Origin of the sequence: Ruegeria sp. HKCCD7221 (assembly GCF_013031225.1) — a bacterium.
Classification (GTDB): Bacteria; Pseudomonadota; Alphaproteobacteria; order Rhodobacterales; family Rhodobacteraceae; genus Ruegeria.
In genome coordinates, this window is sequence record NZ_WPZE01000005.1 from 56341 (window position 1) to 113381 (window position 57041).

Genomic DNA, 57041 nt, shown 5'->3' on the forward strand with positions numbered 1-57041 from the left:
GCCTACCTTTGTCATCCTTATGCCGCAGAACGAATGGCAGCGTTGCTGCCCACTGCTAAGCTGGTTGTACTGCTGCGCGAACCGGCTAGCCGCGCTTTGTCGCAATACTGGATGGAATACATGCGCGGCGAGGAAGACCTAGATATAGAGGCGGCTTTTGCTGCCGAGCCAGACCGCCTTGCAAATTATCCGGTTGCGCGACTGCGTCGCAAGCGGGCTTTTTCCAGAGCACATTTTCAACACGGCTACTTTTGGCGGGGCCTCTACGAGAAGCAACTAGAGCGATATTACAAAAATTTCGATCCTGCGCAGATCCTGATCCTCAAATCAGAGGACCTGAATACTGACCCAATGCGCGTTTTTGAGAACATTTGCGATTTCACGGGTGTCGCGCCTTTCGCACCGGATATCTTACGCATCAATCAAAGCCTCGTTGGCAATGTTATACGTAGCAGCCCCCCTGCGCTCTACCAGGCGTTATTGCAAAGGTACGAAGAGCCAAACGCGCGCCTTAGTGATCTGACGGGCATCTCCTGGTCGTAGTAGAGGCCTCGTCCCCACTTCATGTGTTTTGTATAGAGCCTCGTTCAGCAGTGCATTACGTATGCATAAAGAAAAGACGCGCCGCAGTTAGGGCAGAGCAAAAAAATGTGCACCCAACGAGGCAGGAGACTTCTGGATGCAATCGCAACCGGACAAAGCGCTTAGTTGGCGTTGGCTTATAGCTGCTGTCTGCTTCTTTTGTCCTTCGCTCCCGCAACCAGCTCAGGCACACAAACCAGGCGAAAGCTATGTATTTTTCATTGTTGATTAAGCGCCGGTGGAAGGGCAACAAGGGCTATCTACGTTGTTCTTCGGAAGACTGACACTATGCGACCAGAGTGTAACAATATTTCAAACGAGTACCCAGAGTCCACTTTGGGCTCGGAACAGTTGTTCGCCGCGTTTCGCCTGAATGGCTGCTATGCAGGCAATACCGCAATATAATCAAATAATGCTCTAAACTGCAGGATTTTTGCTGTCAGGCACTTGGTCTTTACGGGGAAACTCCAGAAACCTTGGCAGATTGTCGGACGCATCAAACCAGGTCAGCCTCTCCCTATGCGCCACGTGCTTTTGCGCCGGAAAGAAGTCGGGTTCGTCCATCGTTCCAACGAAGAAACCAATAACGTTGTTCCCGTTCCACTCGGCCTCATAAGATATAGGCGTCCCACAGTCCTTGCAGAAGGTACGTGAAACGCCTTCGCTTGAAGCAAACTTCTTTCGTTTTCCCTTCGTGAATATCACATCCTTTTGCTGGTACGTGACATAGACAACAGCCGGCGCACCGGTGGACTTCCGACAGGACTTACAATGACAGTACGCGACGTAGTCGGGTCCTACAGCAACCTCAAATCGGATATTCCCGCAAAAGCACCCCCCTTCGGCTTTGTTTGGATAGTCTGTCACTTCTCCTCCTAAGGAAATGCGTAGAATTATATTTTGAGATTGCCTTCCAAGGTTAACATACATTCGCTGAACAGGCTCCTTTGGGCTCAAAGAAGCCGCCTCTCGCTGCAGTATCCACCTGTGACCGAGTTGCGGACAATGCAGTGGTTCAGCTCAGCCGCGAAAAAACCTCCGCACACATCTGGCAAACAGGCTCAATGCTGCGATCAGAACCTGACCCTAAACGCCAGCCCAACCAATGGTGCAGTGTCATACCTTTGCCGACTGATTTCTACTCCGTTCGCATCATCTAGCGTTAGGCGGCCATCAAATTCTGCTCCCGCAAATACACTTAATGAAATTCCAGGATTCGGATTGTACCCAAGAGAAAGAACCACAGGAATACTCTTATCTTCACCCACCCCATCCGGGGCGAGGCCATCCCCATCCAACCTGAAACGAATTCTCTCTGAGCGTGCGGTCAACGAAAGGTCGATAGCCTCATTTAGAGCGTAGCTCAGCGACAACCCGGGGCCTTGCGTTGCTCCGACACCAGAGCCAGTGTTCAAATTCCAGCGGTCATTTATGTCCCAGTCGATAAGCAGAGCCGGAAAAAAATCAGTACCGCTTTCGTCAAATTCAGAAAACGCGCCAAAGGCCGGACCTATCGTTAGGCGCTCGTTCAGTTGCCATGCAATACCTGCAAAAACACCGTAGGTTCTACCGTCAGATGAGGAGGCCCCGCTTTGGTAGTCCCACCTAATCTGTGGCGAAACAAAAACCGTTGTTGTATCCCCCACACGAAACCGGACAGGAACAGCTACGCGAAGGTCCCGGATGTTTTCCCAAGGCTGGTTGTTAGATTGGCTGAAATTATAATCCAGCTTGCCAAAGCTGGTGGAAAGCCCAACGCTGCTTCCGCCTTCTAGATTGTAAAGTGCGGTAGCACGTAGAAACGCTCGACTTGCAGAGAACTTCCCACCGCCACTCAAATCCGCATCCCCTTGAAACGCGGCAAGCCCATCAACCTGATACGCCCATCCTAACCGAGGCTGGGCAGCCGACGGAAACGCGGTGAACCCAAGAAAAACAAATCCAAAGCAGCACGTTAGAAGAAGATTTTTCATCTGACATTTTCCACGTGAGACTGGTTTCCTTTTGGGATGCCATTGCTGGACGAGCGGTTCAAGTCCGATACCCGCACAATCATCTGGGTGCTTGCGTTTTGTGACGAATGGGTAGTGTGATCCGTCTGGAGCGGTTTTTCATGGCAGGAGTTCCTCGATCTTGTTCGTAATGGACGCCGAAAGCGGATCAACGGTTGACCTGTAGGTTTCTACGACTGTGCCATCGGGGCCGATCAAGACCTTGTTGAAATTCCACCTTGGCATGAATCCTTCCTCCTCTTTCAAGGACCGGAAGAAAGGGTGAGCGTCAGGGCCGGTCACGTGTGTTATCACGCTCATCGGCAAATCGATTCCGTATTGCAGTTCGCAGAAATCGCGCACTTCGTCGTTGGTGGCCAGTTCTTGCTTGAAGTCATCCGAAGGGACCGCGACAACAACCAATCCGTGGTTGCGATACCTATCATAAAGGTCTTGAAGCCCCCGGTATTGACGGGTGAACGCGCATTGGGATGCCGTATTGACAACTAGAACCGGTTGACCGTTCCAATCTGACAAAGACAAGGTTCCCCCGTCAATCGAGTCAAACTTCGCGTCAAGTTCAAGGGCGCGCACTTGTTCGCCTAGCAATAGCAAGCCGCAAAGCACAATTATCCGCAACATTCCAAACCTCCAGTTTCATATTTGGATACGGAAGAACAATGCGGACGGATTTCATTTTGTGGACATAGCGAGCGGGCCGCGCGCAACTCCGAGATAGAAATTGGGGATGTGCGAAAGCTCAATACAAGTCCATGATCAGAAATTATCTGGTTCCTCAGTGGCAATGTTAAAACGGCTTCTTCCGAATGTCTTTGAAATCGGTCGTTGCTGAGACGCAGAAAATCATACCAGAACTTTGAATGCGCTCGACATTTTGCGAAGCGCAATACTGTTTTTGGCGCCTTTGCACTTTGAACTTCCGCGTTGCGACGGGCTCCAAACGCAATAGTGAAGAAGACGTATTCTGCAGCCTAAACAACGCCTGCATTGCTGACGTGGCCGCTCTCAATTCCGGGCAAATATTTACCCGCGGATCAACGCTGAAGTGTCAATCAATTTGCTGGCAGAAGCTGTGAATTCGGCAATCACAATTTGACTTTTCCTTTGTTAGGCAGACTTCTACTTGCAGATCATTTTATTGAAACTGAACCTTGGTCCAAAATAGTTGAAAGGAACTACAATGTCGCACACACCTCGATCCTTTTCTCACATAGGGCTTTCTGTGCCAGACGTTGATGAAGCCGTAAAATTTTATTCCGAGGTATTTGGCTTCTACGTCATCATGCCGCCGACAGACGTTCTCGAGGATGATAGCGATATTGGTGTAATGTGCACGGACGTCTTTGGACCAGAATGGAAAAAACTGCGCATAGCTCACATGGCGACTGCGGATCGCGTTGGGATTGAGATTTTCGAGTTCGACGGGAATTATGCGCCTGAAAACAACATGGACTACCGGCGCAATGGGACATTTCACTTTTGCATCCAAGATCCCGACGTGGAAGGTCTGGTGGAAAAAATCGTAGCGGCAGGTGGAAAGCAGCGGATGCCCATTCGTTACTATTATCCGGGCGATAAACCTTACCGGATGGTCTATGTTGAAGATCCATTCGGTATTGTGTTCGAACTGTACAGCCATTCCTATGAATTGACCTATTCGTCCGGTGCTTACAATTGAGAAACAGTTCAATTTGAAGACTGCTTTGGCTCCAAATAACCGTTCTCAGCGTTGCAGCGCCTCTCAAGTTTTTGAGCGACTGCTTTGAGGTCTGAGCGATCGCTAGTTTCAATTCGCTTCAACGACCGCTTTGCGGACTTTGCAGCCATCCGCATTCTTGCTCGAAAGGACCGCAATCAGCCTAATCCGGACACTTAATCCAAGACTTTGCAATTCCGACTTGCGGACAAAACTGACCTTGGCGTCTACACCTTCGCTGACGCAGGATCCACCACACTGGCAGCAACAGCTCTTCCCTTCAAAAGGGAAAATCGCCAAAGCGGCCGTTCCACAACGGGCTTTGGAGCTCCTTGATCGCTCTTTGACCAGACGGCGCTCTGGCATGGAAACAAAGGGGCTTGGCTCAGCGCATAACCAAAGCTAGCGAATAGGCGTCAAGATCGTGAAATTGGGCTTCTTCGCGCAAGGAGGGCGAAGACAGGCAACATTGTTACGATCCAGACCACGCTATAAATTGCGGATGGTATGGCGTATTCGCTTAACCCATTGGCGTTAGGCAACAGCAAAGTGGCAATTGCGATTCCCAAAGCTCCGTTTTGAACGCCGGTCTCAATTGAAATCGTCTTCGCCTCGATTTCTGTGCATCCAAGCATCCCTGAACTCATGATGCCAATAAACGTGAGTGACGCACCTACAGCAAAAAGTGCGGGTCCAAGCCTAAGGTAGTTATCCGCGACCACCACCCAGTTTGAAATGATAGCGCCTCCGATGACCATCGCAAAAAGTAGCATAGAGACCTTGCTAAAGATTGGTTCGACCGCGGCTACAATTCGCGGCGCCAAGGATCGCGCGATCACCCCGGCTAGGATCGGTGAAGCTGTTAAAAAAAACATTGCTAAAGCCGTCGAAGAAATGTCGATAGCGGGCCCAGTTGCCCCCATGAACATCTGCATCGAAAACCCCAGGATGAGCGGTACGGTAACGACACAAGTCAGACTGAAGACTGCTGTAAGAGTAACGGACAAAGCGACATCCCAATTCGAAAGCTTGGTTACGATGTTACTGATCGCCCCGCCCGGACAGGCCGCTAAAATCATGATGCCAACGGCTGCCTCAGCGGAAATCCCAAAGATAAAAGTCACCATCAAAGCGATGCAAGGCAGCAAAATGATCTGGTTGAGAGCGCCGACGCAAAAGGCCCGTGGACGTCGTCCGATGCGTTGAAAGTCAGCCGCTGTGAGTCCGAGGCCAAGGCAGAACATGATAACAACAACTGCGAGCGGCAGCAGCACAGATATGAAAACTTCGCCCATCTACCATGACCTCTATGGCTGCATGCTTCCGCACGCTTTCGGACGATACCGTTCAGAAAACCTGATGACGAGTGTTATCAGTTTGGCGCATTTATCCTCAAGCGCCCGAAGATCGAGGCTGTCTCTATTTATTATACCTATCACAGGGTTGGACGATCTGGCGTGAAAGAGCTTTCCAGTGCTAATCTCACTGTATGGCAAGTGTAACTTACGCATTCGCCCGCGCGATGGCCAACGCCGCCGGGATGACGCTAAACGACGATGGCGCCCTGATTTCGAATGGCGCTGTCGTGCTGCGTCTACCAGAAGCTCAAGACGGCCAATTGGCGGATGATGCGTATTTCGATCTGATCGATTGGATTCGTGCGCAACAAGCGGACGAGGCCGCGTTGGTTGAGGCCTATGCGAACGCGATTGCGACCGATGATCTCGGCGTCCTTGGCCTAGCCGTAAAGACAGCTCCAACCTTGCGGCAATCTTTGCAACGGATCGAGCGTTATTTTCGTCTCGTAACGGACACCGCAGTTTACAGACTTGATGAAACCGGCGATCCGGTCCTTTGGATTTTTGAGGGACAAACATCACATCGCGCTGCCTTGGAGCTGCGCAACGAATGCGCGCTTGCGGCCTTTGCGAGGAACATGCATCGGTTTGTGGGTGATGGGTTGTCGCTCGCATATGTCACGTTTCAGCATCCATGCAGGCAAGAACCAGAGCGTTACGCCGAATATTTCGGGTGCCCGGTTCGATTTGGGAGCGCCCACAACGCCATTGCTATGCGCCCTGCTATGCTGGAAAGCGAAAATCGCCTTGGCGATCCGGGCTTGTCAGATTTCATGACGAAGCACCTGGATGAGGAGTTCAACTCTCGCGATGACGACACCTCACTGAGCCAAGCAATTGTCCACCGGCTTACACCGGCCCTGAGTAACGGCGCGCCGCAAGCAGCGCATGTCGCACAAGAGATGGGAATGAGCGAGCGCACGCTTTACCGCAGGTTGGCCGAGGAAGGGCTGACCTATCGCGACGTTCTTGGTCAGGCGCAAGTTGCACTTGCTCGTGACCTGCTCCGTGACGGTAAGGCTTCCATAGCCGAGATCGCCTTTATGACCGGGTTTTCGGAACAGAGCACGTTCAGCCGCGCCTTCAAGCGCTGGGTTGGCCAGGCTCCGGCACGATTCAGGCAGCAAGCGACCTCCGACTAGGCACACACCTCAAGACCACATGGCAGGTTCGGCCAAAACCTTGGCAGGGCGGGCCGATACCTCAATCGATGTGGTGCATAACTTCTTCTTTGTCAGATCCACCTGGGGCGCTGCCGAGTAAAGCAAACCCAATTGCCCCTCTCAGACAAAGGAAATTTGCAATGAGCAATCATGACCACAAACATGGAGCAAGCTGCGCTTGCGACGTCACGCCCGAACGCGTTGATATGGCGCGCCGGCGACTCTTGCAACAAGCCGCCGGTGCGGCCGCGGCAGGTACAACAATAGTGGCTGGCGGGCAGGCCCTTGCCGCGACCGACGAAGCACGCGCCTACTATGCTGACCCGGAAAATCCAGGCCTTCCCCAAATCGACATGACCATCGAGCCGGGGCGTACTGCGCTTGTGGTGACCGACCCCCAGATTGATTTTTTGTCAGAGGACGGTGTGACGTGGGGTGTCGTTGGCGAAAGCGTGACCGAACAGGGCACGGTCGACAATATCGAACGGCTTTTCATTGCCGCCAAGGCTGCGGGGATGCCGGTCTTCATCTCGCCCCACTATTACTACCCACATGACCACAAATGGGAGTTCGAGGGCACTCTGGAAGCCACGATGCACAGCATCGGCATGTTTGACCGCCTGGGACCGCTCAATTTAGACAACTTCGAGGGCTCAGGTGCCGACTGGATGCCGCAATACAAGAAGTACATCGAGGATGGCGAAACCATCATTTGCTCGCCACACAAGGTTTACAGCCCTGCTCAGAATGACCTGAACCTGCAATTGCGTAAACGCAAGATCGACAAGGTGATCCTCGCGGGGATGTCGGCGAACCTGTGTACGCAGGCGCATCTCTACGAGTTGCTGGAGCTGGGCTACGAAGTCGCTGTCGTTCGCGATGCCACAGCCGGGGCCAAGGTGCCTGAAGGTGACGGGTATCTCGCCGCCGTCATCAACTTCCGCATGGTCGCCAACGGCGTCTGGTGGACCGACGACGCGGTTGAGCGCATTGGCCAATCGGCCTGACCCAAATCGATCTTCAAATTTGATCCTAGCATCCTGAAAGGACATATCATGACACGCATCTTTAAATTTCCCGCGCTTACAACAGCGTTGACTCTCGCCCTGGCGGCGGCGGCATTGGCTGACGATGAATACAACGTTTCGAACAGTCTTACCTTGACTGGGCAGCCCCTAGGCATGCATGGCGTCGATCCTGTATCGATGTTTGAAGCCGAAATACCCGAAATGGGCAACGCCACTTTTACATCAGCCCATGATGGAGTGGACTACTATTTTGCGTCGCAGGCAGCGAAAGCCACATTCGAGGCGGATCCGACGGCACATCTGCCTCAATTCGGCGGGTTCTGCGCCTTTGGCGTCTATGTAGGCAAGAAGCTTGATGGCGATGTTCGGTATGCCGATATCGTGGACGACAAGCTCTATCTCTTTGTGAACGAGGAAATCTTCAAGAAGTACCTTGAGGACAAAGAGACCGTGATCCAAGGCGCCCATGCCAAGTGGGCAGACATCCACAACACTCCTGTCGGCAGCCTTTGATCGAGGAATTTGGTGGCTTTTGCCGGTCGGAGCCACCGCTGCCTCTCCCCTCCCCAAAAGGCCGGCATTTCTCCAAGACACCCTGTCCGCAATGACAATTCGCGTGTGTCGAAAACTCTTCCCAAAGGAAACCAGACATGACTGATTTTGAGACATATACAATCGCCTCAGCCCCTGATGCCGCGAAACCAATTCTGGAAGCATCGCTGAAAGGATATGGTTTTGTGCCCAACCTTTATGCGGCCATGGCCGAAGCGCCCGCAATTTTGGAAGGCTATACGACACTTTCCAGCATCTTTGGAAAGACCAGCCTGTCAGAGACTGAGCGCCAGATCATCCTTATGACTAATAACCGGTTGAATGGGTGCAAGTACTGCATGGCCGCCCATACCACTCTTTCACTGATGGCCGGTGTCCCTGAAGACGTGATCGCAGCGTTACGTGATGGCAGCCCTATCGCCGACCCCAAATTGGAAGCACTGCGCAAATTCGCCATCGTGATCAACGAAAGCCGAGGCTGGCCCAGCGACGCACAGGTCGAGGCGTTTCTGACCGCTGGTTACACACGCCAATCTATGCTGGAAGTCATCCTCGGCACAGCGTTGAAAACCCTGTCGAACTATACGAACCATGTGGCGGACACCGCGTTGGATGATGCCTTTGTGCCAAATGCATGGATCGCCTCGGTCGCGGCAGTGGCTGAATAGCGCGACGCCCGCCCATTTGTTAATCTTGCTTTTGGACCTGTGTTTGATTCCCGACAAGAAGGGGATGTGATTTTAGACGTCCGACAGCAAAGTCAACAAAGGTGCGCACCTTCGCAGACACGGTTCGTCCCTCTTGATGCACAAGATGGATGGGGACTTCGGGTGGTTCATACGACTTTAGAACAGTCTTGAGCCGCCCATCTGCAATGTAGGGTGCGACTTGATCGGACAGAAGCCGCCCGACACCATGACCTTGCAAGGCCAACTCGATCACAGCGTCATTTGTGTTCATGCTGATGCGTGTGCTCATGCGTTTGGTGACAGTCTTTCTGCCCCGTTGAAAATGCCATTGGGCCGATGCATTCAGTCCACTGTAGCGTCTGTTCAGCGGGGAAAAATCAATGTCACCTCAGTTTTAATAACGCCTAACAAAGCCTTAGATAGTACAGGAGTAGACATCAACGTTTACGGATAAGCGGAGGGCGTCGCACCTCACAAACACACCTTAATCTGTATTTCGAGCAGTGCGAAAAGCAAGCATGGTTAAGTCATCCAAACGTTCTTCATTCGTACTATAATCTTGAAAAGCGCTGTGAATAGCCGACAATAGATCTTCCGAACACGACCACTCTTCCTGTTCAAATACAGATACAATTCTTTGAAAACCAAAAGCTAAGCGTTTTTCTCCACCTAATTGGTCAATCAACCCATCAGTTGAAACAAAAAAATCTGTGATTTGATCTATTTGAACTTCGTGCTCCAAGAATTTTGGACCAATAGGAGTGTCCACATACCCAATGCTCAGCTTATCACCTCGGATTCGGTCAATGCCGATCTTGGATTTGACCAAAAGAGACATACGCGCACCTGCAAACGTCGCCACCCCTTTTGCTGAATCGATCTGGCAAATCGCGGCGTCCATGCCGTCGTTGGAAGTCCAGTTTGCAGTATCCTGATTTAGAAGTGCACGCGTCAAATCGCTCAACTTGGACAGTGCCAGCGACGGGCTAAGCGTTTCATTTTCGAAGTAAAGCCGCTCGAGTGTAGCGATTGCCAGCATCGTCATGAAGCCTCCGGGAACGCCATGTCCAGTGCAATCAATTAAGGCGAGCGTCGTAATTGGGCCGTCCGTTTTGATCCAGTAGATATCCCCACCAACCAAATCGCGTGGTTCCCATATGACAGCGAAATCAGCAAAGGCTTCCTCGCACTGGCTTGTCGTAGGCAACAAACCCTGCTGAATTCGCGTGGCATAGTTTACGCTTGCGACGATCTGATGGTGCGCCTCTCGGATTTCATTGACACGTTCAACCTCGCGATCCAGCATTGAGTTATAGCTTTGAACAACCTTGCCAATCTCATCTTCCGACTCGTATGGGACAATTTTAGGGTCATCGTATTGCTCGAACCTTTCGATGGCTTTTAACATTTGGCCTAGAGGTCTGTTGATGAGCCATAAAAATGCAGCAGCGCCTGCTAAGATGAGCGCAAATCCCCCGAGGATTCCAAGAAGGACCACAACACTTACTTCTGTCTTTAACTCATTGTTCAAGATCTCCTGATCAATTCGGACCAACATCGTGGCTGGCCCTGCGGCCGTAGGAACAGAAACGACGATGTCTAGACCAGATTTATTTATCTTGTCGCATCCAATAGCAGGCCAGGAAACCAGTGTTTCCAAGCTTCGCTCTAACCTCTGTTCAGCGCAAATAACGTAAGGAAAACCCGAGTAGACGGCGAGCAGACTCGTTGCTTGCGCAAAATTCCCTACTTCAACCAATTCAGCCAACGGGCGCGCTATACGATTGGCAATCGTTGCAACCTCTGCGGCAACCTGATCCGATTGAGCTTTCTTTTTGAATTCATAGTAAAAAAGAAGCACAATGGCATTTAACACGCCTCCGAGCAGCAGGGTCGCCAGAATATGCTTCAGAAATATTCGGCGCTTCAAGAATGCCCAGAGTTTACCCACTAAATGCCTCTATAGTGTCCGGTATCTAGTTCCCGATGTTCTTCATCGCGGCCTGAAGAGCGCCACGATTGTTGACGATCATCTGTACAACTTTGTAGTCCCCGGAAACTTCACGCACTAGAAAGTCTGCGGTCACGGTGTCGCCATCTTCGGTTATCATTTCAGAGCAGACGAAATAGTCATTTCCCGCAAGAAGAACCATGGGATGAACATTTGCAGGGTAAACGGTTTCAAACGCGTTGGTGGTCGTGTCCAGATACGTGTAAGAACCGTCGACCATGACCCCATCGACATGCGAAATCATGGCGGATTGGAGCTTTGCCTTGACCTCAGTTGGAATATCGGCCGCTGTAGCCGGGTCGGACGATATTACTACGGCGACCAAACACAATAGCCTAATCATATTAACCTCCCCACTAACAACACTGCACAATTGATACACTAAAAATGCATAAATGTGTATCTTATGATATTAAGACCTGAATTGAACTTGGTGCCACCCAAGCATGACCAAGGGGAACAGATGCTTGCAAGCGAAGTCTACGAACTACGCGCCAACCTGCGCCGACAAGGCGTTGTCTTTGCATACAGTGGGTATGTAACCGAAGGTATCCTCAGTGGTGTTGGCGATGCGTTAAAGCAGAAATTAGTGTCTGAAGATGCCGACACCAAAACTCTCCGAAGCGTTTTCGCTGTTTTCGTAGAGCAAATGCAGAACATGATCAGATATTCAGTCGAACGGCTACCAGCCGACGGTGAGACCGAGGTACTGGATATAAGTTACGGCATCGTGACCATAGGAAACGAGGCCGACGGCTATGTCGTTCATGCGGGCAATCTGATCCTTTTGAGTGACGTAGACAACATGCGAAAACGACTTTCCGAACTACGCGCCATGAATCGTGAGGAACTTAGGGCTGCGTACAAAGGCCAACTCCGGTCAGAAACTGACGCCGTCAGCAATAGTGCAGGTATCGGGTTAATTGAAATTGCGCGCCGAGCGTCAAAGCCAATCGAGTTTGATTTTATGCGGATTGACGATCAGCACGCATTCTTCGCACTCAAAGCGACGGTTTAAGAGGGTACGAATGCAGAAAATTGATATCCCGGCAACAAACCGCACCCCGGCCGTGGCGTTCGATTTTGACGTTGGCCACCTCAAACTGATTGGGGAATCCTACCCTGAGGATGTTACGACATTTTACAACCCGTTGTTTGATGCTTTAAAAAGTTGGTTGTCGGATGGTTCAATATCCAAATGTCGTTTTGACTTTGAACTCATCTATTTCAATTCGTCCAGCGCCAAGGCCATCATGTTGATCATGGAGCTTTTGGATTCCGCGGCTGAGGCGGGGAAAAGTGTTGACGTCTACTGGTTTCACGACCCCGAAGACGAAACCATGGAAGAACTTGGGGAGGAGTTTGGGGAAGACCTGAAACATGCCAAATTCACACTGGAAAAGTTGTTGGATCGATGACTATCGACGATCTCTTTGTTCGCGAGAACGAGGCTTTGGAAGTCGCGGAAGCAGCTTTAAACAGTGGACAATTTCCGAATGGTGAAGCACGCAAATCAATTGAAAACCTTGTCGGAGAATACAGAAAGCTGCTCAGAACCACACGGCGCATGATGCGATTAAGTGATCGTAACGAGCGGGAGCTGAATGCATTAGCCGAAAAACAGCGCATCGCCGCCGAAGAAGTTACCCAAAAAAACCAAGAGCTTGAGGCATTGTCAGGAAAGCTTGCCAAATACTTATCGCCTCAAGTCTACAACTCGATCTTTTCCGGTCGCCAAGAAGTTAAACTCGCGAGTAAGCGAAAAAAGCTGACAGTGTTTTTCTCGGACGTCGCCGGCTTCACAGAGCTTACGGATCAGATGGAGTCGGAAGATTTAACAGAACTCCTGAACAGCTACCTGACCGAAATGGCGGAAGTCGCTCTGAACCACGGTGCGACGATAGATAAGTTTATCGGCGACGCAATCCTTGTCTTCTTTGGAGATCCCGAGACTAAAGGGGTGCGGGAAGATGCTATGGCATGCGTGAGAATGGCAATTGCAATGCGAGACAAGTTGACAGAGTTGCGGGCAAAATGGAGCCGTCAAGGAATAAGGCAACATTTACAATGCCGTATAGGTATCAATACAGGCTTTTGTACGGTTGGGAATTTTGGAAGTGACGACCGAATGGATTACACCATTATCGGCGGCGCTGTGAACGTAGCATCAAGGTTGGAGCATCAGGCCGAGGAAGGAGAGATTTACATCTCGTACGAAACCTGGGCGCACGTGAACCACGAAATAGAGACCGAAGAAGTCGGTGCTATCCAAGTCAAAGGCGTGGCTCAACCTGTCATGACATACCGCGTCTTGGGTCAAAAGAAATCGAGACCGCGCGCAGAAAAAGTTGTATATGAAAACCCGAATTTTCAAATGGTGTTGGACCCGAGCTCGATGACACCAGAAGAACGCGCTGCAAGCTTAGAGATACTTAAGACGGCGCTTGCATCACTCCGCAAAAACGAACACTGAGGTCTCGCAGCCAGTGTTTGAACGTGTCTCGGCAAATTCCCACGAATACTCAAGAGTTGTTCCATGCTGTGGACAAGGTCGGTTTTGTTCATAGATCTGAATTAGATGTAACCTGCCTCAAGGGTAGCTTCGCCCGCGGACTGTGAACTCACCCAACCCAATACATTGCTCTTGCAGTGGACGGCTGCAATTCGATCTGCGACCGCAGAATAAAGACCTACCCTTGGATGTCAGAAGAGAGCTGTTCGCCAAACTTTGCAAAGCCCGCTTTCTGCGCATTGCTGTCATTGGAGCTTCGCGCAGCATCAGTCAATTTGGGCTCAAAGCGGTCATACGCTGCACTTGTCATGAATGACTGCTATGCGGACAAAGTCGCCATCGAAGGCTGAACAATCAAGGACTATTCGCAGCCCAGAGGAGACAATCAAAACCGAGTTTTTTCGCTAACCAAATGCTGGAGGTAACCGCGCTTTGCAGTTGCACTTGATGCCGGCGTAGATCGACCTTAGTGCGATTAAGCACATGTCGCCGAGCCGTGGTCAGACTAGCGACAGAGTTGACGCAGCGCGAGTTTCCGGCCCTGTTCGTTTCTTATGGAACTTGTTTCACGCCCATTCGTTAGAAAAAGTACTTGATTCCAATGTATGGACCATGCTGGTCGACATCATAGGCGAATTCACCGGAACTCAAAGTGTCACTATAGTCTACGCTAAAGTAACGATATCCGAATGTGAGCGCAGCTTTCTCCCACGGCTGATAGTCGAAACCAACGTTTGCGCCAACCTGGAGATCATTTCCACCGGCACCAAACCCGCCAAGTTCCAAAGACGCAATCCCAGTCCATTTCTGGTTTACCCGCCACATTCCTCGTATTCCGACTACTGGTTCGATCCAGCCCTGATCTCCGCCCAATGTAGGTGGATTTCTCGGTCCCGGGGTAGTTAGGTCAATTTCCTGACGAATGGAGTTGTACCTCAGACCGCCTTGGAGATCGATTGCATATCGCTGGCTCCTGCTACCGTACACGCCATTTGCAACACGGTAAGCCCCCAGCACACCAAACCATTTTTGACGAACGTCGACGTTAATCCCGGCACCGAGAGGGCCAGGCAATGTGGTATCCTGTTCGATCCCCACATAATTCGCATCAACGATGATCCCAAAATCCCCGTTCCAAGCCTCGTACCGGCCGGCTGCCGCGAAATCGAGCACATCCAGGACGTCACCAAGGTCCAGATCCAATTCCGCGGATTGTCCAGCCACGGTTGACGTACCTGTGGTTCTTAGGGGTGTGAACAGATAGAATGAGGCTCCATGCCGCCAGCCTGTTTCGTTTTGACCTGGCGCAGGTAGAGACTGAGCGCGGGAATGCCCGGGCATAGATAATACGCCGGACAGAAATACGAGTGCGCTAATTGATCTGAGATGGAGCATCGGAGTTTCCTTGCATATTGGCGGCGGTTAGTAGTTGAATCTGAGACCTATCCCGGCACCTTGGTCGTAGGGTCTGTCAGCACCAATACCGACCAACACATCTGCGTAGAGGGCAATTCCAGGGCTGAGGTTCTTACCGATCTGGAATTCTGCGGTCGCGGGCCACGCATCATTTTCCCAATCGTATGGAGCTTTGATATCTGCTTTGACCCAATACCCGTCACCAAATGGCTGAAGCGCAATAAGGCGCATCGCAGTCTGGCTGACATCGGTCGAACCGTTATATGAAGCAAAGTGCTGGACCAGAGGGATCAGAGTCAGCCCAGTATTAGTGTTTGCAAATGCGAACCCACCAAATGGGGCTATCTGATCCGACCCGGTGCCGATGCCTTCGTCGGGGTCACCAAAATCGAGGATCCACTCCAAACCAAGTGCGGACTTCACGCTCCAGGTGTCATTCAAGGGTTTCTGTGAGGGAAAGTAGATCAGCTTGAAGCTTGTCTTTTCGAACCCGTTGAACCTTTCGCCAGTTGCATTCGTTGAATTGTAGTGGAGCTCGTATTTTAGTTTTAGATCGGGGCGTAACATGTATGCACCATCGACAAAGGCATCCTGACGGTCTGCACCCCCTGCCAAATCGAAGTACTGATATCGAATGTCGGTGTTGTTAACCGCAGCCAATGGATTTGACGCGTTTTCCTCAGCTTCGGAAGCAGAGCCTACCACGACCAGTGCATAGATCAGAGGAACAAGACAATGGAAGTTGCGTAACATCATACACCTGGGAGAAGTTGGATGGTCAGGTTAGACGGCGACAGGTTCTCGCCGCCGTCTACCTTCATCATTGCCAGCTGGAGAAGACTTCTCGGGTCAACTCGCTTTCGGGACGAAGGTTCTCAATACCTTCATACGGCACACCCTTGCCCAGCGGCAGATGCGGGTGCTTTGCAATGGTTTTCTCATGCCGCTTCACCATGTCTTGGAATGATGCACCGGACCATAATGAATACCCGACAAGCGGATGTTCTTCACGTGGGTCGCGATAGACATTGAACACGGGGGCCGCAGCTCCGGGCTGACCGGGGGCCGGCAAATGCATTTTGAACTCTTGCTTCACGACTGAACGCAACACGGGCCCTTCGTACACATAGACGTAGTCGCGACGCGAGTTGCCTTCACCTTCAAGTAACAGCGCAGTCTGGTCAATGCCGTCGATCACGCGGTCGCGCGGGATGCGGTCAGTTGCGCCTGCGATCCGCGCGAAGGTGGTGAACAGGTCAGATACATGCACGATGTCACCTGCTGCACTACCTGGCTCAATAGCGCCGGGCCAGCGGATGAACGCGTCAGTTCGCACTCCGCCTTCAAGGTGCTGCGTCTTGCCGCCGCGATAAATCAACTGGTTCAGACCGGACGTTCCTTCGTAGTGATACATCAAGCCATTGTCAGCCATGATCATGACGACGGTGTTGTTCGCCTTGCCAGTTTCATCCAGCTTAGCCAGAACCTCACCGATCCAGCCGTCCAGAACCTGCAACTTGTCGGCATGAAAGCCACCATTGCGGGAAACGGCTTGATCCGGATAAGCAAAATTCAGCGGATAGAGTGGCCAGTATTGCATAAAGAAAGGGTCGTCCTGCGAGGCGAGGCGGTCTAGCTGTTCCAGTGCCTGTCGCTGATAGCGCAGGTTCATTTCTTCGTATTTGGCCTGTGTCCATTCTTCGCCCGGCGCCATGTCGACTTCGCGAGCCAAGCCGCCTACTTCCCCTTCAACGCCGGTTACCAGACCGTAGGGTTTGAATCGCTCATCCAGCTGGAATTGGTTGGACTGACCGGATGGATGGAAGCCAAGCATGTTGTTGGCAACCATAGCATCCCGGGTCATCAGGCTGAGTTGAACCTGCTGATGCAAGGGGAATGCGGCCCAATCAAACCCTTGGTTGTGCGGATAGGCCTGCTCAATATCGCCCTGGTGCCATTTCCCAACATGCGCAGTGTTGTATCCTTCTTCCTTCAGGATCTCGGCAATCGTGACTTCTTCAGCTGCAAGACCTTCGCCAACCAGCGCAACTTTGACCTCTTCAACGCCGGCGCGCACCGGATGACGACCGGTCAACATGGCCGTTCGTGTCGGTGTGCAGGATGGCTCAGTATACATCCTCATCAAGGACATACCTTCGGTGGCAAAGTCGTTGATGTTGGGCGTATCGAAACCGGTGACGTAGTTCATCGTCCGGTTACCCATTTGACCGAAGCTGACATCGTCGATCAGGATATACAAGATATTGGGCGGCTGGCCGCCATTGGCGTCGCGGATCTCGGCAAGTTTCGCCTCAATCTCGGTGTCCTGCGCATCCCATTGCTCTCCAAACTGTGCGCGCAAGAACTCAAACTCTCCATCATGGATGATGGGCGCATCCTGGGCAAAACCCGCGCCAGCCATCAGCACCATGGCTGAGGCATGTTTCAATAATGATCTCATTGGTATCCCTTCCCCTATGGATTACATCTTTCCTGTGCGCCGCAGCGATTGGAGGATTTCATCCCGAAGACCATCCAGGGTATCGCGGATATCGCAGGCGAATTGGTACGAGTGGCTTCCCGGCTCCGAGTTCATTGACAGAAACTCGTCACATAGAAGCTGATAGTCGCGGCAGATCTCATCGAATTCCGTATCCGCGCGCCGTAAATCCGCAATTGCGGTTTGGTGATCGGGAAACAGGGTATCAAAGGCGTAACGTTCCAATTGCGATGACTCATTCGATGGATCAGCAGACTGCCCTGAGTTTTCGCCGAATTCACTTTTCACAAAAGGTTTATCGGGGCATAATACGGTGTAATCTAATGCGTAACTTACTGAAAATATGGATTTAACCAAAGACACATCTACTGCACTGAATGAGGGCGGGTCACCTGTTCCCAAAGATGTTCGGGCGGCACTTCAGCGGCTTGTCAAATCTTCGACCTTCGCGGGTTCGCAGCGATTGCAGGACTTTTTGGTGTATGTGGTCGAAGAATCGCTCAACGGTCGGGCCGATGATATTCGTGCCAAGACCATCGCCATGGATGTTTATGGTGGGACCCCGTCAGAGATGTCGCGCCGTGAAAACGTGGTTCGGGTCGATGCTGGTCGACTGCGTCGCAAGCTTGCCGAATACTATACCAAAGACGGTCTCGAAGAAGGCACGATATTCGACCTGCCAAAGGGCGGCTATGCACCTGAGATTCTGGTCAGGTCGCCCGAGACGTTTCAGCCTCCTCCGGCTGGGTCGGAAATCAGAGCAAACACTTGGCGTCGCCCGTTCGTTGGAGTTGCCGGCCTCTTCGTTCTAGCCTGTTTTGTCGTTGCTGTTGTGGTGCTATCGAAAAAACTGGCGGATCCAGTCGGTTCGCCAGCCGACGGACTGAGTCGTGACGAGCGCAGCGCCATATTTGATGCATCCCCTATGCGCCTTCAGGCTGTAAATCTGGCCAATACTGGTCGTGATCTAATCTTTCCGGCCTTGGAACCTGCGCGCCTTGACGCGGCCTTAACCATATTCAAGGGGGCAATTGAAAACGACGAAAGCTACTTCGGCGGTCATGCAGGCGCTGCGCAGGTCGCTGCGACAATTGCTGTGCTTACATCAGATGCCGGCCTAGCTAAGGAAATGTTGAACTACGCCGACGCTCAGGCAAACAGGGCCATCGAGTTGGCCCCGGAAACGGGGTGGAGTCAGTCCGCAATGGCCTGGGTCAAGTTTGCCAAGGGAAACTGGCCTGAGGCCATAGAATTTGCGCAAAGAGCACGGCGTTTGGCACCACACGACGTACATGTTTTGGAGTTCGTGTCGCTGGTTCTGCTCTATTCCGGTTCATTTGAACAAGTCGTAGAAATTAGCGAGGACGCACTTTCAAAAATCAAACTAGAGCGGGGTTATGTGTTTCAGAACGCGATGGGGTCAGCAAAGTTCCATATGAAGGACTATGAAGGCGCTGTGTCAGCCATTGAACGAGTAACGGAAAAAGGCGGCCCTGTCGGACCTGTAACCGTTGCTTACCTAATGGCGTCACATCAGATGTTGGGGAATAAGGCTGAAGCTCAGACTCTATCTGAACTACTGTCACGCGAGTGGCCTGACAGTCGCGTGGATGCGCTGTTTGAGAAGCTTTTTGCAAATCCGCAATACGGGGAAGACCTTGGTAACGCAATGAGACAGGCCAATTGGAAGCCACCAACTTAGAAGTTTGAATTCGAATTGCGGCCGCTATTTCTCGCAATGCGGTCGTTCGCTACAACTTGCTTGAACGTCTAATTTGCGGACAAAGCTACCATTTGCGGCGATCAGTCAAATGTCGGCTTTGCTACTACCACTTAAACACATGACGCAGGACACGAAGGTTGCCGCTCACTTTGTTGCCCCCGAGATCACCCGCAAGTCTTTGAAGCACATTGCCGAAATCGTAGTTCGGGATCGCATCCTGAACTGCTTTGACTTGTGCCTTGCTAAGACCCTTGCGGATTTTGCCGTCTGTGGCGTCAATCCAATCGCCTTTGCGGACGGCTTCGACAATCCTTTGGTTCGGGCCACGGTAAGGGAAAACCTTGTGATGCCAATGAATGGCATCTCGCAAAAGCTGAGGATCAAACCCCCAACCGTACTTCTCGTTGTCGGCCAAGGCGTGTCCTTCTGAAGACCCAAGGTATGCCAGCTCATTTTCTGTCCAGAGGCCAATGTCATGATAGACGAAAGCAGTTTCGACCAACGGTCTCGCCTCTTCATCGCCGTTCAGAAAATGCATCGCATATGTGATCACGCGGTAAACGTGCCCGCGATACGCCGGGTAGTCGTCGCCAATGATCTCGCGGTAAGGGGCGAACAGGCGTTCTACTCGATCACTATGATCGATAATTTGAATTTCATCAGACATCTTGCAGGCTCTCTTGGAACTGACTGATTTTAGTTGTAATCAAGTGATTACATTGAGGTTAACCAGCAAGTCAACAGGTGATTACTTGAGCGCTAGATTGAGGCCGTCGGGCAAACTTGAAATGAAAACGCGCAACCCAGCCGTGACCCAAGAAGCGTTGCTCAAAGCTGCTCGTTTGGAGTTTCACAGAGCGGGTTATGACGGGGCCAGCACGCGCAAGATTGCTTCGGACGCGGGATGCAACGCCGCCTTGATCAATCGGTATTTCGGCTCAAAAATCGGCTTGTTTGAGGCAGTGATGGAATCGTGCAGCGATCTTAGTCCTCTCAGGGGACTGACAACTGATCAGTTAGTGGTAGCGCTCGTCGATATTGCCTTATCAAAAGCTGACCATCAGATTGACTTTGACCCGATGGTTGTTGCGATAAAGTCCTCAGGATCGGCGGAAGCCCATGACATTGTTCGGAAAAACCTCGGCAATCCAATGGTAGAGGAACTTTCTTCTATCATTGGAGGTGAGAAGGCACCGCAGAGGGCTGGACTGCTGCTTAGCATCATTTCGGGAGTGTTCGTGGGTCGTGTCTCCGCTGGCGCGGATGCTTTGTCTAAGCATGAAAACGACACCTTGAGAACACTGCTTGGTATGTCGATGACAGCCGTTTTGTCGGCTGGAGAGGCCAATTAGGCCGATCCAGGACTGACTGCTCATTACGAGAGGGATACAGACTATGCGGAAGATATTGGTGACGGGCTCATCCGGTAGGATTGGGCAGGCCTTTGTGGCCGCGTATCAGGAGCGGTATGAGTTTGTGCTGACTGATGTAAGGGAACCCGCGCGCCCTGTTTCAGGACCGCATCATTTCGTGCGATCTGATCTCTCGGACGCAAATGCCGCAGCGGTTTTGTGCCAGGGCGTGGATACGTTGTGCATCTCGCAGGCGTACCTGACCCGAACGCAGAATTTGACGATGCGCTGCCTGCCAACATATTGGCGACAATCTATTTGATCGAAGCTGCTCGTCAGGCAAACATCCGCCGCTTCGTCTTCGCGAGCAGTGCGCAAACCATCGAAGGATACCCCGTAGACAGGCAAATCGTTCCGGGAATGGCTGTTGCCCCGGCCAATCCCTACGGCGTCTCAAAGTGCTATGGGGAGGCATTGTGTTCGCTTTATGATATCCAATCGGTCGCAGCACTGATCCGATTGTGCACCGCCTTTCCGCAGCAGCGTGAGGCACTCGTCGATTTCCTATTTGACCCCTATAACGTGACTGTCATCGAAACGGGTGACGAGGGCCTGATCGAACCCTCTGAGACCGCGCTCGACAAAGGTCTCCTTCCAGCTATGTGCGACAAGTTCGGTCACGTTCCCAAGGCCCGGACTCTTAGCCCGCATTCTGCTGGGTTTTCCCGCAATCCCCAGAAGCGGCAGACAGAATTTGAGGACAGGTTGCTTGGCGAGCTGAGCGAAGAACGGCCTCTGATGTGTTTGGTGGAATCCGTTGCTGACCTGCCGGATGTGGCTAGATGCGCCGTCACCAACATTATTTCGCTGCCAGCGCTCAGTCGCCAGATGGTTTTGAAACTCTATTCCGTGATTCACGGACGCCAAAACCTGACTGAACTACGGGACATGCTCCGTCTGCTCCCCAGCGATGAAGAGCTGGTCAAGTTGAGTCCGCAAGAGCTCGCTATTGCGATCCGTAAATCCAAAAGTCAGGACATGGCCGCAGCGCTTGCCGAGCGTGTCACCCAAAAAAAATCACAGGCCAGGGTTGGCGCCTTGGCCGAAGTCAGGGGCCTCGGGAATTCCCGGGTGTTGCTGGAGCAACTTGCCGAAGACCTACGCAGCTGGAAAAGCGGCGCCCTGCCCTGGGACGAAATCCCGCGCGGTCTTCTGTTCTATGGCCCACCGGGCACTGGTAAAACCTTTACCGCTGGAAAGCTTGCCGAAGAAATCGGAGCCCATTTTGTGGCGACCAGCTATAGTGATTGGCAGAAAGCCGGCCACCTGGGCGACTTTCTTGCGGCGATGAACGAGAGCTTCAAGGAAGCTCGGGCTCAGGCCCCAGCGATCCTGTTCATCGACGAGATTGACAGTTTCGGAGACCGCGCCACGGCTTCGGGGGACAATTCCGGCTATATCCGCAATGCAATCAATGGCCTGCTGGAACAGCTTGATGGCGCCAAGACCTGCGAAGGCGTATTTGTCGTGGCAGCTTGCAATGATTTTGAAGCGCTCGATGCGGCCCTGATCCGGAGCGGCCGGTTTGACATGAAACTGAACATGCCGCTGCCGGACAAATTTGCGCTGGCCGAAATGCTCCACTTGCATATCGGAGAGGAGGTTCCAATCCGTCAGCTGGACCACGTCGCGGCCCATCTGGTGGGGCGCAGCGGTGCGGATGTCGCGGCGGTTGCCAGGCAGGCTCGTAGTCTGGCGCGAAGGCATCGCAGAAACCTGATGGACACCGATCTGTGGTCCGCAGCACAGATGTTGGTGCCCGCAGCGTCTGATGCAGACCTCCACAGGGCGGCGCTGCATGAAGCGGGGCATGCGGTCGCCGGGTTCCTGTCAGGAAAAGGCGTTCCGGTCAGCGCTGAAATCGGGGCGCAGGGTGGCAAGGTTCAGTTCCGTCCATCCAGTCTCCTGCCGAAAAAACGCGAACTGGACGCCGAATTGGTCTGCCTTCTGGCGGGTCGCGCCGCAGAACAGGTGTTCCTCGGAGCACCCTCTGCAGGTGCTGGCGGCGGCGCTCAGAGCGACCTTGCGCAAGCCACCCTCCTCGCAGCCCGCCTCGACATGCAGCTTGGTCTCGGGGGCAGTGGCCTGGTCTGGCGCCAGGTAACGGACGAAACCCTGGCAAGTTTGCTTGAAAACCACGTGCTGGAAGACCGGGTAAGTCGGCGGCTGGACACGGCGGCTGACGCAGCCGTGCAACTTATCTCCGAGCACCGTGACCTGGTGCAATCCGTGGCAGATCAGCTTCTGCCCCAGCGCCAGCTTACACGGGATGAGCTTTCTGAGCTGCTCAGTGCTTCTTCGGGTGAAACACCAGCACCGGGCTGTTAGGCAACAATTGCTGCCGTGAGTGGTACATTCTAGAAATCACCGAGTGCGTGGGGTTTCAAAACATCAGGGCAGCCGTGCCTTCATCGGTTAAACGAGACCTGCATAATCAGTAGTGGAATCGTAGCTGTGCGAGTTCCAAAGCCTGGGCATCTCCTTTGCCGGAAACCCTGTAGACCATTCGATCTTCTTTCGTGATCCTACGAGACCACCAGCCACTAAGGTCACCTTTTAGCGGTTCAGGCTTACCAACGCCTTGGAATGGCGTTCGCATTGTCTGTTTGATCATCTCGTTGATACGCTTATGATTCTTAGGATCAGCCACCTGCCAGTGAAGATAGTCTTCCCAGGCTTGGTCCGAGAAAACTAACTTCACTCGATGAGATCTCGCTCGTCACCAATTCCAGCATCCAATTGAGCGATAGATGCACGCAAGCGCGACGCGTTGTTGGGCGTCGACAAAAGGTGCATTGTTTCCTGAATAGAATTCCAGGTATCCAGCGAAACCATCACCACGGATTCGCGGTTTTTGCGTGTAACAATGATCTCTTCAGAATCACGGATCACACGATCCATGACACCCTTCAACTCTTTCCGAGCATCAGTGTACGTCAGAACATCCATGATTTTTTCTTCCCTTCAGTTGTACAATATATCGTACAGCTAAGGTATTTTGTCAAGGCAACGGCAAATCTACAGGCACAAGATTGCGCTTCCATTCCTGTAGTATGTCTACACCACTGTGAGTTAGGGTCGGGACATACAACTAATAGATGACGGTTGCCGCGAGGGCGATTACGGATTGGAAGACTCTGGGACAGCGATCATTATGTATCGACACGCGCCTCCAGTCCTTGCACCCCGGGTAGTCTGGTATTCGTTCTGGGTTTGGCCCGAATCCCACATTGTCGACTTCTCACGCCGAATTCACTGGTTTGCATGATGTCCACAAAATAAGCCGCTGGAAAATGGAGCGGTGTTCTGCCGTAACCTCTTGCTGATCACGGTTAGGGCACGTTGTTTCTGGCGCAAAAGAACACAGCCTAAGGTATTACATCTTCAGGATATTGGGCGTCTTTGAACGAAATCATGAACATATTTGTGGTTAATAAATTCCGGATGTAATTCACCGGTATGTGGAAGCAGCATCAACAAGCTGTCGTCTAGGACATATCCGTTTTTCAATCTTAAGCCACATTACCCGCTCAATACATAATAATCTTTATTATCCACTTTTGCGCACCACCTGGCAATGACCCAAATCGACGCTCCTGAGTGAAATTGCAGAACGGGTGGTTACTGTAGATGAGGCTCCCCACCAAACTAACTAAGGTGTTCCGCTATTTGCTTCACTAGTTCTTCGGCCTCGTCAACTGAGACATCCTGCAAACTGATTTTGATCCGCACTTCCGTCGAGGAAAGCTCTGCTGAGACTTTTCCGCCTCCAGGAAGCTGCAGAGGTTTCAGATGCAAGACTTGTCGCGGACGTCCACCACGCGCTTTCTCCTTTGTCGGCTTCGGCTCTGATTTCAAGGCTTCTTCCAGCAGCGCCCACTCTTCGCGCATTTCAAGCGTGCCGGCGTCCGCCAGCACTTGGCGCAACTTTGGCTGCGCGCCGGATCGAAGCGCAGCGGCCAATTTCAAACCGGCTTTTTCCGTAAGACTAACTGGATGCTGCAGGAGATCACCCAGCGCCTCATGAACGATCGCAAAACTTCTTACTTTGGATCGCTTTGCCTTAGAAGCAGCTGCAAATAGTGCATCAACCGCGGCCTCGGTGGAGTCGAAGACCCCCTGCCCTGCTGCCAGAACAGCTACTCGCCCACGTTCATATGGGGTCAGATTTGACCGAATCTCATTCTCTTCCACCATTGAAATATAGGCGCCCTGCCCCGAACCCGCCTCTCGCACAAAGGCCGGGATCGACGAAAAAGAGCTATCCGTATCGGCAAGCAGTCGGAACGCTTTGAGCCTTCGGTATCCTGAGATGAGCCCAAAACCGTCTTCGTTCTTTGTTACCTCGACCGGCGTTCTCAGGCCATGCGAACGCAGTGAATCCAACAATTCATTCATGGCCTCATCGTCTTCGACCATACGGTCCCTGCGGATAAAGTCAGCATCTATCTGATCTAGCGGAATCATTTCCGCAACGAGCCCGGTTTCCTGGGCATCACGCCAACGCGCTGCATCTCCTTGGTCCTGAGCCAGTGCCACCCTATCCGTGACGGAAGCCATGCTGTTTAATGTGGCGGCTTCGGCAGCAACCTTGGCAATTGGAGGCGTAGCCCCTCTTGCCTCAAATGGATTCAGTGAGGGTTTCGCCGCGAAACCTGCCTCCATCTGCTCCAACTCTGTTGTGTCCGGAGCGGACAATCTTCTGCGTTTAGCCATCTGCCTTGTCTCCCATATGGGTATCCCGCCACCAACACCCGATCAGAACCTCTTTGAATTCCGCATAAGTTCTGTCGAAGGTTTCGCGACCCCTCACATAAGTATCGCGATTGAAGTCCCGGTAGTCCGCTTCGTAAATGCCATTGACCTGCTCACCGGCTTGCCCGACCAAAGCGGTGTAGTCCTGTCTATAGGCGTTCATGAAATCCCCGAAATAGGCCTGGATCACATTTGCCATATCGGTCTGTTGACTGGCATCAAACCGAGTAATGATTGCTCTGACAACGTCCCATTCGAACTTAAGTTCTGGAAGCCCCGCTGCTCGCTGAGCGGCGTTCTCTCCATCCTCTATACTCGCGAAGGTCGTGTACAGCATGTCGAAAAATCGACCGGTCGAATCGAACTCCAAGAATGAAGCCCCAAGGGGCACCAACAAAATATCCGCCGCAGCCAGAGCGTTGATCGTAAGGTACCCAAGTGCAGGAGGGGTATCCAAGAACACTATGTCATAGTCGTCCAAAACTCCGTCCTGATGCAGGAAATTGGTCAAGCCATCCCACAACGGCCAACTCCGCAAACCCATTCGCCAGACCGGTATCTGAAATTCTGCCCAATACAAGTTAAGCTGAGCGCCAATAAGATCGATGTTGGGCCAATGGGTTTTTTGTATTACGTCGCCCGGACCAGTCTTAAGAGCTTCATTCAAGGTCTCATCCAGCGGAATTTCTGATTGTCCAGCCGCATTCCGAACTCGGTTTTCCTGCTGGACGGCCTGTGCGTAATCTTTTGCAATCAGTGGAAACACAGTCTGCCACTCGTCTGCGACGTTACCCCCCAAGATGGACGTCATCGACCCTTGGCTGTCGAGGTCAATCACCAGAACACGGTATCCATCCAAGGCGGCGGACATGGCAAGATGAGCTGCAGTGGATGTTTTCCCGACACCCCCCTTGAAATTTGCGACTGCAACAACCTTTGCTGGCAACCCCTCAGGTCGATATGGCAAATATTCCTTGGTGCTGACACCTCCCGCCGCAAAGTGCTTTCGCAACGTCAGAACCTCTTCCAAGGAAAACCACTTGGACCCCGTTTCGCCTTCACCCTGTGGAAGGTCTGGGTTCGCCTTGAGTACTCGCCTTAGGTGCGCTGGTGCGACTGGAATGAGATATTTTGTTATCTCCCAGATTGAAAAGCGGCGGAGCCGTTTTTCGCCGTCAGGTGCGTAACCTCTACGCGCTAAATCCTCTCTGCCTTTCGTGCAGAATGCTGCGGCTTTTGCGAATCGAGAAGTCCCTATAGGGTCCGGTAACTTGCTTGCTGCTTCTTTCGGATCGAGATTCAAATAGGGTGGTAGTTGAGGAGGGTTGGATTTGTTCACTGTCTGGGCCTCAGGAAATGTTCGCCTTAGCGGCGTATATAGCGCAAGGTAGCGCACATTTTTCACAAAAGCTATCCTTGGCCCTGAAGTTGTCCACAGAAAATCAAGAATTGATCGAGTTTCGCCGCGAAACTTTCGGAATATTGAAAATGAGCACAACAAATAGTTTCTATTTTTTAGATAGTTCAATTACTTTGCGAAAAAGAAAACAAATAAAACCAGAGACTTACTCGCTACTTGGTACCTGTTTACAGGTTGATGGGCACCAATACTCAGGCTAAAAGGTACCAAGTTACGGGACCAAGGGTGGCAGGACTCGGTACGACATGCACCGATTCTCGGGTTGGCTGATTTTCTTGAGTTTCAGACCCTATTCATGCGCATTTCTTACCGCTGGTTAGAGTGTACGATTGCGTTGAGAGTCGCCTGAGGTCTTTTTCTGGGGATAACTTTCTGCGCGCGACAATAAGGTACCCGTTTGCAGGAACTGCCTCATACTGTATTTGGGTACCTAAAGGTGATTGATCTTTGGGTACCCTTCGTGCCACAAATACTGAAACGAGCAGTCAGGCAGAATCATGCCGGAAACACAATTGGACATGGACCACCTTTCAGGCGCTTTGCGTCGGGAGACGGTAAAAAAGAATGTGGCCGCGATACATATCAGCGGTAAACTCACGCTGCTACAACGCAAGCTTTCTAACGTGCTGCTACTCAATGCATACGATGCGCTGACTTCTGCATCTACGCACACGATAGATGCACGCACACTTGCCATGATGGTTGGTTATAACTCCAATGATTTTGATACATTGCGCGCAAGTTTGCGTGCTTTGGCGGAAACCGTCGCAGAATGGGACATGTTGGATGAGCAAGGCCGGCAAGAGTGGGGCGTTTCTTCGCTGCTTAGCTTTGCAAAGCTAAAAAGTGGTGTTTGTGAATATGCCTACTCGCCCGCGCTGGCGCAGAAACTCTACGACCCAAAGATCTATGCTTTGATCAATGTGCAAATCCAACGCAATTTCAGTTCCGGTCATGGGTTGGCGCTTTATGAAAACTGTTATCGTTTTGTAAGGACCGGATCCACAGGATGGTGGTCCTTGGATGTGTTCAGAAAACTCATGGGCGTTGATGGCAGCGACTACTACAGCAGCTTCAAACATTTAAACGCAAAGATAATCAAGCCAGCCGTCAATGAAGTAAATAAAAGCTCGGATATACTTATTGAGCCAGAATTTCTAAAAAAGGGGCGTTCTGTTACGGACATAAGGTTCAGGATTAAAGGGAACCCGCAGAAAGCTATGTTCGAAATCGACGATAGCGATGGTGTGCGAAATCTGGCGGTTTACAAGACACTTCGTAAGCAAGGGGTCTCAGACCGGCTGGCGCGGCAGTGGATCGCTGAACATGGTGAAAAATATGTTCAGCAAAAGTTGGATTATGTAACAGGGCAGGGGGGTGTGAAGTCTACTCTCGGGTATCTGTCCGCTGCCTTGCGTGATGACTACAAGCCGCCAATCGAAGAAGCGCAGGTTGCCCCAAGTCCCGAAGCGATTGAATCCGCGCGACTGAGGCAGGAAGAAAAAGTTCAGGAAGAAAAGGCCTATGCCGCCCGTGCTGCGGAACGCACCGAAAGGTCCAGAAAACTCTCTGTGGTAGAAGAGCTGGTTTCGCGGCGAAACCCAACGCAACGCGACGCTGACAAGAGACTGTTTATGGCAGGCTTGGACAATGATCTAGATCGCGAACATTTCCGTTCGCATGGGTGGCGCTCAGGCCTGAACGCCACTAGGATTTTTTCTTTTTGGGAGGAGCTGGAGCCAGAGGCTTTCGAATAGAAGAGGCGAATTATTGGAGGCCACAGACCTCACTGCTTCTTCATCGCTGATCGAAGCGCATCGCCAAGTGCGCCGTGATGCGCATTATTGTCATTTTTTGCGCGTTGCTTTTCGTTTCGCTCAGATTTACGGGTTTGTCTCGATGTACTCTTGCCGTCGTGTTTTTGATTGTCCGACGCCGTTCTGGTTTTGCGCATGCTCAGGCCAATTCGCTTTCGATTGACATCAATGTCGACGACGGTGACTTTCACGACTTGGCCCGTCTGAACTATTTCGTGAGGGTCTTTGACGAACCGATCCGCCAGTTGGCTCACATGAACCAATCCATCCTGATGAACGCCGATGTCGACGAACGCCCCAAAGGCCGCGACATTTGTAACCGTCCCCTCCAACTTCATTCCGGGTCTAAGGTCTGAAATATCCTCGACCCCGTCCTTGAACGAAGCCGTGACAAAGCTTGGTCGAGGGTCGCGCCCAGGCTTTTCAAGTTCCGTGAAAATGTCCTGAACAGTGGGAAGGCCGAACTTGTCATCGGTAAAGCGCTCGGCTTGCAGGTTTTTCAAGGCACCTTCTTGCCCCATGATCTGACGAATATCCCGTCCACAGGCAGAGACGACCCGTCGGGCAACCTTATAGGCTTCTGGATGTACCGAAGACGCATCCAGCGGCTCGGACCCATTTAGAATGCGAAGGAAGCCAGCGCATTGTTCAAAGGCTCGGGGGCCTAGGCGCGCGACGTTCAACAAGTCGTTTCTAGATTTAAATGCGCCATGCACATCACGATGGGCAACGATTGAGTCCGCCAAAACAGGCCCCAAACCAGAGACACGTGAGAGCAGGGGAGCTGAGGCCGTATTCAGATCAACGCCGACTGCGTTCACGACGTCTTCGATGACCGTGTCCAGAGACTGTGACAACCGATGCTGATCGACGTCGTGCTGATATTGTCCGACCCCAATCGACTTTGGTTCGATCTTCACCAGTTCAGCCAGGGGATCCTGCAACCTGCGTGCTATCGAAACAGCGCCTCGCAATGACACGTCCAGATCCGGGAACTCACGCGCGGCAAGTTCAGAGGCCGAATAGACAGAAGCACCAGCTTCGGACACGACAACCTTTGTCGGCGTATTTTCAGTCTTTGGAATATGCTTTAATGCATCAGAAACAAGCCTTTCGGTTTCCCGGCTTGCGGTTCCGTTACCAATGGCGATCAGCTCGATATTGTGCGCGCGCACAAGACTCAGGATCGTGTGTTTCGCGCCGTCAAGGTCATTCTTGGGCTGAAACGGGTAAAGTGTTTCTGTCTCAAGCACTTTTCCAGTTGCATCGACGACTGCCGCCTTTACTCCGGTGCGAATTCCGGGGTCCAAACCCAACGTCGCCTTGGTTCCGGCAGGTGCGGAAAACAGTAAGTCTTTGAGATTGAATGAAAAAACAAGAATTGCCTCATCTTGCGCGCGGCTGCGCAGCTCCGCCATCATCTCTACCATCATCGACAAGGATAGTTTGACGCGCCAGGTCCAGCCAGCGACCTTGCGCAGCCAGACGTCGCCAGGCGCATCAGTACGCGTATGGAGATGCGCAGCTACGATGGCTTCCGCCCGTGCAGCCCCATCTTCGGAGTTCGGCGCGATATCCAGTGTCACAATTTCTTCCTTGGACGCGCGCAACATGGCTAGTGCCCTGTGCGAGGGGGTGTTCGCCCATAGTTCGGAATGATCAAAATAATCTCTGAACTTTGCGCCTTCTTGCTGTTTGCCTTCGATCACCTTGGCTGACAGTAATGCCTCTTGGTGCATGAATGCTCGAAGCTCACCCAGCAATACGGCATTTTCGGTCAACCGCTCGGTGATGATGTCACGAGCACCGTTCAATGCGTCCTTTGTCGTTACAATCGTTTCAGTCAGGTATCCCAATGCCAACACGTCCGGGTCTGCGGTCCTGTCTGCAAGAATGGCGTCTGCAAGCGGCTCAAGCCCGTTTTCTCGGGCAATCATCGCCTTGGTGCGGCGTTTGGGCTTATAGGGCAGGTAGATGTCTTCCAACTGTGCCTTGGTTTCGGCCTGTATAATCGACTTGGCAAGATCGTCAGTCAGTTTGCCCTGATCCTTGATCGTATTCAGGATCGTATCGCGACGCGCCTGCAGTTCTCGCAAATATGTCAGGCGGTCGGAAAGCGCGCGCAATTGCGTGTCGTCCAGCCCGCCTGTCGCCTCTTTGCGATAGCGCGCTACAAACGGGACAGTGGCGCCTTCGTCCAATAATTTGACGGCTGCTTCGACTTGTTCGGGCCGTGCGCTGATTTCGGTGGCTATGGTGCGAGCGATGCGGTCCAATTGGGTCTCCTGAAATTGATTGGAGAACCTTCTTAGCCAGCCACTTCGCCAAGGGGAAGTGGCGTCAGACTTGTTGGGCAAGGACTTGTAGATCGTCGTAAAGCGATTTCGAAACCTCTACAAAGCCTCGGGCCATATTCCGACTGCGGGCAGCATAGCGGCGCTGGGATGGCAGGCGTGCCCCCTGATCGGAAATGTCCGAAAACAGCCGCTCGGCCCGCGCGTCATTTTCCGACACGCGACCGCCGCTGAACTGGGCAGGGTCAAAGGCCAAGATGATCTCGCCGTGATAGGGGGCCCCGCCTTCACCTTCGGCGAATTCCATACTTTCAAGACTGGTAAGATCGTCGATCAAAGGCCCGGCCAGCAACTCGATCATGATCGAAAGGGCTGATCCCTTGTAGCTGCCGAACGTCAACATCGCCCCTTCCATTGCAGCCTGCGGGTCTGTTGTCGGGTTTCCGTCCTTGTCTATGGCCACGCCTTCCGGCAATGGTTTTCCGGCCCGGCGGTACAACTCAATCTCTCCACGCGCAAAGGCGCTTGTGGCGAAATCGAAGGTAAAGGGATCTTTGCCAGAACGAGGCCAACTGAATGCCAGCGGGTTTGTCCCCAAGCTGCCCCGGGTGCCGCCTGCCGGGGCCACCCATGAATGGCTGGGCACCATGGCCATAGCCGCAAGACCAGCCGAGGATAAGCGCTCGACTTCTGGCCACAATGCAGAGAAATGATAGCATCGGTTTATGACCATTGCTGCGATTCCGTGGGTATGGGTTTTTTCGATCAGAACCGGCAGGGCGCTCTGGAATGCCAGCAGGGATATTCCGCCTTGGGCATCTACGCGGACAATTGCGTTGTCGGAGGGGGTCACAACAGGCGCGGCGTGCCCGTCGATCTTTCCGGCCTTCATCGTTTCGGCGCACATGAAAAGCCGGAAAAGCCCATGAGACTGGCAATCGTCAAACTGGCAAGTGGCCAATGTCTCGGTGATGGCCTGTGCATGATCAGGCCCGAAACCTGACTTGGCCAAAACGGTCTGACACAGGGTTTGGATGTCTTCCAGATTTAGTTTGACCGTCTCGCTCATGCGCTGCATCTCCTCGACTTGCGATGCGAAAGAGATAGCGCGGCAAGTCGGTCAAAGGGAACCGGATTTAGCGACCACCCCTGCGTTTTTGATTGCAGTTTTGCGAAAACATTACAGATGACCAACGCCACCTGATCGCGGAAACGGCGTGGGTTTATGCCGATTATCACTGACGAACAGACCGATCTGTAATGTCCGCTGGAATTTTACACCCAGACTTTCAGAAGCTGATTTCTTTCGGTGTTCGAAAACGCCTTGTGAAGGATCGCAATTAACAGAAATATAGCGGCCATGACATCAGACCCTGTCAGGCCGGACCAGGATGAGGACGACACTACGCTCGGGCCTCCAAGCATCTATGATGCCGACCCGTCGGAAGAGGATGATCTTTGGTTTCTGCCCGACGATGGTGATGGAGAGGTAGAAGAAGACTTCCTGCTACCGGGACCTAAGGCCGATCGTCGCCTGCTGTTTGATCCACGCGATTGGCGTGCGGCGCAGGCCGAACTTTCTTTCGAGCTGGCAGACCTGGCCGCCACGTTTGGCGCGTTGGACGAGCGTCTGAGGGCCGGCCCAACAGGTTGGACACATCGGTTGGCTCTTATGGATGTGTCGGATCTGGGGTGGTGGACCGGTGATCGCATCAGTGTCGATCGGCTGGCTTTATGGACGGGTTTGCGCATTGGGGCGACCGGAGACGATGTGCAGGCGCTGTTTCGCGCAGGCTGGGCTGTCCGACGACTAACCTCGGGGGCGGGTCCGTCGGAAGGGGGATGGGCCTCGGGTCTGACTGCGTTTCTGGATCGACTGGCTCAGGGGATCGAAGAGGTTCCCGAAGCGGTTGCCGATCTGGCCGAAGTGATGGAGAACGCCGAGGGCCTGCATCCGGTCACGCAGGCTGCAGTCGGGTTTCATGCTTGGCGAGCGCTGTCTCAAAGGGTTGGGCAGGACACCGAAGCCGCAATCATCGCCGCCCGGCATGGCGCGACTATGGGCCGGGGCGGAGCGATGTTCATGCCACTGGCGCTGTCTGGGCCCGGAGCCTTGCGTGGGGTGGGGGCGACGGATGAAAAGCTCTCGGCGTGGATCAATGGGGCGGGGCAGGCGGTTCTGGCGGGTCTATTGCACCTTGATCGCGTGAACGCGTGGGAGGACCGTGCCCGTGACGCCATACACGACCTGAGCGGGCGCACGCCGCCCTTGTTGATTGATGTTCTCAGGTCATGGCCCATGGTTTCAGCGCCATTGGCACAAGAGCTGACACAAGCTTCTCGTGCGGCGGTTCAGCGCAACATAGATCGCTTTACGGATCGGGGTTTGATTCGCGAAGTGACGGGGCAGGGACGTTATAGGGTCTGGACTGCGGCGCTGTAGTCCATGATCCACTCGCGAAAGGCGCGAGCCGAAGGCCGCAAGGCTGCGCGTGACTGGTATATCAGGTGATACGCCTCTTGGCCTGGGACTGTGACCCCGTCCAGACATGGCACCAGACCAGACAACGACATGATCCGACCTGACGCCGGGGCGCGGGCCAGCGCGATGCCGCCTCCGCTGGCGGACAGTTCTGCGGCCATGATTGAATTATCAGCGAAGAAGTACTGGGCTTGTCCTGCGGGCAATCGAAGGGCTTCGAAAAGGTGTGGCCAGCTTGCGCGGTGCGTAGACACTTCGATCAGAGTAAACTTGAACAGGTCTTGTGGCTGACTTATCTGGGTCGCCACGTCCGGTGGCGCAACCGGGTAAAGGTGTTCGCGAAGCAATTCATCGCCCTCGGTTCCAAACAGGGACGGGTTTCCAAAAACGATCTGAAGGTCGGTAAACCGGTTGGAAAAGTCCGAGGTCACGTTTCCGGTGGTCAGTGACAAGTTGATCTGCGGATATGACGCGTGAAAGTCCGGCAAACCTGCAGCCAGGATCCCATGCGCGAACAACAGCACAGATTGAACATAAAGCCGTTGTTCCCTTGTTTCCCCAAACAGTCCGGTCGTCGCAGTTTCAAGCATCAAAAGCGATTGCTGAACCGACGGCAAATAAGCACGACCAGCTTCGGTTAGGGTGACGGAATGGGCATGGCGATGGAACAAGGGTGTCCCAAGCTGCGTTTCCAGCGCCTTGACCTGTTGGCTGACGGCTGCGGCTGACATGTTCAACTGTGCGGCCGCGCGGGAGAAACTCTCGGTTCGTGCGGCCGCCTCGAACACGCGCAACCAATTCAAGGACGGGATACGGGTCGCCATGTGAATAGGCTAAGCTGAACTTAGCCTGACGGGCAAGAGTTCGCGTTCTGTGAAATTCAAACTCTGTCTTATCCTTTTCCAATCATGCATCGGGGAGGAACACGCATGGCCGATCAAAGCGCCAAACATCAGTCCACGCTGACCCAAACGCAATCGGCCCGCTATTGGGAAGACGGCTTCCTGTTTCCTCTGAGTGTATTTTCCGAGCAAGAAGCGTCTGAGATACGCGCCGAGTTCGAAGGGATTGAACGAGATTGGCAAGACGCGGATCTTCCGCTGCCGTTGAATACCTACAAACGGGTGAACGCACATCTGGTCATGCCGATGGCCGCGCGCATTGCGCTGGATGCACGTGTTCTGGATGTGGTTCAGGGTGTATTGGGGCCGGACATCATGATCTGGTCCGCCGAGTTTTTTGTTAAAGAACCTGGGACCAAGCACACGGTCGGGACGCATCAGGACCTGACATATTGGGGTATGGGCGAAACACCGGATCAGGTGACTGCGTGGATCGCTCTATCGCCCGCAACCGTAGAAAGCGGATGCATGGATTTCGTGCGGGCAAGCCACAAGAATCCGATTCTGCCGCATAACGATACATATTCGGAAACCAACCTGCTGTCGCGCGGACAAGAGATCGCTGTCGAAGTTGCCGAAGAAGACAAGACCCACATCGAATTGACGCCCGGACAAATGTCCTTGCACCACGGGTTGACGATACATGGTTCGGGCCCGAACCGGTCAGACGATCGGCGAATTGGTCTGGCGATCCGGTATCTGAACCCAAATGCAAGGCAGCTTGTTGCCGAACGTGATTACGCGATGCCGGCGCGGGGAAGGGACGCACAAAGTAATTTTCTGCACGTTGAGCCCCCAAAAGCACTGTTCTCGAAAGAGGCGCTCGCCCTCTATGAAAAAGTACGACAGGATCAAAGCAAGGCACTGGCGCAAGGCGCTGACAATTCGGTTCCGCTTTATGCGGCGACCTAAGCGGTGTTTACCGGCCAACGCCGACGTAGCTTTGAAACCCGGCTTTCAGGGCCGCCCGTTTGGAATAGATGTTGCGCAGATCGACCATCTGCGGCGACTTCATCGCAGCCGCAAGTTCCGGCAGGTTAAGCGCGCGGAATTCGTTCCACTCGGTCAGCAGAACGACAACATCTGCGCCTTCAGCAGCAGAGTAGGGATCGTCACACCATTCAACACCGGGAAGCAAGGCTTCGCCCTCGGCGCGGCCTTGCGGATCGACCACGCGAACCGTCGCGCCGCCGCCGATCAGGGCCGGTATGATCGCCAGCGACGGGGCATCACGCATATCGTCTGTGTTTGGTTTGAAGGTCACGCCGAGGACAGCAACGGTTTTTTGATTGAAGCTGTCATTACACGCGTCGCGGATCTTCTCGATCATCCGCTTTTTGACCCCGTCATTCACACGAATAACCGTTTCGGTGATTTGCATGGGATATGCATGTTCCTGCCCGATCCGGGCCAGAGCGGCGGTGTCCTTGGGAAAACACGAACCTCCATAGCCGGGGCCGGCATGTAGGAATTTGTTGCCAATCCGACCATCCAGACCGATGCCGCGGGCAACTTCTTTGACGTCGGCATTCACGCGCTCGCACAGTCCTGCGATTTCATTGATGAAGGTGATCTTTGTGGCCAGAAATGCATTCGCCGCATATTTTATCATCTCGGCGCTTTCCAGATCCGTTGTCAGAATTGGGAAATCCCGTAGGTAAAGCGGGCGATAGATCTCGGCCATGACTTCGGCGGCGCGTTCACTTTCGACGCCCACGACAACCCGATCGGGTCGCATGAAATCGTCAATCGCCGCCCCCTCACGCAGGAATTCGGGATTTGAGGCGACGTCAAAATCAGCACTGGGATTGGCGCCTGAAACAACCGCATGAACTTGGCGGTTCGTCCCGACTGGAACTGTCGATTTGGTGACAATGACGGTATAGCCCGTTACGGCCTGAGCAATCTCTTCTGCTGCGGCCATGACATATGTCAGATCGGCGTGGCCATCGCCCCGGCGGGTCGGAGTTCCGACCGCGATAAAGACTGCGTCAGCACCATCGACCGCAGCGGTAAGGTCGGTGGTAAAGCTCAGGCGGCCTGAGGCCACGTTTTTTGCCATCAGCGCGTCAAGCCCGGGCTCATAGATGGGAACTTTACCTGCCTGCAGCATTTCGATCTTCTGGGCGGCTTTATCGACGCAAATCACGTCATGGCCAAAATCCGAGAAACACACGCCCGATACCAAACCGACATATCCGGTTCCGATCATCGCTATACGCATCTTTGTTTCCTTTCTCCGAAATGACGGACCTGGCGCGTTTTCACGCAGGAAAGTTCCGCCGCTTTCAACGCTTGCTGACGGCCTTGGCTTGCAATCCGGGGTATCTTGCTGTTTCTGAGAGTGCAATCAGCCAGATTGAGTTTTGTGGAACGCGACGATGACAAAAACTGCACTTATAACCGGTATTACAGGGCAGGATGGATCATATCTGGCCGAATTTTTGCTGGAAAAAGGCTATGAAGTTCACGGTATCAAGCGCCGGGCGTCCTCGTTCAATACGCAGCGCATAGATCATATCTACCAGGATCCGCACGTCCCCAACCCGCGTTTGCACCTGCATTATGGTGACCTGAGCGATACATCCAACCTGACCCGAATCATTCAGGAGGTTCAGCCGGACGAGGTTTATAACCTTGGTGCGCAATCTCATGTGGCGGTTAGCTTTGAATCGCCTGAATACACAGCCGACGTGGATGCGATCGGCACGCTGCGCTTGCTGGAAGCCATCCGGTTTCTGGGTCTGGAAAAGAAAACACGGTTCTATCAGGCGTCGACATCCGAATTGTATGGTCTGGTTCAGGAAACCCCACAGCGTGAAACCACGCCGTTCCATCCGCGATCACCCTATGCGGTGGCCAAACTGTATTCTTACTGGATCACGGTGAACTACCGCGAAGCCTATGGAATGTATGCGTGCAACGGTATCTTGTTCAATCATGAAAGCCCGCGCCGGGGCGAAACCTTTGTGACACGCAAGATCACCCGCGGTCTTGCGAATATTGCGCAGGGCCTCGAGGACTGCCTGTATATGGGCAATATCGACAGCCTGCGGGATTGGGGCCACGCCAAGGACTATGTGCGGATGCAGTGGCTGATGTTGCAACAGGATCAGCCCGAAGACTTCGTCATTGCCACCGGGGTTCAGTATTCCGTCCGGCAGTTTATCGAATTGTCGGCTGACGAGTTGGGAGTTTCGCTTGAGTTCACGGGCGACGGTGTGGATGAGATCGCAACCGTTAAGTCCGTGCGCGGCGATAAGGCACCGGCGCTGAAACAGGGCGACGTAGTTATGCGGATCGATCCTCAGTATTTCCGCCCTGCCGAAGTTGAAACCCTTTTGGGTGACCCGTCAAATGCCAAAAACAAACTGGGGTGGGAGCCGGAACTGACCGTTCAGGAAATGTGCGCCGAAATGGTGTCGGAAGACCTCAAAACAGCCAGACGCCACGCCCTGTTGAAAGAGCATGGGTTCGATCTGCCTGTCAGTCTGGAAAATGGCTGAGGAGGGGCATATGCGTAAAATCTATGTTGCCGGGCATCGCGGTATGGTCGGAGGCGCGATCCTGCGCCGTCTAAAAAATCGCCAAGCGGCGGGTGAAGCGCTGTCGCTGATCACGCGCACCCACGCGGAACTGGACCTGACCAACCAGTCTGCTGTGCGGGACTTCATGCAAACGGAACGCCCCGATGTGGTCATTCTCGCTGCGGCCAAAGTGGGCGGAATTCACGCGAATAATACGTACCCTGCCGACTTCATTTATGAAAACCTGATGATCGAGTGTAATGTCATCCATCAGGCATTTGCCGCAGGCGTTACCTCATTGCTGCAACTGGGTAGCTCGTGCATCTATCCGCGTGCTGTCGCACAGCCCATGCGCGAAGACGCCCTGCTGACTGGCGTATTGGAGCCGACCAATGAACCTTACGCAGTAGCAAAAATCGCCGGAATCAAACTGTGCGAAAGCTATAATCGACAGCACGGGGTCGATTATCGTTCGGTCATGCCGACAAACCTGTATGGGCCCGGTGATAACTTTCACCCGGAAAACAGTCATGTGCTGCCTGCTTTGATCCGCCGTTTCCACGAAGCGCATCGGGACGGGTTGGACGGGGTGGTTATCTGGGGTACTGGTAAACCGCGTCGAGAGTTTTTGCATGTGGATGACATGGCCGAGGCATCGCTGTTTGTACTCGACTTGCCCCGCGATGTTTATGAAGAGAATACGCAACCCATGCTGAGCCACATAAACGTAGGGTGCGGAGAAGATATCTCGATCGCTGAACTGGCAGCAATGGTTGCCAAGACGGTCGGATTCACCGGGCGGATTACGCAGGATGCCAGCAAACCAGATGGGACAATGCGCAAACTGATGGATGTGTCCCGGCTTGCCGACATGGGGTGGCGCGCGCAGGTCAACCTCGAAGAGGGAATACGAGAGACCTACGCATGGTTTCTTGAACAGGGCGATGCTGACATTCGGGCCAAATAGCCGCCCAAACCAGTGTCCGGGCGGCATTGCTGGCGTTACCGCCAGCGGCCAATGGCAATAAGCGCAGGCGCGTGCAGACCCGGATCAGAGTTGACCGAAAAGACTTTGTACACCACCTGCAAGTCCGACGGTGCATCAATCCCTAGAAAGCGGGTGTGTAGGGGCGCGCACAAACGTGCACGAACCCCATAAGTCTGCATGATTTGCGCATTAGTTTGCGCGATTTCAACTCAGAAGTGCAGATTGCCGACGGCATTTCTGCTATTGGGCGATCCTTAAGTTCTAGACTTAAGGCAAGGATAGAGTTGCAGGTGTGTGCTTCCGGTGGGTTTTGCGCATTGCTGAGCTCAACAAACCACTAGGTTTATCCTACGGGTCTGTGGTCTCCTGACTTTAGAACTTGTTCCATCATGCGCATGAGAGCTTCGTGAAGACCTGATTTGAAATCGTCATCTGAGGCGTACTTCTTGTAAAGGTCGATTTCTCGCCGACGTTCGTTGCGCATTGCTTTTTCAAATAGTGCTTCACTGGCGATGCGTCGATTTTGTTCGTCAGGGTTGGATACAACCTTGTTCTGAAATGCAGGGTCGCTCATTGCGTGGTTGAGGATGTTGATCAGCTTGATTCTTTGCTCCTCCGGTGTCGCATCCCAACCATTGAAATAGCGTTCGTTGAAGGCGGCTACGATCATGTCTAAAGGGTCTTTTTCTGGGTCATCGTGACCACCTCGGGGATTTGGATTTGGCGGATCAATCTCACTGCCAGAGTCATCCAGGCCTATAGTATGACCAATCTTCACCCGTTCCAGACCGTAGGTAGTTAGATCGACACTTTCCATTAGACCATCAATTTCATCCTGATCTTTGTCTTTGAAATCAATTGCGTTCGTGACTTCGTCCGCCATGTCGGACACCTCCTGAGGATGGTAGGAGGCGTCGGAATCGAACCGACTCGTGCACTCTAATCTGGAGCAATTACAAGGATATAAGCCTCGCCCGCATACCAATGCTGCCTCCCGCGGATTTCGCGTGGGTTATCGACCTCAGGCCGGCCACCCTCCCCAAGATTCTCAAAGTAACGTGTCGGCAGATCGCCCCGCAACGCGTCAACGGTCAGCTGCAAAACGAGACGAGGAGGTTCTTGCGCATACGCAGGAGCGATTGAAACCAACCACAAAGACAAACAAGCTCTCAGTGTTTTGGTCATAGTGCTTCCTTTCGCTGTATTGCGCAGCAGGTTGGCGGCGACCGCAATTGCGCGTTAGAATACCCGTTTCAATACCAAACTGATTACAAAAACGCTTCACGTCTACTTCTTCCGACCTATCGCGAAAGAGCCTGCAACACCCAAACCGGTGTTCATACAAACAAATTCTTGGAACTGAGGTGCCCGGATCGGTTTTGATCCAAAACAAGGCTTTGGGTCTTTTGAGACACTAAACTCTGCGCCAGAAACCCTGTTTCAGGTGAAACGCTATGACCAAAAACCTATCGGTTTTTCTTATTTTGGCTGGTTTGGTAGTTGCTGGTGCGTTGCTGTATGTCGTTGTTGCCGAGGATGGCGATGAATTGCCGGTCGGATTTGTGCAAGGAAACGGGCGGGTTGAAGCGGAACAAGTCGAAATAGCACCAACTAATGCAGGTCGGGTTGCGAAGGTAACGGCAACAGAGGGCAGTATGGTTGCAGCCGGTCAAATCTTGGCCGAAATGGACATAGACGAGCAATCTGCGGACCTGGATCGGGCTAGAGCCGAAGTAGCCTTGGCAAATCAGACAAGGGCTGAAGCAGAAGCGCTCGTTGTGCAACACGAAAGCGAACAGCGCAGGGCCGAGCAAGAGCTTGATCGTGCCACGGCGTTGCTGGCAGGTCAAAATATCTCCAAAACTATTTTTGAAGATCGCGATACCACTCATAAGGTTGCTACAGCAGTATTGGGCGCCGCCAAAGCCCGAGTCGCAACCGCAGAAAGCCGTATTGCTGCCGCTGAGGCGGAAGTACGCAGGATCGAAGCACAGATTGAAGACAGCGCTTTAGTGGCACCTTTGCCCGGCCGCGTGCTTTACCGGCTTGCAGAACCCGGAGAGGTCGTTGGCGCAGGCGAACCAATCCTGACTATTCTTGGTCTTGAGAATGTTTACATGGAAGTTTTTCTTCCGGCGCGTGAAGCCGGACTTTTGCCCATTGGAGCTGAGGCTCGCATCGTGCTCGACGCTTTGCCGGAATATGCGATACCTGCATACGTGAGCTTTGTTTCTCCCGAGGCCCAATTCACCCCCAAACAGGTCGAGACCCTGGATGAGCGAGAGCAACTGGTTTTTCGCGTTCGCGTCCGTATCCCAATAGACTTGGTTGAAAGTCGGATTGAGCACGTCAAAACCGGTCTGCGCGGTGTCGCGGTGATCCGGTTGAACCCAGCCGCTGCTTGGCCTGAGGCGCTTGAACAACGCATCCCAGAAGAGCTGTTCGAATGAGAGTTGAGGATGACGCCTGCGATATTCACATTTCAGGTGTTACGCACCGTTATCGCAAGCATGTCGCATTGGATTCTGTTTCGTTAGAACTGCCAGGCGGCCAGCTTGTTGGCTTTATCGGGCCGGATGGGGTGGGAAAGTCTACACTGCTTGGTTTGATCACTGGCGCGAAGAAACTGCAGTGCGGCAATATCGACGTTTTAGGCGGCCCGATTGGCGATTCTGGTCATCGACACAACATTTGCCCAGCCATCGCGTTCATGCCGCAAGGGCTGGGTCGAAACCTGTATCCGGAGCTGTCTGTACGTGAGAACCTCGAGTTCTTCTCTGGTCTCTTTGCTCAAGGGCATTCAGAGCGGGACGAACGTATCGCAGCGCTATTGGCTGCGACAGGGCTTGCGCAGTTTGAAGACCGTCTGATGGGCAAGCTCTCGGGTGGGATGAAGCAAAAACTAGGCCTGTGCTGTGCTTTAATCCATGACCCCAAACTTTTGGTTTTGGATGAGCCAACGACCGGGGTCGACCCGTTGTCGCGTCGGCAGTTCTGGGCTTTGATTGACGCAATCCGAGAAAAAAACCCTGAGCTGTCGGTGTTAGTGTCGACGGCGTACATGGATGAAGCCGACGGTTTTGACCGGATTGTCGCGATGGACGCGGGTCAAGTCATCTTTCATGGGAAGCCCGCCGAATTGAAAGGGAGTGATGATGACCTCGAAATTGCATATCGTCGTCTGAGAGCGCGGGAGTTGCCTGTCGAACCGGCGGGGAAAAACAAAACGAATGGGAAGATCGAAGCAAGCCCAGTGATAGTTGCGCGTGGACTGACACGACGCTTTGTTGATTTCACGGCCGTAGACAACGTCGACTTCACAATCAATCGCGGAGAGATATTCGGGTTTCTAGGATCAAACGGTTGCGGCAAGTCCACGACAATGAAGATGTTGACTGGATTGTTACCATCCAGCTCAGGCGAAGCACTGCTGTTTGGCAACCCTGTCGATGCATATGACCGAAAAATGAGGCGTGAAATAGGCTACATGAGCCAGGCCTTTTCCTTGTATGGCGAGTTGTCGGTCCATCAGAACCTACAATTGCATGCGCGGATATTTGCAATTGCCGACCGAGAACAACGTGTTTCGGAACTCACTGAGCGCTTTGGGCTCGAAGAGCACCGGCATACGTTGGCGACGGCACTGCCTCTAGGGATCAAACAGCGACTGTCGCTAGCCGTAGCAGTGATCCACCGTCCGCGGGTGCTAATACTCGACGAACCAACATCCGGTGTGGATCCAGAGGCGCGCGATTCCTTCTGGGACTTGTTGATTGAGCTGTCGCGAAATGAGTCGGTAACGATCTTTGTGTCCACTCATTTCATGGGTGAGGCGGAACGCTGTGATCGCGTTTCGTTTATGCATGCTGGTAGAGTTCTAGCGGAAGGTACTCCGGCTGAACTGATCGCCGTTGAAGGGGCGGAAAACCTTGAAGACGCCTTCATTTCGATATTGGAAGCAGCAGAAAAACCAGTCTCTGTTGTCGCGCCAAAGGTCGGTTTTAGGGCCAGATCCCACGCCGGGGGAGGAGCGTTTTCTCGTGTATTGGCCTATGCGCGGCGCGAGACCGTTGAAGTAGCTCGTGACCCGGTGCGTCTGGCTTTCGCGTTTCTGGGTTCTGCTATTCTAATGTTGGTTTTTTGCTTTGGAATTACGCTGGATATCGATGAGCTTGAATTCGCGGTACTTGACCGTTCTCAGGGGCCGAAGAGTCGTGCTTATGCGGCTGAATTCGCCGGATCGTCCTACTTTAAAGCCAAATCGCCGCTGCAAAGCGCCAGCGAAGGGCGCGACCGTCTAGTGTCAGGTGAGGTCTCTCTGGTTGTTGAGTTACCACCTGACTTTGACCGAAAGATGAGTACGGGTGAACCAACCCAGATACTTGCAACTGTAGACGGTGCTATCCCATTTAAGGGTGAGACGGTTGAAGGTTATGTTTCCGGATTGCACCAATCATTTCTCGCGGAATATGCCCTTAACAATGGCAAAAGCCAGATAGATATCGCCAGGATCGAACCTCGGTTTCGCTACAATCAGAGCTTTGAAAGTATCGCCGCGATGGCTCCGGCAATGCCTGCTATCTTACTGATTATGTTGCCAGCTGTTTTGACTGCCGTAAGCGTAGCAAGGGAACGAGAACTGGGGTCAGTTGTCAATTTCTACGTGACACCAACCACGCGGCTTGAATTTCTAGTCGGCAAACAAATTCCGTACATTTTGATCGCCTACGCAAATTTTCTGCTTTTGGCCGGAATGACCGTTTTTCTTTTCGGGGTGCCGCTAAAAGGAAATCCTTTCCCTTTGGCTGTTGGTGCCCTTCTTTACGTTTGGGCAACGACATCCTACGGGCTGTTGATCGCTACAATGACATCCAGTCAGGTGGCCGCGACATTTGCAACTGCCATCGCCTCAGTTGTCCCAACAATCCAGTTCTCAGGTCTGTTGCAACCTGTTTCAACGCTTGAAGGAGGCGCACAAGTGGTGGGCTCACTTTGGCCTTCCTCATATTTCCTACACCTAAACGTTGGTGCCTTCACTAAAGGTTTGGGTTGGGAGGCCCTTGCGCCGGACATTCTGGCCCTCGCCTGCTTCGGACCAGTTCTGACACTGATCGCAGCCGTATGTCTTCGGGCGCAGGAGAAGTGAATGCAGCGCTTCTACTGCATATTCTGGCTAGGTTTGAAGGAAGTGATGAGCCTGCGCCGTGATTGGGTGATGATGGCATTGTTGGTCTGGTCGTTCACGCTGGCCCCGATCATGGAAGCAACGGGAGTGGCAAGTTCTGTAAACAACGCCTCGATAGCGTTTGCGGATGAAGACGACTCGCCACTTTCTCGAGCACTTGCCACAGCGTTTTTCCCACCAGAGTTCCAACCGGTCGTCCAAATCGAACCCGGAAAAGGACCTGCGTACATGGACGCTGGGCGCTTTATTTTCGTTGTGGCTGTGCCCCCCGGATTCGAAAAGGATCTGCGCGCAGGGCACAGTCCGGAGATTCAAGTTCTTATTGACGCAACCGCCATGGAACAGGCCGGTATTGGTGCAAACTACATCACCAGTATCTTGAGCGCTGAAATACATCGCTATGCAATTGGTATCGATCTAGTAAATGCTCCCTCAATCAGTGTCATTCTTAGAAGCGCCTTCAACCCAAATAGAGATACTGTACGTTTTGCTGGTATCGTTGCTTTGATCGGCCAGATCATGTGGCTCACAACTATATTGACCGGAGCGGCAATGATTAGAGAGCGAGAGCACGGGACCATTGAACATCTCCTTGCCATGCCTCTTGCTCCATTTGACATTGCCATTGCCAAGATTTGGGCGAATGCAGCAGTGGTTTTGGTCGCGACTGGTCTTTCACTAACCTTTGTGATGCAGGGTTCTCTGGGCATTAGTATCGCTGGACCCAAGATGTTGTTTTTGGTTGGCACGGCGTTGTTTCTTTTTACTGCGACGGCGCTTGGGGTGTTTCTGGCAACCATTGCGCGCTCTATGGCGCAGTTCGCGCTTCTGGTCATGTTGATTGTGCTGCCAATGCTAATGCTGTCAGGTGGAGAGACCCCAATTGAAGGGCAGCCGGCGTGGTTGCAGGCAGGTACTTTGGTTCTGCCGTCACGCCACTACATGTCAGCAAGTCAGGCTATTGTTTTCAAAGGCGCTGGTATTGAGACTGTCTGGCCGGAATTCGTTTGGATGACGTTGTTGGGAACGGCTTTGTTGTTAATGAGTTTACGGCTTTTTCGGCGTTCTCTTGCGCAGATCAGCTAGCGCTCCAATCTGTTGGCTTTGACAGATTGGAGCGCTAGCTACTCCGCCTCTGAAGACAGTTTGGATATCTGCTGGTCATAAGTCAGGGCATCAGCGACTGTATGAGCGTTAGCCTAGATATCTCTAGTCATGTTCGTACTATAACCGACGTTAGGTGCTAAGTGATAAGCTTGCGATGCAGTCTTTCAAAGCGGTTGTTCGCGGCCGGTATTTGGTCCAATTCAAGCTGAGCTCGCATGTGCCAAAGCAGCGTTCAAAAGCGGTCTCTTAAAGCATTACTAGCGGCTTCTTCCTACTTTGAAACTTTGACTTCGATGAGTTCTGGCTACATTCCAGAAAGCCCAGCGTTGGTATTCAATAGAAACTGGCGGAAAATTGGGCTGCTAGCCGCCCCAATGCCACGAGCGTTTTCCCCAACCGCTGCGGCCTCCACGACCGGAGGAATCAAACCGCGTTTGTCTTGGTTGATTAAGTAACGGCGAACCCTTGACACCAGTTCTTCCCGAATTTCAGGCGGGAACGCGCCATCGATAAAAATGGCCTCGAAGTCGATGACAGCACAGATTGAAAGAGCGGCCTTAGCTAATTCTTGCGCCGTGGTGCCAATCCATGGTTCTACATAGCGAGAAATGCTGCTCCAATTCTGCGGCTTCTTCCATAGAATCCCCGGGTCGACACCCGCTTCTATCAATCGGTCCTCAAGCAAAAACAGCGACGCCGTGTCGATCAGTTGCTGGCTCTCACCCAAAGGACCGGTCGTGCGCATGGCGCCCAGTGCACCGGCATTGCCTTGGTTGCCTTCGAACACGGTGCCGTTCAATGCAACACCGCCGCCGATCATTGAGCCAATAAAAAAGTAGAAGTAGTCACGGTATTCTGCCCCACGCCCATAGAGATGCTCTGCGTGACATGCGGCTGTTGCGTCGTTGACCACAAAAACCGGCAAATCGCTGAACTTGGCGACCTCGGAAAAGAAATTCACGTTTCTCCAAGACCGAAATTTTTTTGCAGCAAGCCCAGACAGATCGTGCCATTTCCAAAGTTCAAATGGGGTCCCGATACCGATCCCACAAACACGATCACGAAGCCTCTGGGGCTCGTGGGACAGAAGCGTTTCCAAACCAGACTCCAAAAAACCGAAAATGACCTCTGGTAGCGGATAGTCATAAGTCGTGGAAAGTTGGAGACGCGGTGTGCCAGTAAAGTCGATCAAGAGCAGATCGGCGCTACGCCTCCCGATCTTCATCCCAACCGACAAGATGCCTTCCGGATTTAATTCCATAGGGATTGAGGGCTTTCCAACCTTCCCGCGCAGTGGGGTTCCACGCTTGAGAATTGTGTCTTTTTCAAGCTTGCGCAAAATGATTGATACGGTCTGAGGAGATAGGCCTGTTAATCGCGCAACGTCGGCGCCTGCGGCGGGCCCATGCCGTTGTAAAACTGTCAAAATCAGACGTTCGTTGTGATCGCGAACCCCGCTTTGACTTACCCCACCGGTCAGTGTGTTGAGCGCCTCTCTTTCCATAGCCTGAACATAAACACCTTATTTTCTTATGAAAAGGTGCTTAGGTAAATTAATAAATAAACTTTATTTATTTATTGACAGAAAGGCTAGAATCACAGTTTCTTGAATTAGACCTTCATTGGAGGATGAGGGCGAGTCTCGTTGGCCTGCCATGCGGGGCATCAACAATTTTCTGGGAGGACTACATGAAAAATCTATTCAAGATAGCCGCATCTGCTACCGCGCTTACGGTGGCTGCCGCATCTGCCCACGCGGCCGGAGAAACCGTTTGTCTGATCACGAAGACAGATACCAATCCATTCTTTGTAAAGATGAAGGAAGGCGCAACGGCCAAGGCTGAAGAGCTTGGCATGACCTTGAAGGCCTTTGCCGGTAAAATCGACGGCGACCATGAAACTCAAGTTCAGGCCATTGAAACTTGTATTCTCGACGGCGCAAAGGGAATTCTCCTGACGGCTTCGGACACAAGTTCGATTGTCCCCGCTGTTCAGCAGGCGCGTGATGCTGGCTTGCTGGTTATCGCTCTGGACACGCCACTAAGCCCGATTGACTCCGCTGACGCAACCTTTGCGACAGACAACTACAAAGCTGGCCTATTGATCGGGCAATGGGCGAAGGCAAAGATGGGCGACGCAGCGGCTGACGCAAAAATTGCGACGCTTGATCTTAACGTCAGTCAGCCAACCGTGGACGTTCTTCGCAATCAGGGCTTCCTAGACGGCTTCGGTGTGGACCTGGCAGACCCCAATGTCATCGGCGATGAATCTGATGCACGATTGGTCGGCAGTGACGTGACCGACGGCAACGAAGAAGGTGGGCGCCGCGCCATGGAGAACCTTTTGGCCAAGGACTCGACGATCAACGTTGTTCACACGATCAATGAACCAGCAGCGGCAGGTGCTTATGAGGCTCTGAAATCCATTGGGCGTGAAAACGATGTGCTGATCGTTTCGGTCGATGGTGGCTGCCCCGGTGTACAAAATGTGCAGGCCGGAGTTATTGGAGCTACAAGTCAGCAGTATCCGCTTTTGATGGCTTCGCTTGGGGTCGAGGCTGTTAAAAAGTGGGCTGAGGAAGGCGTAAAGCCAGAAAACACACCCGGAAAAGACTTTTACGATACCGGAGTCGCTCTCATCACGGACCAACCTGTTGATGGCGTGGAATCGATTTCGGTCGCCGAAGGCTTGGAGCTCTGCTGGGGCTAAATCAGACCTAATGTATGAGGCGCATGAGAGCGCCTCATCACTCCTTTCACCAGCAAACCGAAACTTCCTGTACACTCATCTCGTGGGCATTACATCGCCCGCGAAAAGGGGGAGATATGTCCGAAGCAAACCAGAGCGCCAAGGAATTTGAATCCGCTGCCAGCAGGACAGAAACTGTTGCAGCTTTTGAGGACCATCGGCGTGGCGTTTTGGGGAGGTTGCAGCATCTTCTCCACGTCAACCCATCTTTCGTGCCGCTTATCGTTCTGGTCGGTGCGATTTTGATTTTCGGACTGCTATTGGGATCGAAGTTCTTCTCGCCTTTTGCCATGACCTTGATCCTCCAGCAGGTTCAGATCGTCGGAATCGTGGCCGCAGCTCAAAGCCTGGTTATTCTGACCGCCGGCATCGATCTGAGCGTCGGCGCAATTATGGTATTTTCTTCTGTTATCATGGGGCAGTTCTCTTTCCGATACGGCATTCCAGTGCCAATCGCTGTAATGTGCGGGCTTGCGGTTGGAACCTTGATCGGAGCACTGAACGGCTGGCTTGTCAGCCGCGTTAAACTTCCCCCCTTCATTGTCACACTAGGGATGTGGCAGATCGTACTGGCGACTAACTTTCTGTATTCCGCGAACGAGACTATTCGCAGTCAGGATATCGAAGCCAACGCTCCCTTCCTTCAATTCTTTGGAACCAAGTTCAGCATTGGTGGAGCGACCTTTACTGTCGGCGTCATTTTCATGCTCGCCCTGATTTTTGTGTTGGCCTATGCACTTAAACACACGGCTTGGGGAAGGCACGTCTATGCCGTGGGTGACGATCCTGAGGCGGCCGAACTATCAGGTGTCAACGTCCATCGAACACTCATGTCCGTCTATATGTTGTCTGGCTTGATTTGTGCCTTCGCGGGCTGGGCTCTGATTGGGCGCATCGGATCAGTCTCGCCGACGTCCGGCCAATTGGCCAACATTGAAAGCATCACTGCTGTTGTGATCGGAGGTATCTCTTTGTTCGGTGGACGGGGGTCCATTCTGGGGTCACTATTCGGCGCACTGATCGTCGGCGTGTTTACTCTTGGGCTAAGGCTGCTCGGCGCAGACGCGCAGTGGACCTTCCTGTTGATCGGTCTTCTCATCATCGCAGCGGTCGCAGTCGACCAGTGGATCAGAAAGGTATCGGGCTAATGTCAGACACAACTCCAGTCGTCCAAGGGCGCGGGATCGTGAAGCGCTATGGCCACGTCACCGCCATCGACCATTCCGACTTTGAACTGCGGAAAGGAGAAATCCTTGCAGTTATTGGGGACAACGGTGCGGGTAAATCTTCCATCGTCAAGGCGATTTGCGGGGCCACCATCCCGGATGAGGGCGAGATTCTGATCGAAGGGAAGAAGGTAAACTTTACCTCTCCAATCGACGCCCGCAATATGGGTATCGAAATTGTCTATCAACAGCTTGCCATGTCTCCTGCCCTTTCGATTGCGGACAACATGTTCATGGGGCGCGAGATCCGCAAAAAGGGGTTCATGGGCAAATACATGCGTCAGCTCGACCGGCCAGCTATGGAGAAGTTCGCCCGTGAAAAACTGACCGAGCTTGGCCTTATGACAGTGCAGTCGATCAATCAGGCAATTGAGACGCTGTCTGGCGGCCAGCGTCAAGGCGTTGCCGTTGCGCGCGCAGCCGCCTTTGCGACCAAGTTCATCATTATGGATGAACCGACGGCTGCTTTGGGCGTGAAGGAAAGCCGCAAGGTGCTTGAGCTGATCCAGGACGTACGGGCGCGTGGTATTCCGATCATTCTGATCAGCCACAACATGCCGCATGTCTTCGAAGTCGCTGACCGAATTCATGTGCACCGGCTCGGTAAAAGGCTCTGCACGATTGATCCCAAGGACTACACGATGTCCGACGCCGTGGCCTTTATGACCGGCGCCAAAGAACCACCAAAAGAAGACGCCGCGTGATCGAGCAGGATGCAAAGCGCGTGTGCGACCTGATCTCCTCCCGGAAGCAGGTTGGGGTTCGGACGATTGTCGCAATCTCCGGCCCCCCTGCATCCGGAAAGTCGACCCTGGCAGAATCCGTTGTGCAATCGCTGAACGCAAAACAGAACTCGGCGGTTCCTTTAGCCACGTTAGTGCCTATGGATGGCTACCATTTAGACAATCGTGTACTTGAAGCGCGAGGATTTCTGGCGAGAAAAGGCGCGCCAGAAACCTTCGATGCAATTGGGTTTTGCAATGCAATTAAAAAGTTACAATCCGCACAGCATGAATCATTTCACCCCAGATTTGACCGTCAAATGGATCTCGCCATTGCCAACGCGATTGCGGTTCACCCCGACACTCGGACTGTTGTTGTTGAAGGGAACTACCTTCTGATGGATAGCGACCCGTGGAGAACATTGGCGGATGTCTATGCCGCAACGGTTTTTGTCAGCCCAACTTTGGAAGAACTCGTAAAGCGGTTGCATCACCGCTGGATCAAGCATGGATTTGATCCGAAAACCGCGTTGCAACGCGCGAAAACGAACGATCTGCCCAACGCTGAACGTGTCATCCGTGATAGTCGGAAAGCCGATCTTACACTGAACCAGAATTACACCGAATTCGGGATGCGCTATGCATTCTGATTTTGCGCATTGGATTCACCCATCCGTTAAAGCAGCACCTCTAGGCGGGTTTTACTGCGTCCCATCAATGTAGATCCGAATCGAGCCGAATTTCTGCTTGATCTGGCCGACCAATGGATAGCTTTCCTCACGCCGGTCGCAGTGCTTCTTGATCGCTTCAAAGCACTCGGTGACAATCCGAACCCAGCCCAGATTGTCTTTTCCGAGGTGCTTCTCAACGGAGCCGCGGATGTCATCATAACCGAAGGTGTTAGTCATCTGCCGGATCCCCGGTTCTAGGGGGGTCGGATTCTTGCACTGAAGCGATTTCCTCTAGCGCGGCGATGAGACGATGCAGGCCTTTTTTCTGCCTCTGCCGCCACCGTCAATTTGAGAGCAGAGAAGTGTTCGTCCGGTAAACCATTCCCTGCTTTATGCTTCCCAAGCTGGAGAGGTGATGACACCTCAAGGTCGCTTTGGGTTGATTGATGATCCTGAAACCTTCGACATCGCGCCTTTCAAACCCAAATCGATCTCATTGCATTGGGAGTTCATGTACACTCGGTCGCTTTTTGCGACTGGAGATATGAACCGTCAAAGCGAAATCCTGAATCAGGTCGCTGGGTTGATAGAAGACGGAAAGATCAGATCCTCAGCGACCGATACACTTGGTAGGATCAATGCTACAAACTTAAAGAAAACGCATGCTATCCTTGAAAGCGGCAGGGCCAAAGGAAAGCTCGTGCTTGAGGGTTTTTAGATGAGAATTGAACGGCTGGATCATGTGAACATCGTGACGACTAGGTTGCCTGACATGGTTGCTTGGTATGAAGAGGTCCTGGGTTTGAAACTCGGGACCCGCCCTGATTTTCCGTTCCCCGGAGCTTGGTTGTATGCGGGTGATCACGCAGTGGTTCATCTTGTGGGTCACGAGGGAACGCCAAATGTCGGCTCCGAAGTGAAGCTCAAGCTCGAGCATTTTGCGCTCTCAGCCACAGGCTTGAGCGCATTCGAAGAAAAACTGAGCTCGAATCAGATCAAGTACCGCAAAACTGACGTCCCGGGCGCCCGAATGGTCCAAATCCATGTGGCCGATCCTGATGGAAATCACATTCACATAGACTTTGAAGAAATCGAGTAAGGGACAAACACTCGAAATAGTCGGAACGCAAAACTAAACTCGTAGATTCTTGCCGATTAGTGATCGAGATCATTACTGGGTTGCTTCCAAGAATTACCCGGACCAACATTTTTGGGCGGTACAAGCGTCGAATTGGAGATCAGCATGCTGGACCTCGAAACCAACAAGAAGAATGTCATTGCTTTCTACGAAATGATGTTCAATGAGTGTCGGCCTGCGGAAGCCATAGATATCTTTGTTGGTGATACCTATACGCAGCACAACCCGCATGTTGGCGACGGCAAGCAAGCGTTTATCGAATATTTCGAGCGCATGGCCGCCGAATATCCGGGAAAGCGTGTGGATATCAAACGTGCGTTTGCTGAAGACGACCACGTTGTTCTGCATTGCCACCAAATCTGGCCTGATGGTCTCGAGTACGCAGGTATCGATATTTTTCGCCTGGATGCTGAAGGTAAGGTTGTCGAACACTGGGACGTTCTTCAGGAGGTTCCGGCAAACAGCGAGAATGACAATGGCATGTTTTGACTTAACCGTTCTGACAGCGGTGCATGGAGCTTTGAAAGCTCCTGTCGGCTAAACCACGATAGTCAGAGGGCATAAGTCTGATCCAAGAAACCCGCCGAAGCGTATCTATCAAGAACCCTTTAGCAAGGAGATAAATATGCTCCCGAAGAGTATTCTCGCGGCGACCCTTGGATTATTTGCAGCTACTTCGCTTCAAGCCGGTGTACTAATTCGCTTTATAGAAGGAGCACCCAAGGACCGTTTTGTTCTGACAAACGTTGGAGCTTGCGAAGTAGAAGCCTCGATCCTCAAAATTGACTTGTCGAAATCTGCGGGACGTCTGATTTTCGACGTTACTGAAAAGGGTGCGGGCGTCGAGGTCTTCCAGCCTCTCGAATTCGTTGAGGGTGCGGATGCTCTGCGGCAAATTCCAGCGGTCGTGGACGGGCAAGATACAATAGAACTTGAAATCGCCTCCCTCGCAGCCGGGGACACACTCGCCTTTACCATCGATGTCGATGATACTATCGGGCAACGCGAAATCACTGTTACAGGCTCGGAGATCGAAGGCGCCACGGTGTCCTATACCGTTGCGGAAGAGACCAGTACTGCGACCTCCTCTTCGGACGCGCTTGTAAACGTGACGACCAGGGACTGCTGAAAGCCATCCTACAATGTCGAATTGGTTGATCCGCATAGCATTCCTCGCGCTTATGTTGGGGGGCGGCATTCTGATCGGAACACTGACCGCACCTGGCGAATGGTATGCGCAGCTCTCTAAACCGGCTTTCAATCCACCAAATTGGATTTTTGGGCCGGTTTGGACGGTGCTTTATGTGTTGATCGCCATGGCGGGTTGGCGTCAGTTTGAAGCAGATCGAAGCTCGACCGCCATGAAGCTGTGGTGGGCGCAGATGAGTTTGAACTTTTTGTGGTCGCCAGCCTTTTTCGTAATGCAACTGCCGTGGTTTGCCCTTGTGATCATTGTCGCGTTGTTGGCTGTGATCGTCATGTTCATTGCTCGGGTCAGGAATTCAGATCGGGTTTCCGCACTGGCTTTCCTGCCGTACTTTGCATGGGTCGCATTTGCCACGGCGCTGAACCTCTCTATTGCGATACTGAACTGACAAGGAACAATATGCGTGCAAACTTCATCGGGCTTGTTTCAGGTTTTGTTATCATCGGATGCACAATGGCTCAGGCTGATGAAAAACTGACTGAAGACTTTTCCAAGTCTCCGGAGACGCGTTGGGACTACGTTGCCGACACCGTCATGGGAGGAGTTTCCTCAGGACAGATGCAGTTTCGTTCGGAAGGTGATGTTGCATTCGCGCGGCTGACCGGAACCGTGAGTACAGAAAACAACGGGGGCTTCATCCAGTTCCGACGCAAGTTGTCTGAGCGACTAGATGAGGCTGTATCAGGCGTCAAGCTATTGGTACGGGGGAACGGCGAGCAATACTTCGTTCACCTCAGAACACGTGGCACGGTGCTTCCGTGGCAATACTACCAGGCCGCGTTCGCAACTTCTGAAGACTGGACCGAAGTCTATTTGCCTCTGTCAGGCTTCAAGGCTTCAGGTGCCATGTTGCGCGCTATTCCCGATGCGGATGCAATAACCTCATTTGGGGTTGTAGCCTTCGGGCACGATCATGAGGCCAGCGTAGATGTCAGCGAGATTGGTTTCTACTGAAGGTCGCCCGGGTGCAACGCTCCAATCTTCGTTGAACCAGCCAGATCAGGCGACTCAAAAAAGCATGCGACAATGCAAATCCAATAGCCTTTGCTCATCCTTTGCAACCGACTAACTTGGGTACATGGAAGAAGTCACCCGACTAACCGAATGGATGATTACAGAAGGTCGTAGCTCCGGCGATCCTGTAAAAGTGGTGTCACACTTTTGTTCCTCCTTGGTCGAAGCCGGAGTTCCGCTGTGGCGAGTAAACATTGGCCAACGCTTTGCCAATCCATTGCTTATTGCTTGGGGCGTGGTTTGGACGCCCAACGGCACCGACAGCTACGATGTCACCCATGAGACGACGTTGACGGATGGTTATGTTGGGAGCTCATTTGAGTATATTCTGGCGAATAGAAAGCCGCTTCACAAAAGTCTTCAGCAACTGGACTCAGAAACAGAGCATTCATCCTATTTGGAGTTTGCAGAGCAAGGCGGCACCGACTACTACGCTACTTTGCTTTATTATGGTGATGGATCGCTGCATGGTTGCACGTTCATTACACAGGCGCCGGATGGATTCTCGACGGAACATCTAAGGCTGATTGAAGCGGTCTTACCGGCCCTTTCTTGCGCCTTGGAACCTGTGACAATGCGAAAATCGTCTAAAGGTCTACTTCGAACTTATTTAGGAGATGGGCCTTCCGAGGCAGTCTGGAGCGGAAACATCAAGCGCGGTGAGCGAACAACTCTGGATGCCGTGGTTATGTTCTCTGATCTGCGAGGTTTTACGGCATTTTCCGAAACCTCTACGGAAGAAGAAGTCTTCGACACGCTCAGCGACTATTTTGATCTGGTGGTCAACGCCGTGGAAGACAACGGTGGAGACGTCCTCAAGTTTATGGGTGATGGCATCCTGTCGATCTTCACTATCGAAGCTCAAAAAAACCATGCCGACCGTTGCAGAATGGCGGCTCTTGCAGCGCAGAGTGTGCTGAGTGGTTTGAACGCTCTCAACACTAGACGAGACGAGTTCCAAAAACCGCCCTTGGACATTGGAATTGGGATCAACGTTGGGCAGGTCAGCTACGGTAACATCGGCAGCCCCGGCAGGCTTGATTTTACGGTTTTGGGTGGTGCGGTGAACGTCGCAAGCCGAATTGAAAACTTAACAAAATCAATTGGTCAGAGAGTGTTGGCGACGTTAGCCGTTGCAAGTGCTTCACCGAACATGTTCGTTAGCTGTGGGGATCACGAAATACGTGGCCTTGCTCAGCCCATTGAGCTGTTCTTTCTCACTGAAGGGACGCAATAATCAGGTATTTTTTTAAACAACATACCTTTCCGGGAGCATTCTGAGTGTTTGCAAGAACCATTGCCTTACTGATCTGCGCTGGGGCTTCTCCGTCCACGGCATTGGAGCTTCGCGAAACTGGGCGCTACGAGCTCAACCAACCGGCAAGCCTTGACTACGATCCAACGTTTTGTGGCTTGTGGATTGCCAACGAGGGGCCCGAGGCCATTCTCGTTACATTGCAAGGTGATGAGTTGCGCCGCATATCCAGCGATCTCTTCCGTATCAAGGCAATTGCTATCGAAGGAGATCACTTGTTGGTAGGCGACGGTCTTGGCAGCCTCCAACGTGTCACGAAGGAAGGAGTCACTTTAGGAGCACCCTTTGAACTTGAAGGTGGATTTGCGGATACCGAAGGGATCGCGATCAATGCAAAGGGGCAGATCGTGACCGTAGAAGATGATCCGGAACGGTTGTCCTGGTTCACTTCAGAAGGCGTCCTTACGGCAAGGTTGGATACCATGAAGCTCTCTCCCCCCTTAAGCGAGGCACAGGGCATCGCAATTGACCCACGAACCGGTCACATGTTGATCGTTGATGACTGGGAAGGGTCAAACAGCCTGTATGAGTTCACGGCAGATGGCCAACTGCTCGCCCAGCAAAGCCTGTTGGAATTCGGAACTGACCCGGAAGGCATCGCCATTAGGCCGGGATCTAACCAACTGTTCGTGGCGTTCGACGGTGGCGCGAAGATTGTGACATTTGACTACACACCCACCTTGCCTGAAGGATCGCCGCCTCTGCCGCCGGGCGCGGATTGTATGATCTTTTGAGAATTTGGCTGCTTGCTTGGGGCGATGCAGGTTACGGCTAGTCGCGCTCGTTGTCTAGCGTTTCACGTATGAGCGTCAAATTGGGTAAAGACCTATGGAACGGTTCGGGCCCGAGTTCGGACAAAACTGGAGCCAGGGCTTCAGACATCCGTTCCATAGAAGCTTTCAAAAACTCCGCGCCTTGCGGCGTGGACCGGGCAATTTTCGAACGCTTGTCATCGGGGTTGGTTTCAAGGGTAATCAGGGCATGATTTTCTAGGCTCGCGAGCATGTGCGTCATCGACGTCTTGGGCACTTGAAAAGCGTTCGACAGCTGTAGTGGCGTTTCCCCCTCGGGGCGCCGGACCAGGTGGCCCAATATGCCAAACTGGGTAGCGGTCATTCTGCCAGGTAAGAACGCTTCAAGCTTGGTCGAGATCAGCTGGTTGATGATCCCGACCTCGGTGAAGAACCGGTAGACTTCGTTGGTCTCATCTTCAGGCTTCATTCAGAATTCGTGTCTCCAGAGGCCAACGGGGCGTGGCAATTGGTTCAGGCCCATACCCCAAACGCAACAACATTTGCACCGTGTGGCCTGGTGACGCAAGAAGCTCATGCGCAAGATCGTATTCATCGGCCATCTCGGGATATTCCTGAAGGGCCTGACTGACCGGATGCACGCCCAGACCCATTTCGGTTGTCTTCAGGTAGAAACGCATCAATTGACGTCCGGCTTCGAGTTGATCGCTTCGCGTGTTTGTAGCTGTCGTGAGGACTGCGTATTGCGCCGTCGCGTCTAGCATAGCGAAGTAGCCTCGCATGTGAGACTGAGTGCCTGGGTGGTCAACATTCATAAGGGTCTCATTGTCCAATAGGCCAGTAAGTCGCAGCGTTTCCAGCATGGGATCGCGTAACTCAATCCCGTCCGGGTTGGCGTTGATTTCTGCTTTCCCGATCCGCATGAGGTCGACGGATTCTTTCAGGGTCTGCGGTGTTCGCATTTCGATTTCAAATGCGCGTTTCGTGAGGTCTCGAACACGGGCCACTAGATCCTCATCGGAAATTAAAGTGGCATAGTTTTCAAGGACCGACACTTCCGTCTCGGACAGCCGCTGTTCAGTGTACGGTTCTTTGTTGGAATGCCGTTTGAGGATTT

The 57041-nt window shown here is 52.8% G+C and carries 57 protein-coding genes, 1 tRNA gene and 2 pseudogenes (2 of these 60 only partly in view); 33 read left to right on the top strand and 27 right to left on the bottom strand.

The features are described 5' to 3' along the window. On the top strand, positions 1-543 hold the 3' portion of the coding sequence (locus GOX73_RS13520) for a sulfotransferase (protein WP_171134972.1). It extends 327 nt beyond the left edge of the window; the window shows 543 of its 870 coding nt (coding positions 328-870); the start codon falls outside the window, past its left edge; it ends in the stop codon at positions 541-543. 456 nt (positions 544-999) lie between these two features. Here GOX73_RS13520 and GOX73_RS13525 read toward each other — a convergent pair whose 3' ends face one another. The 3 genes from GOX73_RS13525 to GOX73_RS13535 all read right to left on the bottom strand — a co-directional run bounded on the left by GOX73_RS13525 (position 1000) and on the right by GOX73_RS13535 (position 3215). Continuing rightward, a complete protein-coding gene (locus GOX73_RS13525) occupies positions 1000-1512 on the bottom strand; it encodes a GFA family protein (RefSeq protein WP_171134973.1) in 513 nt (170 codons plus the stop codon). Between the two features lie 143 nt (positions 1513-1655). Continuing rightward, positions 1656-2555 carry a hypothetical protein gene (locus tag GOX73_RS13530; protein ID WP_254429199.1) on the bottom strand — a complete coding sequence of 300 codons (900 nt, stop codon included), beginning with the start codon at positions 2553-2555 and terminating at the stop codon, positions 1656-1658. 138 nt (positions 2556-2693) lie between these two features. After that, positions 2694-3215 carry a glutathione peroxidase gene (locus GOX73_RS13535; RefSeq protein WP_171123528.1) on the bottom strand — a complete coding sequence of 174 codons (522 nt, stop codon included), beginning with the start codon at positions 3213-3215 and terminating at the stop codon, positions 2694-2696. A gap of 559 nt (positions 3216-3774) precedes the next feature. On the opposite strand from GOX73_RS13535, the gene GOX73_RS13540 reads away from it, so the two are divergent. Next, positions 3775-4272, top strand: a complete 498-nt coding sequence (locus GOX73_RS13540; RefSeq protein WP_170412909.1) for a lactoylglutathione lyase family protein — start codon at positions 3775-3777, stop codon at positions 4270-4272. A 434-nt stretch (positions 4273-4706) separates the two neighbouring features. On the opposite strand, the gene GOX73_RS13545 is transcribed toward GOX73_RS13540, so the two are convergent. Then, entirely contained in the window at positions 4707-5585 is an 879-nt protein-coding gene (locus GOX73_RS13545; RefSeq protein WP_171123536.1) for a bile acid:sodium symporter family protein, read from the bottom strand. Between the two features lie 194 nt (positions 5586-5779). On the opposite strand from GOX73_RS13545, the gene GOX73_RS13550 reads away from it, so the two are divergent. The 4 genes from GOX73_RS13550 (at position 5780) to GOX73_RS13565 (ending at position 9059) form a co-directional block, all read left to right on the top strand. Then, positions 5780-6790 carry an AraC family transcriptional regulator gene (locus GOX73_RS13550; protein WP_170686482.1) on the top strand — a complete coding sequence of 337 codons (1011 nt, stop codon included), beginning with the start codon at positions 5780-5782 and terminating at the stop codon, positions 6788-6790. Positions 6791-6951: 161 nt separating this feature from the next. Beyond that, on the top strand, positions 6952-7818 hold the full coding sequence (locus tag GOX73_RS13555; protein ID WP_170463858.1) for a cysteine hydrolase: 867 nt from the start codon (positions 6952-6954) through the stop codon (positions 7816-7818). A gap of 48 nt (positions 7819-7866) precedes the next feature. Beyond that, the gene (locus tag GOX73_RS13560) at positions 7867-8352 is read left to right on the top strand and encodes a YHS domain-containing (seleno)protein (protein WP_170463857.1); all 486 of its coding nucleotides are present in this window, start codon (positions 7867-7869) and stop codon (positions 8350-8352) included. A gap of 137 nt (positions 8353-8489) precedes the next feature. Next, positions 8490-9059 carry a carboxymuconolactone decarboxylase family protein gene (locus GOX73_RS13565; protein ID WP_170761901.1) on the top strand — a complete coding sequence of 190 codons (570 nt, stop codon included), beginning with the start codon at positions 8490-8492 and terminating at the stop codon, positions 9057-9059. Between the two features lie 19 nt (positions 9060-9078). On the opposite strand, the gene GOX73_RS13570 is transcribed toward GOX73_RS13565, so the two are convergent. The 3 genes from GOX73_RS13570 to GOX73_RS13580 form a co-directional block, all read right to left on the bottom strand. Continuing rightward, a complete protein-coding gene (locus GOX73_RS13570; RefSeq protein WP_371808633.1) occupies positions 9079-9462 on the bottom strand; it encodes a LysR substrate-binding domain-containing protein in 384 nt (127 codons plus the stop codon). Between the two features lie 102 nt (positions 9463-9564). Beyond that, entirely contained in the window at positions 9565-11031 is a 1467-nt protein-coding gene (locus GOX73_RS20760) for a SpoIIE family protein phosphatase (protein WP_171134974.1), read from the bottom strand. Between the two features lie 25 nt (positions 11032-11056). Beyond that, on the bottom strand, positions 11057-11434 hold the full coding sequence (locus GOX73_RS13580) for a hypothetical protein (protein ID WP_171134975.1): 378 nt from the start codon (positions 11432-11434) through the stop codon (positions 11057-11059). Positions 11435-11554: 120 nt separating this feature from the next. Here GOX73_RS13580 and GOX73_RS13585 point away from each other — a divergent pair, with 120 nt between their 5' ends. From GOX73_RS13585 to GOX73_RS13595, 3 genes are read left to right on the top strand one after another with little or no spacing between them, the layout of a single operon-like run. Beyond that, positions 11555-12109 carry a SiaB family protein kinase gene (locus GOX73_RS13585; RefSeq protein WP_170463849.1) on the top strand — a complete coding sequence of 185 codons (555 nt, stop codon included), beginning with the start codon at positions 11555-11557 and terminating at the stop codon, positions 12107-12109. 10 nt (positions 12110-12119) lie between these two features. Continuing rightward, positions 12120-12509: a DUF1987 domain-containing protein gene (locus GOX73_RS13590; RefSeq protein ID WP_058276474.1), complete on the top strand. Its 390-nt coding sequence runs from the start codon at positions 12120-12122 to the stop codon at positions 12507-12509. Next, positions 12506-13564 carry an adenylate/guanylate cyclase domain-containing protein gene (locus tag GOX73_RS13595; protein ID WP_170463847.1) on the top strand — a complete coding sequence of 353 codons (1059 nt, stop codon included), beginning with the start codon at positions 12506-12508 and terminating at the stop codon, positions 13562-13564. Before GOX73_RS13590 ends, GOX73_RS13595 begins: the two co-directional genes overlap by 4 nt. Before the next feature lie 618 nt (positions 13565-14182). Here the strand turns inward: GOX73_RS13595 and GOX73_RS13600 are convergent. The 4 genes from GOX73_RS13600 to GOX73_RS13615 form a co-directional block, all read right to left on the bottom strand. After that, the gene (locus tag GOX73_RS13600) at positions 14183-14827 is read right to left on the bottom strand and encodes a hypothetical protein (protein ID WP_171123517.1); all 645 of its coding nucleotides are present in this window, start codon (positions 14825-14827) and stop codon (positions 14183-14185) included. Between the two features lie 198 nt (positions 14828-15025). Then, on the bottom strand, positions 15026-15775 hold the full coding sequence (locus GOX73_RS13605) for a hypothetical protein (RefSeq protein WP_171134976.1): 750 nt from the start codon (positions 15773-15775) through the stop codon (positions 15026-15028). A gap of 64 nt (positions 15776-15839) precedes the next feature. Further along, positions 15840-17480, bottom strand: coding sequence for a sulfatase-like hydrolase/transferase (locus GOX73_RS13610; RefSeq protein WP_010443743.1), 1641 nt, complete (start codon positions 17478-17480; stop codon positions 15840-15842). A 21-nt stretch (positions 17481-17501) separates the two neighbouring features. Then, positions 17502-17744, bottom strand: a complete 243-nt coding sequence (locus tag GOX73_RS13615) for a hypothetical protein (protein WP_170486699.1) — start codon at positions 17742-17744, stop codon at positions 17502-17504. 118 nt (positions 17745-17862) lie between these two features. Between GOX73_RS13615 and GOX73_RS13620 the strand changes: the two genes are divergently transcribed. Next, a complete protein-coding gene (locus GOX73_RS13620; protein ID WP_171123515.1) occupies positions 17863-19221 on the top strand; it encodes a tetratricopeptide repeat protein in 1359 nt (452 codons plus the stop codon). Between the two features lie 124 nt (positions 19222-19345). On the opposite strand, the gene GOX73_RS13625 is transcribed toward GOX73_RS13620, so the two are convergent. Then, a complete protein-coding gene (locus tag GOX73_RS13625; RefSeq protein ID WP_171123513.1) occupies positions 19346-19909 on the bottom strand; it encodes a phosphohydrolase in 564 nt (187 codons plus the stop codon). Between the two features lie 13 nt (positions 19910-19922). Here GOX73_RS13625 and GOX73_RS13630 point away from each other — a divergent pair, with 13 nt between their 5' ends. From GOX73_RS13630 to GOX73_RS20950, 3 genes and pseudogenes are all read left to right on the top strand, one after another. Beyond that, positions 19923-20594: a TetR/AcrR family transcriptional regulator gene (locus GOX73_RS13630; RefSeq protein ID WP_171134977.1), complete on the top strand. Its 672-nt coding sequence runs from the start codon at positions 19923-19925 to the stop codon at positions 20592-20594. 43 nt (positions 20595-20637) lie between these two features. Further along, positions 20638-22193 (top strand): annotated as a pseudogene (locus GOX73_RS20945) (AAA family ATPase); the annotation flags it as partial. Continuing rightward, positions 22185-22982: a hypothetical protein gene (locus GOX73_RS20950; RefSeq protein WP_171123607.1), complete on the top strand. Its 798-nt coding sequence runs from the start codon at positions 22185-22187 to the stop codon at positions 22980-22982. The pseudogene GOX73_RS20945 and the gene GOX73_RS20950, both read left to right, overlap by 9 nt. Positions 22983-23088: 106 nt before the next feature. On the opposite strand, the gene GOX73_RS13645 is transcribed toward GOX73_RS20950, so the two are convergent. The 5 genes and pseudogenes from GOX73_RS13645 to GOX73_RS13665 form a co-directional block, all read right to left on the bottom strand. Continuing rightward, entirely contained in the window at positions 23089-23355 is a 267-nt protein-coding gene (locus GOX73_RS13645; protein WP_171123509.1) for a Txe/YoeB family addiction module toxin, read from the bottom strand. After that, positions 23352-23603: a type II toxin-antitoxin system Phd/YefM family antitoxin gene (locus GOX73_RS13650; RefSeq protein WP_171123507.1), complete on the bottom strand. Its 252-nt coding sequence runs from the start codon at positions 23601-23603 to the stop codon at positions 23352-23354. The genes GOX73_RS13645 and GOX73_RS13650 overlap by 4 nt, the downstream gene beginning before the upstream one ends. Before the next feature lie 142 nt (positions 23604-23745). Beyond that, positions 23746-23835, bottom strand: a pseudogene (locus tag GOX73_RS13655) (IS5/IS1182 family transposase); the annotation flags it as partial. Positions 23836-24302: 467 nt separating this feature from the next. Beyond that, positions 24303-25370 carry a ParB N-terminal domain-containing protein gene (locus tag GOX73_RS13660; protein WP_171123505.1) on the bottom strand — a complete coding sequence of 356 codons (1068 nt, stop codon included), beginning with the start codon at positions 25368-25370 and terminating at the stop codon, positions 24303-24305. Further along, entirely contained in the window at positions 25363-26748 is a 1386-nt protein-coding gene (locus GOX73_RS13665) for an AAA family ATPase (protein WP_171123605.1), read from the bottom strand. The genes GOX73_RS13660 and GOX73_RS13665 overlap by 8 nt, the downstream gene beginning before the upstream one ends. Positions 26749-27326: 578 nt before the next feature. Here GOX73_RS13665 and GOX73_RS13670 point away from each other — a divergent pair. After that, on the top strand, positions 27327-28586 hold the full coding sequence (locus GOX73_RS13670; protein WP_171123503.1) for a replication initiation protein: 1260 nt from the start codon (positions 27327-27329) through the stop codon (positions 28584-28586). A gap of 29 nt (positions 28587-28615) precedes the next feature. On the opposite strand, the gene GOX73_RS13675 is transcribed toward GOX73_RS13670, so the two are convergent. Both GOX73_RS13675 and GOX73_RS13680 read right to left on the bottom strand, forming a co-directional pair. Further along, positions 28616-30922: a Tex family protein gene (locus tag GOX73_RS13675; RefSeq protein WP_171123501.1), complete on the bottom strand. Its 2307-nt coding sequence runs from the start codon at positions 30920-30922 to the stop codon at positions 28616-28618. A 64-nt stretch (positions 30923-30986) separates the two neighbouring features. Continuing rightward, the gene (locus tag GOX73_RS13680) at positions 30987-32009 is read right to left on the bottom strand and encodes an Ldh family oxidoreductase (protein ID WP_171123499.1); all 1023 of its coding nucleotides are present in this window, start codon (positions 32007-32009) and stop codon (positions 30987-30989) included. 291 nt (positions 32010-32300) lie between these two features. On the opposite strand from GOX73_RS13680, the gene GOX73_RS13685 reads away from it, so the two are divergent. Continuing rightward, complete coding sequence (locus GOX73_RS13685; protein WP_171123497.1) at positions 32301-33383, top strand: helix-turn-helix domain-containing protein; 1083 nt, start codon at positions 32301-32303, stop codon at positions 33381-33383. Here the strand turns inward: GOX73_RS13685 and GOX73_RS13690 are convergent. Then, positions 33356-34246: a LysR family transcriptional regulator gene (locus GOX73_RS13690; protein WP_171123495.1), complete on the bottom strand. Its 891-nt coding sequence runs from the start codon at positions 34244-34246 to the stop codon at positions 33356-33358. The two genes, GOX73_RS13685 and GOX73_RS13690, sit on opposite strands and share 28 nt — an antisense overlap. Before the next feature lie 105 nt (positions 34247-34351). Between GOX73_RS13690 and GOX73_RS13695 the strand changes: the two genes are divergently transcribed. Beyond that, complete coding sequence (locus tag GOX73_RS13695; protein ID WP_171123493.1) at positions 34352-35236, top strand: phytanoyl-CoA dioxygenase family protein; 885 nt, start codon at positions 34352-34354, stop codon at positions 35234-35236. Between the two features lie 7 nt (positions 35237-35243). On the opposite strand, the gene GOX73_RS13700 is transcribed toward GOX73_RS13695, so the two are convergent. Next, a complete protein-coding gene (locus GOX73_RS13700) occupies positions 35244-36548 on the bottom strand; it encodes a UDP-glucose/GDP-mannose dehydrogenase family protein (protein ID WP_171123491.1) in 1305 nt (434 codons plus the stop codon). Between the two features lie 157 nt (positions 36549-36705). Between GOX73_RS13700 and gmd the strand changes: the two genes are divergently transcribed. Then, positions 36706-37830, top strand: a complete 1125-nt coding sequence (gene gmd, locus GOX73_RS13705; RefSeq protein WP_171123490.1) for a GDP-mannose 4,6-dehydratase — start codon at positions 36706-36708, stop codon at positions 37828-37830. Between the two features lie 10 nt (positions 37831-37840). Next, entirely contained in the window at positions 37841-38818 is a 978-nt protein-coding gene (locus tag GOX73_RS13710; protein WP_171123488.1) for a GDP-L-fucose synthase, read from the top strand. Between the two features lie 364 nt (positions 38819-39182). Here GOX73_RS13710 and GOX73_RS13715 read toward each other — a convergent pair whose 3' ends face one another. Together GOX73_RS13715 and GOX73_RS13720 are read right to left on the bottom strand one after the other, a co-directional pair. After that, positions 39183-39722 carry a hypothetical protein gene (locus GOX73_RS13715; protein ID WP_171123486.1) on the bottom strand — a complete coding sequence of 180 codons (540 nt, stop codon included), beginning with the start codon at positions 39720-39722 and terminating at the stop codon, positions 39183-39185. Positions 39723-39741: 19 nt separating this feature from the next. Then, positions 39742-39835 (bottom strand) — tRNA-OTHER (locus tag GOX73_RS13720). 458 nt (positions 39836-40293) lie between these two features. Between GOX73_RS13720 and GOX73_RS13725 the strand changes: the two genes are divergently transcribed. Genes GOX73_RS13725 through GOX73_RS13735 form a run of 3 tightly spaced genes read left to right on the top strand, consistent with a single transcriptional unit; the run spans position 40294 to position 45110 of the window. Continuing rightward, a complete protein-coding gene (locus tag GOX73_RS13725; protein WP_171123483.1) occupies positions 40294-41289 on the top strand; it encodes an HlyD family secretion protein in 996 nt (331 codons plus the stop codon). Then, positions 41286-43985 (top strand): ribosome-associated ATPase/putative transporter RbbA, encoded by a 2700-nt coding sequence (gene rbbA / locus GOX73_RS13730; RefSeq protein WP_171123481.1) that lies wholly within the window; start codon positions 41286-41288, stop codon positions 43983-43985. Before GOX73_RS13725 ends, rbbA begins: the two co-directional genes overlap by 4 nt. After that, a complete protein-coding gene (locus GOX73_RS13735) occupies positions 43986-45110 on the top strand; it encodes an ABC transporter permease (protein WP_171123479.1) in 1125 nt (374 codons plus the stop codon). A gap of 325 nt (positions 45111-45435) precedes the next feature. Here GOX73_RS13735 and GOX73_RS13740 read toward each other — a convergent pair whose 3' ends face one another. Beyond that, positions 45436-46635: an ROK family transcriptional regulator gene (locus GOX73_RS13740; RefSeq protein WP_171123477.1), complete on the bottom strand. Its 1200-nt coding sequence runs from the start codon at positions 46633-46635 to the stop codon at positions 45436-45438. 185 nt (positions 46636-46820) lie between these two features. Here GOX73_RS13740 and GOX73_RS13745 point away from each other — a divergent pair, with 185 nt between their 5' ends. The 4 genes from GOX73_RS13745 to GOX73_RS13760 all read left to right on the top strand — a co-directional run bounded on the left by GOX73_RS13745 (position 46821) and on the right by GOX73_RS13760 (position 50477). Continuing rightward, positions 46821-47840: a sugar ABC transporter substrate-binding protein gene (locus GOX73_RS13745; protein WP_170353723.1), complete on the top strand. Its 1020-nt coding sequence runs from the start codon at positions 46821-46823 to the stop codon at positions 47838-47840. A 116-nt stretch (positions 47841-47956) separates the two neighbouring features. Further along, positions 47957-49027 (top strand): ABC transporter permease, encoded by a 1071-nt coding sequence (locus GOX73_RS13750; RefSeq protein ID WP_170353974.1) that lies wholly within the window; start codon positions 47957-47959, stop codon positions 49025-49027. Next, entirely contained in the window at positions 49027-49809 is a 783-nt protein-coding gene (locus GOX73_RS13755; RefSeq protein ID WP_174825670.1) for an ATP-binding cassette domain-containing protein, read from the top strand. The genes GOX73_RS13750 and GOX73_RS13755 overlap by 1 nt, the downstream gene beginning before the upstream one ends. Next, positions 49806-50477: a uridine kinase gene (locus tag GOX73_RS13760; protein WP_171123475.1), complete on the top strand. Its 672-nt coding sequence runs from the start codon at positions 49806-49808 to the stop codon at positions 50475-50477. Before GOX73_RS13755 ends, GOX73_RS13760 begins: the two co-directional genes overlap by 4 nt. A 51-nt stretch (positions 50478-50528) precedes the next feature. On the opposite strand, the gene GOX73_RS13765 is transcribed toward GOX73_RS13760, so the two are convergent. Continuing rightward, positions 50529-50735 carry a hypothetical protein gene (locus GOX73_RS13765; protein WP_171123473.1) on the bottom strand — a complete coding sequence of 69 codons (207 nt, stop codon included), beginning with the start codon at positions 50733-50735 and terminating at the stop codon, positions 50529-50531. A 148-nt stretch (positions 50736-50883) separates the two neighbouring features. Here GOX73_RS13765 and GOX73_RS13770 point away from each other — a divergent pair, with 148 nt between their 5' ends. From GOX73_RS13770 to GOX73_RS13805, 8 genes are all read left to right on the top strand, one after another. Next, positions 50884-51216: a zinc-binding dehydrogenase gene (locus tag GOX73_RS13770; protein WP_256367670.1), complete on the top strand. Its 333-nt coding sequence runs from the start codon at positions 50884-50886 to the stop codon at positions 51214-51216. Continuing rightward, complete coding sequence (locus GOX73_RS13775; RefSeq protein ID WP_171124963.1) at positions 51217-51597, top strand: VOC family protein; 381 nt, start codon at positions 51217-51219, stop codon at positions 51595-51597. Positions 51598-51741: 144 nt separating this feature from the next. Then, positions 51742-52125, top strand: a complete 384-nt coding sequence (locus GOX73_RS13780; RefSeq protein WP_171123467.1) for a nuclear transport factor 2 family protein — start codon at positions 51742-51744, stop codon at positions 52123-52125. 136 nt (positions 52126-52261) lie between these two features. Beyond that, complete coding sequence (locus tag GOX73_RS13785; RefSeq protein ID WP_171123465.1) at positions 52262-52765, top strand: aggregation factor core; 504 nt, start codon at positions 52262-52264, stop codon at positions 52763-52765. 13 nt (positions 52766-52778) lie between these two features. Further along, entirely contained in the window at positions 52779-53231 is a 453-nt protein-coding gene (locus tag GOX73_RS13790) for a TspO/MBR family protein (RefSeq protein ID WP_171123463.1), read from the top strand. An 11-nt stretch (positions 53232-53242) separates the two neighbouring features. Beyond that, a complete protein-coding gene (locus GOX73_RS13795; RefSeq protein ID WP_171123461.1) occupies positions 53243-53797 on the top strand; it encodes a CIA30 family protein in 555 nt (184 codons plus the stop codon). A gap of 124 nt (positions 53798-53921) precedes the next feature. Beyond that, positions 53922-55094 carry an adenylate/guanylate cyclase domain-containing protein gene (locus tag GOX73_RS13800; protein ID WP_171123459.1) on the top strand — a complete coding sequence of 391 codons (1173 nt, stop codon included), beginning with the start codon at positions 53922-53924 and terminating at the stop codon, positions 55092-55094. 44 nt (positions 55095-55138) lie between these two features. Continuing rightward, complete coding sequence (locus GOX73_RS13805; RefSeq protein ID WP_371808205.1) at positions 55139-55906, top strand: hypothetical protein; 768 nt, start codon at positions 55139-55141, stop codon at positions 55904-55906. Positions 55907-55943: 37 nt separating this feature from the next. Here the strand turns inward: GOX73_RS13805 and GOX73_RS13810 are convergent, their stop codons facing one another. Further along, positions 55944-56393: a MarR family winged helix-turn-helix transcriptional regulator gene (locus tag GOX73_RS13810; RefSeq protein WP_171123457.1), complete on the bottom strand. Its 450-nt coding sequence runs from the start codon at positions 56391-56393 to the stop codon at positions 55944-55946. Continuing rightward, on the bottom strand, positions 56383-57041 hold the 3' portion of the coding sequence (locus GOX73_RS13815) for a nitroreductase family protein (protein ID WP_171123455.1). 442 nt of this gene lie beyond the right edge of the window; only the last 659 of its 1101 coding nucleotides appear in the window; the start codon falls outside the window, past its right edge — the gene reads right to left on this strand; the stop codon is at positions 56383-56385. The genes GOX73_RS13810 and GOX73_RS13815 overlap by 11 nt, the downstream gene beginning before the upstream one ends.

Bases quoted from the DNA above. Each gene is read 5' to 3' on its own strand.
- GOX73_RS13525 (WP_171134973.1), bottom strand. From the start codon at position 1,512: ATGTATGTTAACCTTGGAAGGCAATCTCAAAATATAATTCTACGCATT.
- GOX73_RS13530 (WP_254429199.1), bottom strand. From the start codon at position 2,555: ATGAAAAATCTTCTTCTAACGTGCTGCTTTGGATTTGTTTTTCTTGGG.
- GOX73_RS13535 (WP_171123528.1), bottom strand. From the start codon at position 3,215: ATGTTGCGGATAATTGTGCTTTGCGGCTTGCTATTGCTAGGCGAACAA.
- GOX73_RS13540 (WP_170412909.1), top strand. From the start codon at position 3,775: ATGTCGCACACACCTCGATCCTTTTCTCACATAGGGCTTTCTGTGCCA.
- GOX73_RS13545 (WP_171123536.1), bottom strand. From the start codon at position 5,585: ATGGGCGAAGTTTTCATATCTGTGCTGCTGCCGCTCGCAGTTGTTGTT.
- GOX73_RS13550 (WP_170686482.1), top strand. From the start codon at position 5,780: ATGGCAAGTGTAACTTACGCATTCGCCCGCGCGATGGCCAACGCCGCC.
- GOX73_RS13555 (WP_170463858.1), top strand. From the start codon at position 6,952: ATGAGCAATCATGACCACAAACATGGAGCAAGCTGCGCTTGCGACGTC.
- GOX73_RS13560 (WP_170463857.1), top strand. From the start codon at position 7,867: ATGACACGCATCTTTAAATTTCCCGCGCTTACAACAGCGTTGACTCTC.
- GOX73_RS13565 (WP_170761901.1), top strand. From the start codon at position 8,490: ATGACTGATTTTGAGACATATACAATCGCCTCAGCCCCTGATGCCGCG.
- GOX73_RS13580 (WP_171134975.1), bottom strand. From the start codon at position 11,434: ATGATTAGGCTATTGTGTTTGGTCGCCGTAGTAATATCGTCCGACCCG.
- GOX73_RS13585 (WP_170463849.1), top strand. From the start codon at position 11,555: ATGCTTGCAAGCGAAGTCTACGAACTACGCGCCAACCTGCGCCGACAA.
- GOX73_RS13590 (WP_058276474.1), top strand. From the start codon at position 12,120: ATGCAGAAAATTGATATCCCGGCAACAAACCGCACCCCGGCCGTGGCG.
- GOX73_RS13595 (WP_170463847.1), top strand. From the start codon at position 12,506: ATGACTATCGACGATCTCTTTGTTCGCGAGAACGAGGCTTTGGAAGTC.
- GOX73_RS13605 (WP_171134976.1), bottom strand. From the start codon at position 15,775: ATGATGTTACGCAACTTCCATTGTCTTGTTCCTCTGATCTATGCACTG.
- GOX73_RS13610 (WP_010443743.1), bottom strand. From the start codon at position 17,480: ATGAGATCATTATTGAAACATGCCTCAGCCATGGTGCTGATGGCTGGC.
- GOX73_RS13620 (WP_171123515.1), top strand. From the start codon at position 17,863: ATGGATTTAACCAAAGACACATCTACTGCACTGAATGAGGGCGGGTCA.
- GOX73_RS13625 (WP_171123513.1), bottom strand. From the start codon at position 19,909: ATGTCTGATGAAATTCAAATTATCGATCATAGTGATCGAGTAGAACGC.
- GOX73_RS20950 (WP_171123607.1), top strand. From the start codon at position 22,185: ATGAAACTGAACATGCCGCTGCCGGACAAATTTGCGCTGGCCGAAATG.
- GOX73_RS13650 (WP_171123507.1), bottom strand. From the start codon at position 23,603: ATGGATGTTCTGACGTACACTGATGCTCGGAAAGAGTTGAAGGGTGTC.
- GOX73_RS13660 (WP_171123505.1), bottom strand. From the start codon at position 25,370: ATGGCTAAACGCAGAAGATTGTCCGCTCCGGACACAACAGAGTTGGAG.
- GOX73_RS13670 (WP_171123503.1), top strand. From the start codon at position 27,327: ATGCCGGAAACACAATTGGACATGGACCACCTTTCAGGCGCTTTGCGT.
- GOX73_RS13680 (WP_171123499.1), bottom strand. From the start codon at position 32,009: ATGAGCGAGACGGTCAAACTAAATCTGGAAGACATCCAAACCCTGTGT.
- GOX73_RS13685 (WP_171123497.1), top strand. From the start codon at position 32,301: ATGACATCAGACCCTGTCAGGCCGGACCAGGATGAGGACGACACTACG.
- GOX73_RS13690 (WP_171123495.1), bottom strand. From the start codon at position 34,246: ATGGCGACCCGTATCCCGTCCTTGAATTGGTTGCGCGTGTTCGAGGCG.
- GOX73_RS13695 (WP_171123493.1), top strand. From the start codon at position 34,352: ATGGCCGATCAAAGCGCCAAACATCAGTCCACGCTGACCCAAACGCAA.
- GOX73_RS13700 (WP_171123491.1), bottom strand. From the start codon at position 36,548: ATGCGTATAGCGATGATCGGAACCGGATATGTCGGTTTGGTATCGGGC.
- gmd (WP_171123490.1), top strand. From the start codon at position 36,706: ATGACAAAAACTGCACTTATAACCGGTATTACAGGGCAGGATGGATCA.
- GOX73_RS13710 (WP_171123488.1), top strand. From the start codon at position 37,841: ATGCGTAAAATCTATGTTGCCGGGCATCGCGGTATGGTCGGAGGCGCG.
- GOX73_RS13715 (WP_171123486.1), bottom strand. From the start codon at position 39,722: ATGGCGGACGAAGTCACGAACGCAATTGATTTCAAAGACAAAGATCAG.
- GOX73_RS13725 (WP_171123483.1), top strand. From the start codon at position 40,294: ATGACCAAAAACCTATCGGTTTTTCTTATTTTGGCTGGTTTGGTAGTT.
- rbbA (WP_171123481.1), top strand. From the start codon at position 41,286: ATGAGAGTTGAGGATGACGCCTGCGATATTCACATTTCAGGTGTTACG.
- GOX73_RS13735 (WP_171123479.1), top strand. From the start codon at position 43,986: ATGCAGCGCTTCTACTGCATATTCTGGCTAGGTTTGAAGGAAGTGATG.
- GOX73_RS13740 (WP_171123477.1), bottom strand. From the start codon at position 46,635: ATGGAAAGAGAGGCGCTCAACACACTGACCGGTGGGGTAAGTCAAAGC.
- GOX73_RS13745 (WP_170353723.1), top strand. From the start codon at position 46,821: ATGAAAAATCTATTCAAGATAGCCGCATCTGCTACCGCGCTTACGGTG.
- GOX73_RS13750 (WP_170353974.1), top strand. From the start codon at position 47,957: ATGTCCGAAGCAAACCAGAGCGCCAAGGAATTTGAATCCGCTGCCAGC.
- GOX73_RS13755 (WP_174825670.1), top strand. From the start codon at position 49,027: ATGTCAGACACAACTCCAGTCGTCCAAGGGCGCGGGATCGTGAAGCGC.
- GOX73_RS13765 (WP_171123473.1), bottom strand. From the start codon at position 50,735: ATGACTAACACCTTCGGTTATGATGACATCCGCGGCTCCGTTGAGAAG.
- GOX73_RS13775 (WP_171124963.1), top strand. From the start codon at position 51,217: ATGAGAATTGAACGGCTGGATCATGTGAACATCGTGACGACTAGGTTG.
- GOX73_RS13780 (WP_171123467.1), top strand. From the start codon at position 51,742: ATGCTGGACCTCGAAACCAACAAGAAGAATGTCATTGCTTTCTACGAA.
- GOX73_RS13785 (WP_171123465.1), top strand. From the start codon at position 52,262: ATGCTCCCGAAGAGTATTCTCGCGGCGACCCTTGGATTATTTGCAGCT.
- GOX73_RS13790 (WP_171123463.1), top strand. From the start codon at position 52,779: ATGTCGAATTGGTTGATCCGCATAGCATTCCTCGCGCTTATGTTGGGG.
- GOX73_RS13795 (WP_171123461.1), top strand. From the start codon at position 53,243: ATGCGTGCAAACTTCATCGGGCTTGTTTCAGGTTTTGTTATCATCGGA.
- GOX73_RS13800 (WP_171123459.1), top strand. From the start codon at position 53,922: ATGGAAGAAGTCACCCGACTAACCGAATGGATGATTACAGAAGGTCGT.
- GOX73_RS13810 (WP_171123457.1), bottom strand. From the start codon at position 56,393: ATGAAGCCTGAAGATGAGACCAACGAAGTCTACCGGTTCTTCACCGAG.